Here is a 57,671-nt window from a genome sequence, read left to right as displayed (position 1 = left end):
GAGAGCTTACTTAACAATGCCGACTATATTAAAAGTTTTTTTATTCCTTCAATTATTGTAGGTGTTTCATTTGAGTATACCAAAGCGGATGGTGAGGAGGCTTTTTTTGAAAATGATATAGAAGAACAGTATATTATCACACCTTTTCTTGATGTAAAAATTACTCCGTCGAACCAGTTCAGGATCGGTGTGCCTATAAAGAAATATTCTTCGGTAAATGAAAATCAGATTGGCTTAGGACCGTTTCTGCAATATAACCTGACTTTAGCTAACAAGAGTTAGCTGGTTTTGCACTCAAAACATTATCAGGGAATAGTTAAAGGCATCGCTGATCGATGTTATAATTCGCCTGAAAGTAAGATTGATCCTGGGCAGCATTTGTTTCGCAGACTTTGGAATATGGTGCTCCCAATAGGTATTTGTCGTACCATGCATCAGCAGCAATGTGCCGTGATGCAACGGGATTTCCAGTTGCTGTAGTGACTTATCCACTTTATGCCGTAATCGGAAAGGCCTTGTCTGCCCAAAAGTTACCGAAGCGATATTAGGGTTTTGCCCGATCAGGTGTTCTCTATCAGAGTGCCATGCGACACTGTCATTACCGTTTCGGTATAGATTTAGTAGTACGGCATTAAATTCCAGCCCTGTCTCCCTTTCAACCCTGCGCCTTAACTCCAACAGGTCAGGTGTCCAGGTCAGGGCGCTTTCACCAGCCTCTTCAGCAGCTCCATACCAGGCGACCATACGGGGGGCAGTGACTACCTTATCATACATAGGCATTTGGTACTCCCGCCAGGGCGTTGTTCGAAGCAAACGCTCATAGTACTGATCTGCTTCGTCTTTAGGTATAAAGCCTTCATGTAGCATCAGCCCTAAATCCGGCAGATCAAAACTCTTGTGTGTCCTATGGCCTGAGGTAAACAGATCACTTTCATCAAATAGCAACATATTTCTTCATTAAGCATTTTACAATTATAACAGCAAATTTAAAGCTGGTATTTACCTGAAATTCCGTCCCTTATGGAACACTTCTTCAGGATCCTTCTCATCCGAGCGCGATAGGATAGACAGAGCCGATTCCGTATGGGGGACATCGGTCATATTCTTGAGCAGAGAAGAAAGATTGTAACAGGAATTGGCAATCACGTGGATGACCTCGCCTTCTATCTGCACTTTGCCCTGTACCATAAGCAAGCGGGCCTGTACGATATCCCTGCGGTATTTCTCGAATACAGTACCCCATACCACAAGGTTTGCAAATCCGGTTTCATCCTCAATCGTAACAAAAATCACGCCTTTCGCGGTCCCCGGCCTTTGCCTTACGGTAATCAGGCCGGCTACAGCCACCGAATCCCCGTTAGTCATCTTAGCCAAATGGGCCGTGGGGACTACGCGTAGACTGTGGAGTTGCGGACGCACAAAGCTCACCGGGTGGGCTTTTAAGGATAAGCCTAAAGAAGCATAATCCTCAACGACATGCTCAGCATCCGTCAATAGCGGCAGTTCAAGCTGCACCTCACCAACACTTTCGGAAGGCTGGCCTTCAAACATGCCGACAGGGCTATCCGACAGGGAGGATACCTCCCAAAGTGCCTGCCTTCGGTCCAACCCAATTGAGCGGAAGGCATCCGCATCGGCAAGTTTTTCCAAGGCTGGCATCGACACTCCCGCATCCAGCAGCGAATGCACATAGGGAAATGCCTTATGCCGCGCCGCCATCAATAACTGTACATCATCAACAGGCAATCCTTTTATCTGACGAAAACCAAGCCGCAGTGCAAAGTAGCTTCCTGATCTTTTCTCAAGTGTGTTATCCCAATGGGAATGGTTGATATCTACAGGTTTCACTTTCACGCCATGCTTCTGTGCATCAATGACGATTTGGGCAGGCTGGTAAAAGCCCATCGGCATGCTGTTGAGCAATGCCGCGGCAAATACATCCGGATAATAACACTTGATATATGATGATACATATACCAGCAGGGCAAAACTAGCCGCATGGCTTTCCGGAAACCCATACGAGCCGAAACCTTCCAGCTGCCGGAATACCCTTTTGGCAAAATCTTCCCGGTAGCCTTTAGCCACCATACCGGCCACAAGCTTTATTTCCCAATCACTTACTTTCCCTTTGGCCTTGAAGGTAGCCATGCTGCGTCTTAACCCATCCGCTTCAGCGGGAGTGAAGCCTGCCGCTACAATGGCAATCTCCATGGCCTGTTCCTGGAACAGCGGTACGCCAAGGGTACGCCCTAAGATTTCCCGAAGCTCTTCTGAAGGATATTCTACAGGGTCAATCCCGTTACGCCGCCTCAGGTACGGGTGCACCATATCACCCTGGATCGGTCCCGGCCTAACGATAGCCACTTCTATGACCAAATCGTAAAAGCATTTTGGCTTAAGCCTGGGAAGCATGGACATCTGTGCGCGGCTTTCGATCTGGAAGACACCCAACGTATCGGCATGGCTTATCATCTCGTAAACCGCAGGGTCATCCTGTGGGATGTTAGCCAGGGTATAGGCTTTTCCATAGTGCTGCCTGCACAGGTCGAATGCCTTGCGGATGCAGGTCAGCATACCCAATGCCAGTACATCGACCTTCAAAAAACCAAGCGCTTCGATATCATCCTTGTTCCACTCGATGTTGATCCGGTCCTCCATACGTGCGTTGAGTATCGGGCATAAATCTGAAAGCTTATCCCTGGTTATCACAAATCCGCCGGTATGCTGGCCGAGCTGCCTCGGAAACCCGACAAACTCCCGTGTGAGCTCCAAGGTCTTCAACAGGTGCGGATCGGCAAGGTTAAAGCCTTCAGAGGTGATGCGCCCCTGGTCAAGCTCATCGCGGAATTCCTGTATTGATGCCGCAAGCCTGTCAACGGCATCAGTCGATAATCCCATTGCCTTGGCTACATCACGGATAGCGCCCCGCCAGTGTACCTGGGTCACTGTAGCCACGATTGCAGCACGGTCACGCCCATACTTGTCGTAGATATACTGGATGACTTCCTCACGGCGCTCGTGCTCGAAGTCGACATCAATATCCGGCGGCTCATTCCGGGCATCCGACATAAAGCGGGCAAAAAGCACCTTGAATTTGGAGGGGTCAACCGAAGTGATGCCAAGGCAGTAGCATACTACAGAGTTGGCTGCCGACCCGCGGCCCTGGCATAAAATGTCACGGCTCCTGGCAAAGCGTACAAAGTCGTATACTGTCAGGAAGTAGGAAGCATAGTTTTTCCGCTCCATGAACTCCAGCTCGTAGCGGATGGTCTCGGCAATCTTTTCAGGGATATTCCCGCCAAACTTTTCATTGGCACCCTCCCAAGTAAGCATCACAAGCTCTTCCTGCGGTGTCCTTCCCCCGGAAGTTATTTCTTCGGGATAGATATAAGTGAGGCTATCAAGGGAGAATTGGCACGCATCAGCTATTTCCCGGGCAGCAACTAAAGCTTCAGGGTATTGGCGGAAGAGACGCTGCATCTCATCGGCGGGCTTAAGGTAACGCTCGGCGTTTTGGTACAGGCGGAATCCTGCATCGTGTATCGTGCACTTTTCCCGGATACAGGTCAGTACATCCTGCAATTGCCTTCGCTCGGGAATATGGTAATGCACATCGTTGGTGGCTGTAAGCTTAATCCCCAGCGTACCAGACAATTGGTTAAGGCGATACATGCGCTTATTGTCATTGGCCTGGTAAGAGCGGCTGATGCCCAGGTAAAGCGATGTTCCCAATTCAGTGCGGTATTCCCTAAGAGCTGCTTTATAACCATCGTCAAAATCAAACGCTTCATTTAATGACAGCGGTGGTATTGCGATAAATTTTATCCCTTTAGAAGAGGCATATACATCTGCCTTGTAAAGAAGGCACTGGCCTTTTTCCGTGCGCAAATTACCAGTGGAAAGCAAGCCGGAAAGCCTTGCATACGCCTCTTTGTCCGTCGGATAGGCAAGCAGCGGCGGCCCGTCGAGCAAGTCAAGCCTGCAGCCGATAATCAGCCGTATGCCGGCCTTCTTAGCCGCTACATGGGCACGCACTATGCCGGCCAGGGTATTATGGTCAGTAATGGCAATGTCGGTATATCCCAGTGCAGCAGCCTGCTCCACAAGCTCATGGGGATGCGAGCCCCCGCGCAGGAAGCTGAAATTGCTCGTGATATGTAATTCAGTGTAACTCATGCAAAAAATCCGTGTATAAACCATTTAGGCTGTTCCCCGTCATAAGGGCCTGACCGGAACAGCCAGTATCTTGCCCCATGTTCATCTTCAACAATGTAATAATCCCTATAGAGCCCATCCGAGAGCCACCATTCCTGCTCGATACGTTCCGGCCCGTCCGCTTTGCCTACTTTGTACAATTTCCCTTTGTGACGAAATAGCATCGGCGGGTAATCAGGCATTACGGCAGTCACTTCGATAGCCTCCGGGCGTAATAACAGATGAACGGGGCGGGGCAGGTCAGTGCGCCATTCAGCAGTGGGCTTTTCCCATAATGGTAAAGCCTGTTTTACGGACCTCTCCGGCCAATGGTGCTCAGCTGGCAAATAGCGGTTCACGGCATTTTGGCCCATTTTTGCGGTTACACGGTCAAGCAGTTCGGCTACCTTGAGGTCATTTTGTGAAGCTGCATTCCAAATGGCCGCCTGCTCATCGGTAACTTTTTCAGCTTTTTGGGCTTCCAGTACAAACACTTCAAAGCCAAGCGCGGGCTCCAGCGTAGCAATCTTATGCTCAAAAAGCCTGAATAGGTGATGGGTATTCCGGGATGGATGCCCAGTACCGATTTCTATCTGCTGTAATACACCGTCCACACGCAACGCCTTAAAGACAGCGCGGCGCAATCCCATCCCTTCGGTTTCCAGCCTCAGGCAAAGTGTTTCCAGTAGCCGCTGTAAGGCAATAACTATTCCTGTAGCCGAGGCAATAGGCTCCATGCTCGAAAGCCTTTCCTGATAGGGTTCGACCGGCCTTACCGGGTTTATCCATTCTATTTCCTGTCCGGATGCCTGAGCAATCCTCTTAGGCAGTTCGGGGCCAAAGCGCCTTCGCAATACCGAAGGGGGCATATCCATAAAAGTGCCGATCTGCCGCATGCCTAATTTTTTTAGCCTTGCTAAGGTTGTCGTCTCCAGCCGGAGTGCTGCAGGGGGTAAACCCCGGATAGCATTACATTGCCCTCCAGGGGGTATGATAGCAGTATTACCGAATCGTGCCACTGCCCATGCTGAAGCGATGGTATCTGCAATAGCTACCTGCACAGTGTAGCCGTAATCTCCAAGCTTAGTCCTTATATGCTCGAGGTATGCCTGTTCGCCACCCCAAAGGTGCGTACAGCCGGTACTATCTAAGATCAGCCCATCAGGCAGGTCAACGGAAACGCATGGCGTATACATGATGCTCCATTCTGCCAAGGCCTGCAAAAGCTTTTCACCCTTGCCCGGTTCCGTTTCCAGCATTTCCAGTTCCGGGAAGATCGCTTTGCAATCCGCCAGTACCATCCCGGGGTGTATCCCTTTTTTTGCAGCTGTTTCACTGACTGCGTCAATGACCATCTTTCCACGCTGGCGTGAGGCTAAAACGAAAGGCTGCCCAGTTAATCCGGGCTGCTTTCGGATTGCGAATTCCGTGAGCAGAAAAGGAAACGATATGGAAGCAAACCGCGGCATTATCCTGTATGGCGCTCGTTGTGTAGTGCAATTATCTCTTTTACTGCAAGCGGGGTAAAACTGTTACCCAGCCAGCCCATCTGCCACGTATATGGCCTGCCGTTGCGGACTTTCAGCAGTTGGATATCCCAACTGGTATGTCCAACACCGGGCAGGTCACTTTCCGTACAGCCAGGTAACGGGCTTATCTTCCAACGCGTGGTACAGGCTACGGCATTTTCCGAGCGCGGGCAATGGCGATGTATAAATCCGGTGACGCCGCTTCGCTCTACTGCCAGCTGCAGCCGCCTGGAATCTGTAAACCCTAATTCTTTTACTTCACCTATCACAGCGGTCAGCGCCTCGCATTTGAGTGCTTCCTCAATAATCCAGAGCGCTTCTTTTGGACTTGAGGCATTAATAAATACTATCTGGTCCGGCTTCAGACCGAAATGCTTTAAACCATAAGGGAATATCTTTTTATCACCTGTAATCCAAAGGCAAAGGCCGCCATCCCTGATCAAATTACCGATGATGGCAGTAATGAAGCCATTTGTAGAGGCTGCATCAGGCGCCTCATAGCTGACGAATTCATGGACAGTGCCCGTTGGGAATGAGTTTCCCGGAAAGGCAGCAGCAAAAGGGGCGAGGCCAATGTTTACCGGCTCAAGGGTAACTTTCCCTAAGCCCTGTAACGCATTGATTTCAGCCTGAAGTTGCTTTGCTATCTCTATTTTTTCAGCTGCGGTTTTCACTTTTAGATTTGAAATATCGTGATGACGATAATATGAAATAACAAAATTAGACCAGATTGTAACAAAAAAAGATATATTTGCTGTTCTAAATAGTAACAATTTCGCTTATGTCTCTCTTTTCCGACAACATTAGGTACTTAAGGCTTCAAAAAGCCATTTCTCAGGAAAAACTCGCAGATGAGCTTCTAATTACGCGTGCGAGGTATGTTAAGTATGAGTCCGGGACTTCGGAAGCCCCGTATGACATCCTGAAGCGCATAGCGCATTATTTCCATGTCAGCATTGACCTGCTACTGGGGGTTGACCTACGAAAAATTGACATGGATGGCGTGATCAGGCTTGAGGAGAACCGCATACTGCTGCCCATCACGGTAGATGCGAAGGGGGAAAATACCATTGAGATCATCCCGCATAAGGCAAGGGCCGGCTACCTCACCGGTTATAGCGACCCTGAGTTCATTGAAGGCCTGCAGCATATCGCCCTGCCGTTCTTAAGGAATGGAAAATTCCGTGCATTCCCCGTATCTGGAGACTCTATGCCTCCTCATAAGGAAGGGTCTTTTATTATCGGCCGCTATGTAGAAAGCCTGGGCGAGGTACGGGACGGAAAGACGTATATCCTGCTGACCAAAAACGAAGGCATCGTCTATAAGCGCCTTAATAAAAATGGCAGGAACAGCCTGACGCTCATTTCAGATAATGCCTTTTATGACCCTTATAAGGTCAAGGCTTCCGATGTTTTGGAAATTTGGGAGTATACCTGCAGTATTGCTACAAAGGAATATGAACCGGACGACCTGGAGCCGCAAAGCATCCGTGACCTGCTTGTAAATATTCAAAAAGACGTGAAGGCATTAAAGCAAATCAGGCCATGAGCTGTTAGCTGATATCATCAGCACTGAATATCTGCTGCATCTTCTCCTGCAATAATTTCTTATCAGGCAGCTTTGTCCTGTATTCTGCAACCATGGTAGGAGAGAGGCTTCGGCTGAGTGAGTATTCAACCACTTCATTGTCTTTGTCTTTACAGAGCAGGATACCAATACTGGGATTCTCATGCTCCTTCTTTACATCCCTGTCCAGGGCCTCAAGGTAAAAATTAAGCTGGCCTAAATGTTCGGGCCTGAACTTGTCAGCTTTGAGCTCAAAAGCTACAAGGCACTGCAGGCTCCTGTGGTAGAAAAGCAGATCAATAAAGAAATCGCTAACGCCGACCTGCAGTTTGTATTGCTCCCCAAAAAATAAGAAGTCCTTGCCTAATTCTAAGATAAATTCCTTCATTTGGCGGACTAATCCCTGTTGCAGGTCGCTCTCATCAAAATTCTCCTTCAGGTTCAGAAAATCAAATATATAACTGTCACGAAAGGCATTGATAATGTCAGGGTGAGATTCTCGCACCACCGGTGCGAGTTTTACATTCCCTAACATCGTCCTTTCAAAAAGCCCTGAAGATATCTGTCTTTCCAGCTCACGCTTACTATATCGCTCCTCTTTCGAAAGGCGTGCATAAAATTCGCGCTCTTCAGGAGTTTTACAGCGTGAGAATATGGCAAGGTTATGTGTCCAGCTAATTTCTCGCACCAAGGGTGCGAGATTTGGAAAATCCCTGTATGTCGTGAAAAACTGCCTCATCCTCCAAAGGTTCGAACCTGAAAATCCTTTCAGGCCGGGGTGGGTGAGCTGCAGCCAGGCAGCTAAATCCTCTACTACGGACTGCCCCCAATCGGCGCTTTCGATCCTGATATCGATATACTGCCCAATATTCCAATAAAGGTCAATCATCGACCTGTTGACAGCCTTAACAGCCTGATTGCGTGCAGCCGTTATCAGTTGGGCAACTTCTTCAAATTGTTTTTGTATCATGATCAATAATATTTACTATTCTTACTTGCGTACTACCAGATGCGCCAGCGCGGGATCCCCCAACAAGCGCTCCATTTCAGACTGAATGATTTCCTGGATATCCTGCTTCACCTGCTCATAATTCCGCTGCACGGCCTGTTGGTCTATTTTCCGCACTGGCTCTATTTCACGATAAGCCGCTTCCTCTTTTTTAATGGCTTCATGGTCATTCAGTATCTCGCCATGGAAGGTCTTCAGGTCAATCCTGCACAGCGGGTCGTCCGCGACCATGCCTACAAATTCACCCGAGCTTAGGGATGCAATCTTGGAAGGAGGGATGGCCGACTCCAGCTGTTTTGAGCGGCTAATGGAAGTATCATTGCTGTTGATAGAGAGACTTTCCCGATCCTGCATGATTTTGCCAAAACGCTCGGAAAGCTGCTTGGCAGTATCACCGGTTACCTGGCCAGCGATAATGTTTCCTGTAATGTTCATAATGACATCCGCCTGTTCCCTGCCATAGTCCTTCCGAAGCTGGCTGAAGTCCTGTATGCCCAAGCATGTAGCAACTTTATTGCTCCGGGCCGTAGCGATGAGGCTGTCCATGTTGTTGAGATAAATGGTCGGGAACTCATCAAAGACAAGGCTGCTTTTGAGTTTCCCTTTTTTGTTCACCTGCTTGACCAGCCGGGTCACATACAATGACAATACTGCACCATATATCTGTATCTTTTGCGGGTTGTTGCCCATGCAGACAATCTTAGGGTCATCGGGGTTGTTGATATCCAGTGTAAAGTCATTCCCCGAAAGCACATAGTAGAGTTGTGGTGACGAGAGCCTTGCCATTGCAATCTTCGCCGATGCAATCTGCCCCTCAAGCTGTTCCATCACATCGTTGAGGTAGGCATTCACAAAAGGGTTGATTAGCACCTCAATTTCCTTTTCGGTGCGCAACAGCGTGAACAGGTTGTCGTATTCCACCTGCATCAGTTCAAGCACATGGGGCAGAGTGCAGAACTCACCGTCTTTGTATTTCCTAAGGTACCATATCACCGCGGTAAGGAAATTGATGGGAGACTCAACAAAAAAATCACCCTGCTTCTTAATCCACTCACGGTTAAGGCCCATTAGGATAGTACGTGCTGATTCCGCTGCATCGGTTATGTCTGTCATCGCGGTAGGCTCAAGCGGATTGCAACGGTGTGAACGGCTGAGGTCATCGAAGTTGATTATATAGAATTTCGTCGGCACAGCATATTTATCCTTGTGCCTTAACCATGAATTATAGGCAATACGGGACAAGTCATCAAATTTAAAATCATAGACAAACATGGTAAACCCCTTGGCGATATGTTGAGTGATTACATGCCTGATTACGAAATAGGACTTGCCAGCCCCGGGTGTTCCCAGTACCATCAATGCCCTGAAAGGATTGATGATGTTTATCCAACTCGCCCTTTGCTTATCCTTTAGCCGGTACTTGGCAGGAAGGTTGATAGAATATTCATTTTCAAGCAATCGCTCTTCTTGGGGAAACGTCTCATTAAGGGCGTTGAAAATATCCTTATCATCCAGTTTTTTACGTATAATACGGGAAAGTTTTGTACCGCCTGAGAGCATCAGCAAATAGCCGGATGTACAGCTTGCCATATACAGTGATGTCGTGGCTAACATCGTAAAGCCAGCATACATAATTGCAGCAGAGCCGACGTATAAAGCAAGACCGGCGCCTATACTGCGAACAGCATGCCCGGTTGTAAGGGTTTCGTCTTTTCGTCCCCTTGCACCCAGCAATGAGATAATTAAAAAACCTAAAGCAATAAGCTTTGGCTTGTAAAAAGCTGTGTATAATCCCGTCGCGATAATGTTTGATACTATCTTGTCGGTAAAACCTGTAGTTAGTCCCAAATACCTAAAAAAAGCGTAACATTCATAGTAGAAATGCAGAAAGAGCATAAGCAGGCTTATCAGCCTTGTCATATCCAGTATCTTCCGCAACGCCTGTTCATTTTCACCTGTATTCATAACATTGTTCCTGTATTATGAAGTTCCTCTCTTTCTTCTTTTCTTCTTTCTTTTGTAGTGCTTGGATACATAGTCAGCGGTATGCTCAACGCTTGTCAGCGAACCGAGCAACCCTGCAATTTCCTTTAATATTCCAGCTTCCAGAGGATTGCTTTCCGAAAGGCTGGCAGCTATATGTTCCAGTTGCTTCCCGGTAGCAGTCCTGTTTTTATCCACCGCCTGTGGTGTTACCGTAAACCGCTCCTGCATCACCTTTGCGCTGTAGGGTTTACCGAGTGCGCTGCCGTTAAACACTGCACCTGGCTTGTGGTCTACATAAGTTAAGCCGTAAAGGAAACCTTCGCTATTCTGACGGTGTACTATTGCAATACCTTCTTTCGCTAGTTGTCCTTCTAAACCTTTTAAGTCCGGCTTTGGCTTTGCAGCGGCCTGAAAGTCAATAAGGTTTCTGATCCTTGCCATATTCGTGCTCCCGTTAATCCTGTTGCGCGCGAATTTGGCTTCAAGCCTGGCCAGTGTCGGGCTGCTGTAAAATAAGCTTGCCTTAACCGGTATGCCCACCGGCTTGCCCTGCCCATCGAGAATACGGTAGTATAGCCCTTTGTGCTTCTCCATCCGCGAGCCTTTTGCGCCGCATTCCGCCCTGATATTGTAAAGTCCCAGTACGGCATTCAACTCATGAAGGCTGGTATATTTATACCGGTCCAATACAGCCTCCAGAACATTCTGTATGGCTGAACGGGTATCTGATTTGCCGTATGTTACCGCCTTAGTGCCTGCTTTTTCCACGTTGAGGCGGGGCCTGTTTTTATCCTGCGCCTTAACCAGTTCGAAAACTTCCTCAATCCTTTTTCGCGCCGGCTCTGATTTGCGGATTCCCAAATGATGCAGGTCAATCCTGCTGCCATTTGGCTGGATATTCGTGCTGACCAGGTGCAGGTGCGGATGCCCCGCGTCAAAGTGCCGGTAGACCAGATACGGCTGGTTACCAAAACCGATATCTTTCATGTACTCCGCCGCAATCGCGGTAAGCTTTTCTGATTGAAGGTTTTTCTCAGAAGGATCGAAATTCAGCGAGATGTGGATGCTGTTGCGACGGGCATTAGTGTTAAGTTCCATACGCCTGAGAAAGTAATTCAGCTTCGCATTAAAGGACAGCTTCGACGCTTCCCCCGGAAAGTTTTCACCTGTCAGGCACACTGCTTTTTTCTCGCTTACCTTATTCTCATTATAGTTCAGTATCCGGTGTATGGAACTGCTTACCTTTATTACCGCAACCATCGCTCGGCAATCACATTCAACAGTGTTTTGGCTTCCAGTATTTTTTCCTCGAGCCTGGCAGAGGTAACGGAATATTGTACCGCCCATGAGGAGGTTTCATGTTCCTGAAGCGTATGCAGCCTTTTGACCGATTGATTGACATTATTCCCTATGGCATTCAGTTCCCGGTTGAATACTACCATCTCCTGCAACAGATCGTCCTGTGAAACATTTCGATAGGTAGTGACTATTGGCCGATCCAACAAAGCGGCACGGGCATACTGGCTGAAATTACGGCATGTGGTCTTTTGGTACCTGCTTTGTATGGCTCGATATTCCGATGGGGAGAGTCTTAAATGTATCCATTTTGTCCTGTTATTTTGATCTGTTCCCATTCCATTATCCTTTGTCATCTCACAGTAATACCCGAAATTATGCAACATCAGATAAAGAAACAATCATGGGTAAATTATGCACATGACCTGAGTAGTTTTGAACAATTAAGAGCATAAAAAAATCATTTACTATCTGTAGAGTTTTTTATAAATAACAGGAAAGCCTTACATATTATAGCCGCGAATGTTAAAAAGTTCGCTATTTTTAGAGCTTAATAGTTTAGAAATTATGAGTAAGCATATAGCAATAAGAATCGCATGGCATGATAATAAATGGAATGGCAGTATTTGCAGCCATCCTGGAAAAAATACGTATTGTATCCACCTGCCCAGGATAAATGATAATAAGAACGAAACGTTTGAAGAGGAGCATTCCGGAATAAGCTGGGATAGTCTCCAAAACGACAGGCTTCCTCCCTGTCAGAGTGAAGGTGGCGCATTTATGAACAAGAATGCGTATCGCCGGCTGTTCAATCATCCTTATAACCAGCCGAACAGGAAGAACATACCTCATCTGGCATTAAAACCAACAGAGATAACAATTCCTCCGTTTACAACATTTGCAGTTCCTTTCTGGTGGATGCTCCGATCCAACCAAAAAGACATATTATCAAACTACCCTGGCATACAAAAAGATGCTAATCCTCCCTTTGACTCAGCTTGGGTATATAGCAATACGACCCAGGAGGGACTGCTCAACACTTTTTTCGATCCCATAAAAGAAGAAACGTCGCTTGCTATTTTCTATCTTAAGGGAGCCAACCCCATAGATGAGGATTCCAAAAGGCTCATTGCCGGAATAGGGACAGTTAAAAAGAAATCATGTATTTTAAAATACGATTCCAAAAAGGAGTATACCTATCCGTTATGGGATAGATTGATAACCCACGGAATCAGGCCTGATGACGCACAAAGTGAGGGAGTTCTTTTGCCCTACCATGAGTACCTTCAGCTACCAGAGGATTTTAAACTCAATACTATAGATGGTGTAAAGACCAAGACCGATTTAATAAATGAAATAAAACTAACCTTACAGGAGACAGCAGGTAGCCAAGAGGCCATATCAAAATTCACTTATGGAAGTTCATGGATCGACGACAGTATAATGCTGTCTCTACTGGGAAAACTACGCTCTATTGTTAGCCGAATTAAGGATCATGGCATAGTGTCGGGATACTGGGACAATAACCTGCTATGGATCGATAAGCAGATTGGTAAAGTTAAGGAGAGTATGGGCCCATTCCCGTCTTTTGGCAATGCCCTGATAGCTTTAGGGTTCCAATATGGGCATTCTCTTGAGGATGACCTGCGCAAAGGCAATCATTTAGGGACAAAAGATAATCCCTGGGATGTCTGGGAGGATATTATTTTTGGACACTTGACAACAGGTAATACTTCGTATCGCGGCGACTTGCCTCAGTTTCGCGATGTGTGGCTTGCCGAATCAAATGAACGGAAAGAATTATTATATCTATTATCACGGTTTGAACTTAGTGACAGGCAGATTAAAAACTGGTTTGATCCCCTGCAACGAAAAAAATGCGGGCACATGTTTTCTGATGCTGAAATTTTACTGAATCCATATATTATAGCGGAAGAGGATTTAGGAGATAATGATCATTATCCCATCGCAGTTGAAACCCTTGATAATGGTTTATTTGAAGACAGGGCGATACAAGGGGACTATTCACCCGTAAGCCCGCAACTTGTGGAATCTTCCATCGATCAGAGAAGAATAAGGGCTATCGTCACGAGCCTTCTTAAAGATGCGGCTATTAATGGTGATACTATCCAATCCCTTACGGAGATTACAGCCATGGTGAATACGCTTAACATGCAAAGGGTTATTACCCTTCCGCAAAATTACCTGCATGCTAATCTTGAGTTTTTCAAAGAGCGCCTGCCTTATATAGTTTCTGATACTCTTGATGCTTTCCAACTCAAGCATTATTTTGAAGCAGAGGCCTATTTACGAAAAACGTTACTGGCCCGGGCTAAAAAAGTGTTGCCTGATTTGAATGAAGATTGGGAGAGTCTGGTAAAGAAAACGATCCATGCTAACGATATTCTGTTTGACCAAAATAATGACCGGCATATAGCAGCGCTTAAGGACCAGGTGGCGGCGCTGCAAAAAATTACAGGGAGGAAATTATCCATCCTTCATGGTCCTGCCGGTACAGGGAAAACAACAGTCATGGGCGCTTTGTTTGGCAGCCAAAGCTTAAAAAGTGAAGGTGTACTTTTACTCGCCCCGACAGGCAAGGCAAGGGTTAAATTAGAAAAAATGGCAGGAAAGGGAAGCCAGGCATTAACCATTGCGCAATTTTTATCTAAGCAGAAGCGCTTTGACTGGGTTCGGCTTAAGCCTAAGTTTACGGGTCAGGATAAATATAAGGCCGAGCAAAACATTGTGATTGATGAATGTTCCATGCTCACTGTGGACGATCTATATGCTGTTTTACAAGCGTTAGACCCCGCACATGTAAAACGTATAATTTTAGTAGGTGATCCGTTCCAACTGCCTCCTATAGGAGCAGGCCGTCCCTTTGCAGATATATGTTCTTATTTGGAATCCCTTAAGGCAGTTGATATGGATTATGAGGCAAGCAATGCATTGGCGAGATTGCAAGAGGTTGTCAGGACGGTTTCCGGCAATGATTCAGACACACTTACCCTTGCCTCATGGTATTCCGGCATTAAGCCCACCAAAAATGCTGATGATATTTTCTCACGTTTGGGTGATAATACCAGACTCAACGACCTACAGCTCCACTGCTGGAAAGATGAGCAGGACTTATATAGACTGCTAAATACTTCAGTTGTGCAGGTCCTGAATCTCAGTGACGATAGTGATTACCATTCCTTAAATACTTTTATAGGCATCTCTCCAGACGGAATCGATACCAAAAAAGTGGAGGCTTTTCAGTTACTGACTCCCGTAAAGGCACCCTTTTGGGGAGCGTTCAACCTTAACCGTAAATTCCAGCAGCAATTCAAATCCGGTAAAAGATTGACCGTCAATATCGGGGATTACAAAATAGGTCTATTCGATAAGGTCATACAGACTGCAAACGAAAAGATAGATGGTTATCCTTCAGGTATGGAACAACAGATTTCAAACGGTCAATTGGGTGTGGTAAAAGGTCTGAATAAAGGTTATGCCAATGTTGTTTTTTCCGGGATTGACAACAACGATACCTATGGTTATAAAGGCCAAGGCAATAATGACACCGATAAAGCAAATCTTGAATTAGCTTACGCCATAACAATCCATAAGAGCCAGGGAAGTGATTTTGATTATGTCTTTCTTATCCTGCCAAAGACGGGAAAATTAATATCAAGGGAGTTGATATATACTGCATTAACAAGGGCCAAGAAGAAGTTAATATTGCTGGTCGAAGGTGATTCTCCGCATTGGATACTAAACTTGTCAAAACCACAATATTCCGTAACCTCAAAACGCAACAGTAACCTATTTCAGGCATCGGTACGAGACGAGAGAAATAGTGTGCCATATGCATCAGGACTTATTCACAAGACGAAGAAAGAAGGCCTGATTGTACGCAGCAAATCAGAGGTGATTATTGCAAATATGCTCATTGAAAAGGGCCTTGATTTCGAGTATGAAAGGGAATATGAAAGTGCTGACGGTCAAAAAAGGATACCTGATTTTACATTTATGGACGCGGCGGGAGATATTATAATACTCGAGCACTTGGGAATGATGTCCATACCCACCTATAAACAAGATTGGGAAAAAAAGAGGCTTTTCTATCAGCAAAATGGTTTAGTTATAAATCAAACATTGTTTACGACGACGGAAAGCCCTACGGAAGGAATCGACTCCATAGAAATAGAAAAGATAATTGATAGTATAGCTGAATTGCTTTAAATATCCTGCAAATTATGCAGGGAGCAACCGCCCCCCGAGTCCCGAGGAAAGGGCGGCAAGATCCGGTTGTGATACAACCGTTCATCTTGCCGATTGCACCAAAGGAGGGCAATCTTTGGAAGCAACCCGAATTTTCAGCAGTTTTCAATGTTGATATAAGCTTGTGAAAGTGGATGGCGCAGTGTTACGGAGGTATCCGTTTTCACCGATACCAGGGCAAATCCTGGAGCAGCGCGAAGGTTTTGCGCTTCGATCTTTCTGTTTCGTACAAAGGTGTTCCACTATGTAAAAAATTCATTTGATGATGGGATTTTCAGGGTAAATTATGATTAAGCTTATTTAGGAAAGACGTAGTATTTTTACCTAAACGAATGTCTAATTTTAATCTGAAAAGTATGCTGACAACAAATGAAGTGGCCCAGGTGTTCGATACGATCTTGAGCAGCCCGGGGATGAATGAAGCCGTTAAGATTGACCTGCGTATTTCGCGAAAAACGGTGCTTTTACTGCACCAGGTTATAGAGCATGGGGTTTCAAAAAAAGGCGAGGGGGAGTTGTTCCTATTTGCAAGTGCGTCTGAGGAAACCCTAACGGAATTGAAAGGATTGGGGACCGATTGCCTACAGCGGGCAGGCCTTGTAGAGCTGAGTGAAAAATTATTGCAGCTCAGCAATCCTAATAAGAAATGACAATGATAAAAGGAAGTTCGAAGTAACTTCCTTTTTTATTTATGGAATGGATTGTTTCTTGAAATTTTCAGGCACTTTTTTGCACCAGCGAAAGGCGCAAGCAAGATTAATTTAGCCAATGGATATACTATATGGAAGCAAATGAAACCATCACCAAAAGTAAAGGGGTTAATAGTGGATACGGTCTGTTGGCTTTACATCCTGCTTTTTGTATATGCTGCGGTAAGTAAACTTCTGGATTACGAACATTTCATAATTGAAATAGCAAAATCACCACTTTTAAGTGCATTTGCAGAAATAGTCCCAATCGCTGTAATCGGTACTGAAATAGTTGCCTCAGCCTGCTTGCTTCACTACAGCTTCAGGTTTTACGGATTGCTGATAGCTTTTGCCCTTATGTGCAGCTTCACTGTATATATAATCATAATACTGAACTGGAGTTCTTTTATTCCCTGCTCCTGTGGCGGCATACTTTCAAAACTGGGTTGGTGGGAGCATTTGGTTTTTAATCTTGCATTCCTGTTACTGGCAATCGGTGCAGTCTTCTTATATCCTAAAGTGCAGTTGCCAGCATATCTCAATAACCCGAGGAAAGTTTTTTCTGTTATGGCAATAATAGGGATAGCAGCTACAATGACAGTAATTTCGCTATATTATTTTTCGGAACAAGAGACCCATCGTAATAATGCGTTCATAAGACGATATCCCCATGACCCGACAAGTTTATGGAAGGGATTTGAGATAGAATATAATTCCTATTATATAGCCGGAGAACGTGATGGTAAAATTTATTTGGGGAATACCACGGCACCGTCCCATGTCCTGGAGGTCAACACAAATACTGATCAGCTTTCCGTTGCAAAAATAGAGTTACCGAATGCGTCAAGGCTTCGCCTGACCGCTCCAAAAGTAAGGATTGACGGATCAAATTTTTATCTGGTAGATGCAGGCAAACCAGCCATATTCAAAGGCAGCCTTGATGACTGGCAGGCATACCTGTATTGGGAGGGTACACATCCCTTTCAGCAACTTGAGCCTTGCCGGGATACAAAATTTGCTTTCAGTGTGATTGCTGATTCCCTCAATCAGCACACAGTCGGTGTATTGGATGCAGAAACAGGCTCTGTAAAAATAGCCAAAGGGCTATTAAGGGGGCAGTCAGGAGAAATTTTTGATACTGACGGAATGCTGCATTACAATCCCGCATCAGACAGGATATTGTATTTATATTATTATCGCAATGAATTTTCGAGCTGCGATCTTACGCTAAAAAATGCCGTGAAGGGTAAAACGATAGATACCATATCACAGGCAGTAATCCCAATTGCAAGGGAAAATAGCGGCAGGGTAAGGACAATTGCCTCTCCGCCATTAATCATAAACAATTATAGCTGCAGTTCGGCCGGTTACCTCTTTGTCAAATCCGAAAGATTGGGGCGTTATGAAAAAGGAAATATGCTTGATGATGCCTCTATAATTGACGTGTATGACCTTAAGCACCAGACCTACGAATTTAGCTTTTACCTATATAATTACAAGGACGAAAAGATACGCTCATTCAGGGTATATCAAAATATTCTTGTAGGCCTTACAGAACACCATATAGTCTTTTATAAACTTGACAAGGAAAGATTCCAATTGCTGGATTAGAATGAAATACGGCCGCATCAGGGGATGATCGAAAACCTGTAACAGAGTAGATCCAACTTTTAAATTTTTATTTTATGAAAACAATTTTTGCAAAAAGGGTCATGCCGGCTTTTGCGGTAATGGCAGCAGTTATGGGCGCTTTTGCCTTTGAAAGAGCAGAAGCCACTGCAATGGTTCCTGAGACCGGATGGATAAACCTTCCGGGCGAGCCATGTGAGGTGCCGGTACAATGCGATTTCAGGCCGTCAGGCCCGTTGTGTACCGCGACGTACGAAGGTACTTCACATGTAGCGAAAGGCAAAAGTAATCCTGCAGTGAACATCTGCGATAAGACATTACGAATGCCTTTAAATTAAAGTTGAAAGGTGCCGAAAGGCACCTTTCCTATTTATTAACTCAATTAGCCCATTTAGGTTTAGGACTTCCTTTTAGCTTGTAATCAAGCCACTCTAACATCCGTTGGCTAAGGTCTACCTGATTTGTGCGCTCCATGAGTGAGTGTTCCTCTCCGGGATACACTAACAAAGAACATGGCTTGCCAAGTTTCCATAATGCATTATAAAACATGATGGTTTGGCTATAGTCAACAACAGGGTCAGTATCGGAAGTCCAAAGCAAGAGTGGTGCTTTGACATTCCTGATATGCTCAAGGGGAGAATTTTCCAGGAGGCCTTCGGAATCAAAAGCTTCGGAAAACCTGAACTGGTAGCTATAAAACAAATCCATATTAGGGTATCCTGACCCATTAAAAGACAGATAAAAGCTTCGCAGGTCAGTTATGGCTGCCCCGATAATTGCGGTGCTGAATATATCGGTTTTTCCCATTATGTATGATGCCTGGTAGCCGCCAAAAGAATGACCGTTCAATGCTATGTTAGCCGAATCGATATTATATTTTTGTGTTGCAGCTTCAACGCTGGCCGTCACGCATTCCAAAGACGACCGGCCTACCTCATTTAAAGTATAGTAGATATCAGGGCAGAGCACAAAATATCCCTTAGCTGTGAGATGCGTAATGTTTATGCCATTGTCGGAACCCCTATCAGGCGGTATGTATAAATTCAGCGTGTGGCTTAACCGCTCATAAATATTCACCACCATCGGGTATTTTCTGTCCGGATCGTAATCAGCAGGAAAAAACAGCGCGCCTTTTAATTCCTTTCCGTTAGCTTTATAATGAATGAGTTCCGATTTGCCCCATAAGAAATTTTCCTGTTGTGGGTTAGATGTTGCGAGAACAGCTGTCTTACCATTTCTGTACAACACCTTAAGAACCGGCGGCTGATCAAAATCAGATTCAAAAAAAAGCCAACCGGAGGCATCATCAAATCCCTTGATGCTAAAAAGATGCCTGTCCGTATTAATGAGCTTTCGCAGGCCATTTGGATTATCCCAAATTTCTAATCCCTCATCAAGGTTTTGTGTATTAATGGTTTTTATCAGAAGGGGAGTATCCACAATCTTTGCAGCAAACCCGAATATCCTTCCGGAACTGCTGGATATAAGCCCATCATCATATATACGGTTCTGGATGCCCGCCTCCCTGCCGGTTGTCATCCTGAAGGTTTTACCCGTGACCGGATTAACCGTCCATATATCGTAACAGTCATAAATGTAAAATTCGCTATCATCTTCTGACCACCCGCCGCAACCGTATGGCGGTAAGGAGCCGGGCAGGTCGTATTCGGTTTTATAAACGGGGTAAGGAATACCATTGCTAATACATTTGTGCTTATCCTTTTTAATGTCATAAACATACCATTGACGATCCCTAAAATAAGCAATATAGCCACCGGCAGGGGAGACCAATGTTTGTTCGGGGTGGTACACCTGCTTATCCAGGAATGTTTTTATTTCCCCAGTCCTGATACAAAGCAATTTAATATCTATGTACTCATCAATATACTTATGTTGGGGAAGATAGTTGTCTTCCTTAAAAACAAGCGCATGGCTTTTATCGCCGGTAAGTACTGCATTAGGATAATCTTCCGTTTCAACAGCGGTATTTTTTCCTTTTGAAAGATCCCAGGCGAACCAAAAGGTGTTCGAAGTGCTGTTGGAGGCACCCGTCTTCCGCAGTTTTTCCGAAGGGCTATTAAGCACCGACGGTTTATTTTGCAGCACCGGAATTGCATTATCCCCCGCTTCCCTTTGCATATAATGAAATACAGTGTTGCCATCATCGCTTATGGCTAATTGTGAAGGCCTTATGAGCATCTGCCCATTCTCAGGCCCGACGTCCTTTAAGTTCCTGGTCTTCCAGTTTTTTCCATGTCGTGTAACAGCTATAATTTCGTATTGATTTTTACTATCATTTCCTATAGCGTAAAATGCTATTGCCCTTCCCGGAGTATTCCACTTCAGCTGGCTATATCTGGCTCCTTCAGCAACTATGGTGGTGACCGAAAAATTATCCAGATTCTGTATCACGACGCTCTGATGGTCTTTTTCTTTTTTGACAAGAGCTGCAAAATCTCTTTTTGGGCTTAGGGCGGCAGCCGTTACATTTTTAATGTCTTTTACGGACAGTGTATTCGTATTAACGATAATAAGCGAGCTCTTTGCCTGATCATGCAGCACTGCAGTGCCACTGCTATTTGAAAATCCTAAGAAATTTACCTTTTCAATAGTCATCTCCCTGCCTGTGCCTAATTCCAATAATAGTACATTAGTACTACTAATAATTGACACATATCGGTCATTGCCCGAGAAGACTGCCCTATACGCTTCCGGATATGCCTTAAGGGATGCTGTTTTGGTATTACAGATAAATAGCGTATCCCCGGCAACTTTGCCCTTCCTGTAGGCCACCCACTGTCCATCATGAGATACTCCTGCTAAAGACAAAGTTTCCCATTGCCGATAATCTTCTTCCACAATCACACGCTTTTGCGCATGGGCTTCCATAAAAAGCATAAAAAAGCATAAAAAAATAAATATAAGTCTCATGTATCATTTTCTTTTGGTAAAGCCCCGGACCATACTAACTCAAATAGCCCGGGGCCAGCTATTAATAACCTGTGTTTTGAGGCAAAAGATTTGGATTAAGCCGTAGCTCCCTTTCCGGCAAGGGGAGACTTATATCAAATTCATTCCAGCCCGGTTTCTGCATCGACAATACTGCATTGGCGGCGCCCAGGCGCTTAAGGTCAAAAAACCTGTGTCCCAGCTCACTGAAAAGCTCTACCCGTCGCTCCTGCAAGATGGCATCCAGCAGACTTGTCGTGCCGTCTGCATCAGTAGGGTCGAGTCCCGCACGTTCGCGTATGGCATTGAGATCTTCTTTCGCCCCTATAAGGTCACCGGTCCGTATACGTGCTTCAGCGCGTACCAGATACATTTCTTCCAGCCTGAGCTGTACCGAATATTCCAGGGAAGCCTCTGTCGGCTCGCTCTGCTTATACTTAAAGGGATAATACCATTGTTCCCCACCTTCTGTTACAGACCCTACCCAATGCACCAGCCTCAGATCGCCGGGCTCAAAAGAATCAATGAGAGACTGGCTCAGCGCGCGCGTGCTCGGAGGCCCGCTACTGAATATATAATTCTGGCCTTCCAGCGTATTAAGATTGGCAGCCGCCGGCATCAGTTGCCAGATCGTGCCTGGGCTATCAATCAGAAATACCTCGTTGAGGTCGGCACTAAGACTGAAGAGCGCGGTATTGTTAATGACCTGGGAGGCTTTTTCCGATGCAAGCTCATATTCACCAGCGTTTAAGCACACCCTTGCCAGAAGCGCTGCAGCTGTGTACTTATTAGGGCGAACGCGCCCGTTACCGGTATAACTTTCGCCCAGCAATCCTTCTGCTGCTGCCAAATCATCAATTAGCCGGCTATAGATTACGGCAACCGGTAGTTTGGCAAGAGACATATTTACGGTATAATCGGTAGTGGTCACATAGGGGATATCACCAAAGAGCTGCACCAGATAACTGTAGATATAAGACCTTAGGAAGAGCGCTTCGCCCTGCAAGCGGTCCTTATCATCCTGCTGTAGTGTTTGCGATGCCTGAGTACCTTCCAGTATCGCATTCGAAGCATAGACCAGGTTGTATGAATCGGCCCAAATGGAGGCGACAGTCGCATCGTTTGCCTGAAGGTTATTTGTAAAGAACTTCTCTTCCGGCAGGCCGTAATTACTATAGCTGATAAGCTCATCGCTGTAAGCGCCCATCAGTATGCCCATTCCCGAACCACTGCCAGTGACTAAGGCCTTACTTTGCAGCGAGGAGTAGATATGCGCAAGGGCAGCATCGGCTGTTGCCACATCCTCATAAACGACATTCGCAGGTAATTCTGCAGCGGGCCCCGGAATGTCCACGAAATTTTCACATGCGGTACAAGCAACGATAACAGCCGCTCCGTAAAGAGTGTAGCGTATTTGTGTTACAAGCCCCAATAGATTATATCTTTTCATTATTGTTTAAATTAAGGTTGGAAATCGATTTGAACGCCAAAACTCAGCGTCCTCAGGGGAGGAAGGCTTCCGCGGGTCTGGTTCTCAGGATCCGCACCTTTAAACTTTGTCAGTGTCAGCAGGTTTTGTCCCTGAAAATATAACCTGCAAGAGGTGGAGGGTAACCATTCTTTTGGCAGGGTATAGGAGATCGATAGATTTTTAAGGCGCAGGAAAGAGGCATCGGATATGACACCATCACTTCCAATGAAGTTGTAAAATGCGTCAAGCGCCTCATTATTGTACCCTGCCGTGTAAAGCTGGATATCCGAAGGTGACCCAGATTGCCAAGCGGAAACTACCGCTGCCGGCTGGTTATCAGGAAGCCCCGGAATCGCACCAGTATTAAAATGATTATACCCCTGCTGTTTTACGAACTGCAAAAGAAAATCAAGGCTCCAGTTCTTATAAGACAGGCTGTTTTGTAAACCTCCATAATAGTCCGGTGTCAGGCTTACGATTTTCTGGCTGTCTTCGGGCCAGGTGATCTGCCCATCTCCATTATAGTCCTGGAACGTGTATAGACCCGTTTGCTGGTCGACCCCTGTGTTATGGTACACTTTTACAATATCCAGCGGCTGGCCAATTATATACTGCTCTGCGTAGGTCGAGCTTTCCAGCCCATCATATCGCAAAAGCTTGTTGCGGGCGAAAGTAACATTTGCCGATGCCGTCCAGTTCCATTTCCCGGTATCAAGAATTATAGTTCTAAAATCAAATTCCCATCCTGTATTCTGGACCGTGGCATCAAGGTTAGCCTGGATGGAAGGAAATCCTGTCATCGTCGGTAATGGAATACCGACCAACTGACTGGAAGAGCGGTTCCTGTAATGGGCAGCGGTCAAATACAGGCGGTCTTTCAGGAAGCCGAGTTCTACTGCAAATTCAAGTTTCTTATTTGTCTCCCAGCTGAAATCGGGATTAAACAGGCGTACCGGCTGAAGCCCAACAACCCCCTGATAAGGTACTCCTGTAGCCTGATAAGTGCTGAGATACTGATAGTCGCCTATCTGATCACTTCCGGTAGTACCGTAACTTCCCCGAAGCTTTCCAAAACTCAGCGCCGTTTGCATATCTGCAAATATTTTCTCTTTGCTAAAGATCCAGGCTCCCCCTACAGCGCCAAAATTTGCAAATCTTTTCCCTGGGCCGAACCTGCTGGAACCGTCCCTGCGACCTGTCAGGTTAAGGATGTATTTCCCATCAATATTGTAGTTTAGCCTCCCGAATATCGCATTATAGCGGTAGAGCACTTCGCTGTCGGCCAATATATAAACAGTTGTTGCGGCGGACAGGTTATCGATCAAATTATTGTTCGCGAATCCTGTCCCGCTTAATTGCAGCGCATGTGCGGTACGTTCCTGAAAAGTCAGACCGCCAAGGACCTGCAAGTCACCGGGCCCTAAGCGCCTGGTGAATTCCAGCTGTGGCTCGAAGTTCCAAGAGCGCTGGCTGACCAGGCTCCTGAAGGCATTGGAAACCGCAGTTGTATATCCCCATGCAGGGTCATATATAAGTATTTGGCGAAAGGCGTTTCTCTTCCAACCGATTGTCCGCATATCCCATCAGCGCCTTAGCTTCCAGGCCATCGATAAGCCTATAGCTTAGACTTGCACCCGCCGTCAGGCTGTTATTGCTTGCGAGGTAATCCTGATTTAATGCCGCCAGAGGATTTTCCCAAGTGGAGTTTTCCCAGTTCAAACCGCCTTCAGCGTTATACAATTCCGGTGCGTTGGGAGAAAGGATACTGGCTTTATAGGTAAGGTCGGTGCCCGGCAGGTCGCTTTTGGAGGCTACATAATTGGCAGACAGGTTAAGGCCGAAACGCTGATCTGCTGAACGATGATTAACGTTTAGGTGCAATGCGGATTTCCGAAAACTGAAGTCTCCGGGAAAAACGGTTCCCTCTTTGTAAGTAGTCCCGCGCACCAGGTAACGTGTCGACTCACTGCCCCCTGAAATACCTGCCTCGATGTTTTGTGTGACCGCTGTCCCGCCAATAAGCTCTTCCTGCCAATCAGTATTGCGATTTTGATCCCATGTGCCATTGACATCGTAAGCCCATTCAGGGATTTCCGTGAAACCGTCGTTGATGAACGCCTGCCTGCGCATATCCAGATACTGCGTTGTATTCATGAGCTTCATAAACCGGGAGACGCTTGAAACACCCGTATAGGCATTGACTGAAAAAGTCGTTTTTTCAGCACGCCCTTTTTTAGTAGTTATCAGTACCACTCCATTGGCTCCGCGAGAGCCATAAATGGCTGTGGCATCTGCATCCTTGAGTATCTCTATGCTTTCGATATCGTTGGGGCTTAGCCCGTTCAGCGGGCTTGAGCCGCCAAATGGCAGGATGCCCTGATAAGCCGATTCTGAGCTTACATTGTCCGCAGTGAACGGCATTCCGTCCACAATGTACAGTGGGTCATTACCGCCTGTACGGAGGCTGTTCCTTCCCCGGATCTTTATGCTAAATCCTCCGCCCGGCACGCCGGTATTCTGCACAACATCCACACCCGGCATGCGGCCCTGGAGCGTTGCAAGGGGATTTGCGACGGGCTGCTTTTCAATGTCCTTTGCGGTAATACGCGAAATGCTTCCGGTTCGCTCCTTGTCCTTTACGCTGTAATATCCTGCATTGATCACTACCTCTGCCAGTTGTGCGGCATCTTCCTGCATCACGACATCGATGGACTGTGAGGTAATAACCTGCTCTACGTTTTTCATACCCATAAAGGAGAATACGAGTGTATCGCCGATTGAAGCAGTAATGCTGAAGTTCCCTTTTTCGTCCGATACGGTAGCGGAGGTGCCATCTTTTAGATAAATGTTCACTCCGGGCAGCGGACCTCCACTGTCGGTTACAGTCCCGGTGATAGTTGACTGCCAAAAGGATATAATTACACTACGGTCAATATAGTTGGCATGCATGTGGCTGCACCACAGCAAAAGCCCTAAAATAAAGGCAAAGCAGCCCTTATCCAATGAAATTATTTTCATAATTTTGAATTGTTAAATGAAACGAAAGTTTTGTTTTCTCGAGCCTTCTGCCCGCACCGCCAAGTAGCAGCAGAAGGTTTTTTATTTGTGTTTGGCTAGTTTGGTCAGTTTCTCATGGGCACACGTATTTACTGGTTAATAATGGTTTAGCTATTATTTTACCAATACGGCCGAAGTCTGCTCCGGGTATTGCGGCATGGTGCGCAGGGTCCAAAGAATATGAACCTGAAAGGATAGAAAAATGATTTTTCTTATACGCGTCCATCATGAAGTATTACTACCACGCGACACAAAAACATTGCTAAGAAATAAGTAGAGTAGAAGAGGCCATCCTTAAAAAGGAGGCGTGGGTTTAAACTCAACTTATCGAACGGAGGTACTGGTATACCCTGCAACAATAAGTGAGCCCACGCCATATATGGCGTGAGCATTTACACTTATCATCCCGTTGCTAAAAATTACCAGTTTTCCGTCCGGGGTTCAAAGCGAATGCTTCATATTATTTGAAGTATCGCAAATATATTATCTATAGCAAATATAGCAAAATATTTAATAATTCGGATTTCAGTCCGAATAAATTTAATTTTTAACAGGTTCCTTTGTTAATATGAAGGATAAAAATCGTTTAATTGTTGAATATATTGCCCGGGAATGGGTGGATAAAGCTGAATCGCAAAATTATTTTGCAACTGAGCACAATATAGATGAAAAGACGGTAAGAAGGATTAAAAATGATAAAGATTATCAAATAAGTCTGATAACACTAATGAAGATTTGTGAAGCAAGAGAAATCAAACTTTTTGAGTTTTTTAAATCATTAGGAATTTAATCTAAGCCACAAAGCTGAGATCTACTTGAGTAGCAAAATTGTTTTTGATGTTTAAATCAATTAGCTCCTGCAAATAACTTATTTCCTCTATTGCCCATTGGAAAAAGATTCTTCTTGTAATGACTTCTAATTCGGTGCTTAGCATAAAATAGTTAATAGGCAATCGCTCTATTTGGGATTCCAACTTCTTTTTTAATTCTTCAGTATTGGTAAGTCTAGTTAGCTGAAGTTCTTTGTCTATCAATGCTTTATTTCCTATACTAATTATCCTCTTATACCTGGCCTTAATATTAAATACTCTATCCCAAGACTCAATTTTATCTCTGATAATTGTGTCTGCTGCATTTTTGGGTTCTATTTCGACCGACCAATTTCCCTTATAGCTATTATTTATATTTGGTAATTCTAAGCAATTTAACGAAAAGACCATCTCTTCAAATGGATGTGGCTGCGAGTTATAGGGATAGAATGCTGTACATCTAGTCTTGAAATCATCAGAGTAAAGTAATTGTTTAGTATCTTTTACTAGATTACAGTCGGTACCTGAAGGAAAAAGATTTTTAGAATTTATTGCAGCAAATACAAACAAGTCGTTCCCCTTTGGCAAAAGGTGATCGTGATCAGGTTTCCGAATGCTCATTTCATCCCGCATTTTTTCAAGACCACAATACGGGCAAACCATGTATTCCACATAATTTATTGAATTTTCCTGGACAAATAACCTGTAGAATTCACCTAAATCCGATTTAATTTTTTTGCAAAATGAACTGTCCTTTTTTCCAAGTTGACTACTATATAGATGATTGAAAAGTTCAGATAAGAAATCGGCAATTGAGAGTTGTTTTGTATTACCTTTTTTATCATTTATAGTTTTCCAAACGATGTTATTAAAATCTTTAGCTGTATCAATACTCAGTGTAGTATCATCGAATAGTCTTTTTATATCTAAACTTCGGTTGAAAGCATCTATAATTCTATTTTTAGTGGCATCGTCAAAAGTTAGAAATTCTTTAAGCAGCTTTTCCAATACTGTCATCCTATGTACCGGCGGATCACTATACCATTGCGGAAATAATATCTTACTACTAAAGGATGTAGGATTAGATGACTGGACTTTATCAAAAAAAAATTTAATCAGATCTTGTAATTTTTCAATATCGTGATTTTTAAATTGTAAGTAAAATAACATAGCTAGACCTCTTCTTTAAATTTCTGGTCACACTTTGAAAACTCATCGAGAAGATATAATCTGTCAACTGATTCGCCGAGCATACGAATTCTACTTAAAAAATTCTCTCTCTTTTCGATCCATTGCTGATGGCTATCAATTTCAGCAATTTCGCTGTGGAGTTTTTCAATATCTAAAAATGCCAGTTTTGCGATTCGACTATCAAAGTGCTTGTAATCATCATCGTTGGGATCAAATAAGCTTTCCGTAACGTTTTCATAAGTCGCTCCATATGTTTCTTTTTCAACCCTTGAAAAGGTTACTTTACCCTCGGTTCTTTTAAATTTAAAGACATTATAGCCGTGACAGTCAGACAATATGAACGGCGAATGAGTAGTCACGACGAACTCTACATTTTTATTCGCTAATACTTTGTCCATCTGATAAAAGAAGTCACTCCGCCATAAAGGATTAAAATGAGTATCAGGTTCATCTAAAAGATATAGAATATCTCTATCTGCCTTCTTAGTATCAAAAAGTAGGATTCCGCCCAAGATATGAATAAATTGATGCTCGCCATCACTTATTTTTTCATACTCTGTTCTCACCTCAGGGTGCTTGAGAACTAGTTCGATGTTCTCAATACTAAAGATTTTATCAAGAGAGGCAATCTGTGGAAATTTGATAAGTTGTCCTTTCTCCCTCTTTTTTCTTAGTAAGTCTTTATATTTTTTTTGAATACATAGTGTATTTAACAAATTTAGTTTGGTTAATGCCTCAAATAAATTTTGGACATTGCCAAACTTATCTTTAAATAAATTTATCGTTATTTTGTTCACGAGAAAGTCAAATACATATTCATTGCCTTTTACGTCATCAATACTGATGTTTGCGAGCGTTGCGCAATCTTTCAACTGTTCAATGTAAGTGTTAAGTTCTTGGGTTATTTGTACTTTTTTGTTTCCATAAAGCTTATGTAATCTAATTACTATACGAAAAGTATTCATTCCGGACACCCTAAGATTGTTAGTGAAAATTTCCTGCTTATTTGTTTCAGCAAGAATGAAATTTGACACGACAATTGCGGCATTTGAATCGTAATTAAGTAATAAAAGATTCGGTGATAGAATTTTTTGTGCAGGATTTACACTAGAAATGGCTTCATTAGCTACTTGTTCCGCATAATAGTCTTGCAAATCTACATAAGGTAGAGTAAGTAAATCATTTAATCCGGAAGTATAAGCAACGGTTAAGGGAATATAATCTCTGGCGTTAAGGGCATTGACTTTGACAAAATCATCTTTTTGTAATGAATTTTTTTTAATGCTCTTTCTATAAAACTTAATTTCATCTCTCTCACGAGTACGAATTATCCTTATGGTCTCACGCTTCTGTTTTACAGTAATTTCATATTCTATATGAAACAGAATACTGGTTTTTGATTTGTTATCTGAATATGGAAAGTATTTGGGGCTGTTATTTAAGTATAACTTGTGTGTATAGAGAAAGTATACCTCAATCTCATAGAATATATCAGATAGTAGTTCTAAGAAGTTCGATTTTCCACTTCCATTCAAGCCAACCAAACAGATAGGATCAATCTTATCTAGCAATAAAGGATGCTTTAAAAATTGATACTCGAATGGCTCTAGGCTTCGATATTTATTTAAAAGTTTAAGATACTGAATTTTCATAATTAATTATTGTATGAACCAGTTTGCCATTAACGCTTTTTGCAATAAAAAAAGGATCAGGATCATTCTTAAATAGTTTTTCCTGTGCTAGTTCTAAGAAAGCTTTTGAAAAATCATCAAAATCCATGTCCGGTATACTTGAATTTAGACTTTCAAATAAGTTTATCTTGTCATCATTTGAAATGTCTTTACCTTGTAATGTAATATAAGCTTCTTTCTTAATTTCCGAAATAATATTTTCTTTAATATTTTTCATAAAGTGCTCTTTTTTAAATTTTGCCTGGACTTTTCGAATATTGTTTCTATCCTCTTCAATCCTAGTCTTTGTCGTTTCAATTGCTTTAAGCAACTTTTCAAAATCATGTTTTACCGAATTAGGCTCATCGTAGCTCCCAATGTAAGCTTCACTCAAAATTGCAAGTTCCAGATTTTCCATTTCTAATTGTGCCTGATTAAAATCAATTTGTAGCTTATCAACAATCTTTAAAATTTTTTCAATCTTTTGCGAAATAAATTTCTGCTCTTCATAACTAGGTAAACAAATGTTTAGATTGCCAACAATAATGCTATTTAAGGCCGATTGACTGCTACTTGATCTAGCATTAATGGATTCATTTCTGATTTCTAAATATTTCATTTGCAAATAGTAAAAGACAAAGAGAGGGTCTATACCATCGTTTAAGGTTATTGCACAAACATTTTGATTTGTGCATGCCTCTATTTTTAGAAGCCCAACTTGTCCCCTCGTTTTGCCTTCTCCTACCATAGCCATCAGTATAGTACCTTTACTTAACAATTTGAGATTGGTACTTTCAACGGCTAATTTTGTTATTTTTTCTTTGCTAGCATTTATAAAGGAATTATTTACTTCTCCACTGCTAACCCATGGTATGTGTCCACCCCAATAGGCTTTAACACTACGTTTCGGCGTAGCACCTACGCTAATTTGAGAGATATTTTTGAAGTTATTCCATTTCCAACTATCCGGCACGCTAAATTCGGACAGATACTGTTCATAGCTCTCACTGCTGAAATTTGAAGCATCAGTCAGGGATTTTCTATATTCCGAGGATAACTCGCCGGAATAAGCTTGTCTAAGAACCGATTGCTTAAAATTTTGTAGATGTTTTATAATGTCGATATCTATATCCGTGTTTTTGGAATCATAACTAACATTGGATTTCAGGCTATTAATAAATTGCTTCTTCTGAAAATTAAATATGTGTTTACTGTTATTAAGTTTAAGCTCAATTTCTTTAACGATATCTACCTGCTCCGTAATCGGAACATATGGTATCTTTAAATCAAGAAGTACGTCTGGATCGACATGTGGGATACTGTTGCCTTTCGTATTTTTATTTATAAATTGAAACTTACTTTTGATAAAATAATATACATATTTTGTGTTGAACTCAATAGGCGTCAGTCGCATTAAAGTTGAGCCTATAGCACCATGTTGACCCAAAAAGCACAACCCTGATCTAGAACCATCCCATACCATAAGAACATCAGAGTTATTAGCAATATTGCCGAGTTCTGCATATGTGTATTCACGAATTTCAAAATTTTCCAGGGCATGGATATCAAGATAAGGAACGGCTTTATCGAAGTTTTTTTTCCGTAGTATGGATGGTTTTGTTCCTTTTTGGACAAATAAAATATCTCTTAAGTCTATTTTAAACAGAAAATTACGCATCACCTTTCACATTTAATAGTTCTTTTAAAGCTTGTAATGATGTGAGTTGCTCTTGATAATTTCCTATGAGCTTTTCTAAATAAAATGATGGATCCTCCAGTTTTTCAGGTTCAAAAATGTTAGTAAACGATAAGTCATAACCTCTTTCCACGACTTGCTGAAAAGTATATTTTTTAAATCTATTTGATTCTTCTCTGAAGCCTGTTCCGTCATATTTTTGGCCATATGATTTCACAAAGTCCGCGAAGTGTAAATCGTATTGTAGTGGGCGGGAGGTTTTCGTTACGTCTTGGACGTCAGTTCTTGCATCGTATACCCATAATTCTTTTGTTGGCATACCTTTTTGAAGAAAGACTACACAAGCTTTTACTCCAGCGGCATATGGATTAAAGGTGCCTTTGGGTAGTTTTAAAATAGTATGCAAATTGCAATGACCATCTTGTAAAATATTTTTCCATACTTCTTTAGCTTTACTATCAGTTAGGCTACTGTCCGGTAAAACAATTGCTGCACGTCCATTAACTGCCAACACTTCATTTATATGTTGAATAAAATTTATTTGAATGTTACTAGTGTCCACCATGAACTTTCTTATTTTTGGAGATCCCGAAACACCACGAGTGCCAAATGGTGGATTAGTTATTATGCAATCAAACTTGTATTTATGTTCGACGGGGCTGTATATCGAATCTCCCAAAGTTAGATTTGGAATAATACCATGTAGAAACAAATTCATTAAAGCCAAACGATATGGTCTCACCACAAGCTCTTGGCCATAGTATGATTTGTTTTTGATTTTAGCTAGTTCACTATGATTAGTATTTTTCTTCGCCCAATCTACTGCCATGGTTAAGAAGCCTGCTGTGCCGCAGGCAACATCAGAAATTTTAAAATCTTTTTTCTCCAAGGGATTAGGCCTCACAACTTCAACGATTGCTTGGATGAGTGGTCTTGGAGTAAAAAATTGTCCGGCACCCTTTTTCCCCTCATTAGCTATCTTGTCCAGTAGTCCTTCAAATGCTTCTCCTTGTACATCTTTTTCCAATTCTGTCCACCCAATTGCCTCGATACCGTCTACAATTTTCTTTAAACTTACCGGATTCTTGATTTTAGCAATTGGTTCTTGGAAAATTTGTCCCAAAATTCCCTTCTCTTTTTTTAAATTCAGTAGGAGCTGTTCATAATACTTCTTCAATTCTTCTCCCTCTCTCGTTATGAGATTACTCCATTGGCAATTTTGAGGGACAGATATACCACTTTCATCAGCCATTTTTAAAAAAAGGAGATAGGTTAATTGTTCTATATAGTCAGCATTGTCTACGCCATCTTGCCTTAAGATATGACAAAAAGACCACAATTTGGCAGTTATATCCATTGAAAAAATATATGTAAAAAGAAATATACGCGAATATAATGTAAAATAATAATGTATCAATAGCAATGACTTACTGATGGGCTATATTGGATGTTGATTTGGCTGTATTGTTTAATTACGAATGATTTCTTTTTGTAACTCTCCTACAAAATATCCTGGTGATATCCCCGTCCTCTTCTTAAACGCCGTCACAAAATGCTGCGCCGTGCTAAACCCTGATTCCTCAGCCAAAGCACCATTTGTATATCTCTTCAGAAGTGGCTCTGCCTTTAATCGATTTACCAGGTAATCGATCCTAAGGTCGTTGATATAATTGACAAAGCTCTTTTGCTTTTGATGACGTATCACTTTTGAAAGGTATTTGTAATTGGTATCAAAGTTTTCGGCAAGCTTTGTGGCAGTGAGATCCTTTTTAAGAAAGCCTTTCTTTCTCTCGAAATCCTGTAGCTTTGTAATTATATTTTGCACGATGGCAGGATTTATATCCAGCTCCGCATTATCACTGATTATCGGCTCAGGTTCTTGCAACAGGTCTTTTTTTAATAGGACTTCAAATCTCTGTTTATAGAGCTTACGCAGCCTGAGGTATCGCCTCACAATGATTATTGCAGCTATAAGTACAACCATCAACAGCACTTTGATCATCCATCCGTAATAACAGCTCCTTGATAAGCTGGCTTGCAGCCTTTCTTTTTCCGCGAGCAAATGTGCGGTGTCATATTCCTTGTGAACCTTTGAAACCAAGTAACGAAACCTTAGATTTAAGATGCTATCTGCACTTAAAAGCCTGTCAATATACTTTAACTCCAATGCAGGGACCTTTTTTATGTTATAGTACCTGATAAGGTATTCATAACTTTCCCGCAGGTCTGGCCTGATATATTGCCTGGCAACAAACGCACTGTCTACTTTAAGGAAGTAGCCTATAGCTCTTTTTGTCTCTCCTTTTCCGTAGTAGGCCTTGCCAAGGTAAAAATTTGCTACGGCCTCGTTGGCGAAGTCGTCTGCCTTGCGCAGTTCCGGCAGTGAATAGTCCAGATGTGTAATGGCATCATTAAACCTGTTTCTTTTGTAATCATTAATTCCGTCGGCCATTTCAATGTATGGGAGCAGAAGCTTAACCCCAAGGCGCTTGCTTTCAGCAACGGCGGATTCGCTGGTGTTTTCTGCCAGAGCCAAATTTCCGGTATATGTATAGCACAGGCTTAAGCTGTGCAGGGAAATAAGATAGGGGATGGGATCGTTGTCCCGGTAGTACTCAACACATTGCCTGAATAAAGATATCGCTTCATTATAATAGCCCAAATAGTATTTTATCTGCGCGATACTGTATTTTACTTTGTGTATCAGATATTGATCTTTCGTTTGGAGGAGGTAACGGTTGGCCACAAGATAATTATCCAAAGCTGAGCGATGGCATTTATGCTGGTAGTACACTACACCTTTGGAGAGATACGCTGAACCGATCAAATCCTTATCTGCAGATTTCTTCGCTGCAATAATCATACTGTCGGCGTACAACAGGCGCCTGCTTTCATCACACTCGTGCATTATTTCCTGATATGCAGCTACTACATGGGGCCAGTCCTTTTCCTTTTTTGCCTTTGCAAGGTATTCATTCAGGTAGACCCATACCTTGGGTGTTCCCTGGTACATTTCGATATGCTCGACCAAACTGTCATACGATATTTTTTGCTCCCGGGGCTTTTGGCCCCAGAGACAGTAAGGTAGAAGAAGAAATAGGATGGCTCCCGCAAAATTTACTCTCATAAATGCTTTTGTATGGCTATCACCGATGGCAATTCAGGTATCGGTCACGATTACTATTTGGGAGACTGGCGTATTTCAAAAATAAGTTAAACAGCGTTAATAAAACCTTAACGATACCTTAAAAGTTAGCATCGCTAATTCCGGAATTACACAGCTGCAATACCGGAACGGCACAGGTAATGGTTTGTACCGCAAACAGTTGAAAGATAGCTTTGCCCTGAATTCAAAACGCAGGGAATCGTGAAAAAATTTCCTTGTTCTGCTCCCCGGGTGAATGGAACTGAAGAAACAATTCAGTAACATAAAACATTATCCAACTATGAAGGCAATTACTTCACTTATCGTTTTATTATGCATCATGGCTGCCTGCAGTCCCGATAGCACTAAAGAGGAACTCTCAACATCCACACAGACGTTTTCAAGAAAAAACGGCAGTGCGGAACCCAATAATCCGGAAAACGCCAATGACCATATCGGCACTGTCTACCAAAGCCTATTGGACGCTTATTATAACGCGCCGCTTTATAAGCCGAGCCTATCGCAGATTATTGCACAAGGCGAGACTTTGGCTTTACAGAACCCAAGCTTTCTGTCGCTGCTTAACGACGAAGTTTATATGACACCCAGCCCATCTGAGATTACCCCGTACCTTGAAACCCAGGAAACAGAGATTGCTAACCTGCTTTCAAGCAATTACGGAACCGCTACCCAAAATCTCTTTACCGGTATTGTGGGCGAGCTAAACGCGCTGAAAATATCCGATGCAACTTACTCGCAGGTACATACAAGCCTTATCTATTATGAGGATCAGGCAATGACTAATCCTGATATAGGGGAAGAGGAGCTCTCCGGCTTTCTGACGACTACAGCCATCCTTCGCAATGCGCTCTACCACGATGGTAAACGAAAACGCAGGGATAGGGATTGGGAATGGATGATCGGCAATATCGCTGCCACCGCCAACTCAGCACTGGAATCCAAACCACAAGCTATAATCATGTCCTTCGCGACCGACGTGTACCAACAATAACCTGCAATCCTGGAAGCATCTTCCAGGATTTCTTCATTATACCAAAGCAATGAGACAGGATACGATGACCCTTATACCGCTGCCGGACCTGAACGTAAAGCTGTTGCAATTGCCGATTTCGTCTGTCATTGTAACCTTCCTTTCCAGCGTGCAACAGTATGAATACATGCTAATCATCATGCTTGAGGGTGTCATTGAATTGCTTTGCGCAGGACACAAAACCAGGCTCCAATCCTCACAGGTAATCTTTACCAAGAAAAATAGCTTTATTAAGAGTTACGGAAATCGGGATGCCAGGTTCTGGATGGTAAGCTTTAACCGCCACTTTATCATAAACAGCCTCTACACAATACATCCACCGGTAATCTCAAAGATGGCAGACAACGGCTGTCATCGTTTCCAAATTGATGGTGATACGCAAAAAATCATTAAGAAACTCCTGTTCCTGCTTGAAAAAAACAGCGGACCATCAATCTCGCCCAACTCGGCTACGATATGCCAGCTAACCTTTAACCTGATGTGCAGCTGCCTGGCTGAAAGTGAAATTATCAAGCCGGCAGCATATCATGGCAACGCGCGCAAGGAGACAATCACAGTAAAATTTCTTAACCTTGTATCAGCAAAAGTGTTGACGCACCACGATGTGCGCTATTATGCCGACAGCCTCTGCATGACACAGGGTAACCTGACAAAAATCATAAAAGAGGTTACCGGTATAACGCCAAAGACCCTGATAGAGCAGGCATTGATAAACACAGCTAAGGAAATGCTAGACAAGAGCCTTATAACTATCTACACCCTGGCCGAAGAACTCGGGTTCAAATCGTCCTCTGCGTTTATAAATTTTTTCCGTCGCCATAGCGGTACTACCCCCGCCGATTATCGTAACCGTAATATACCCGGGAAATGAGAGCTTTCCGCACATATTCACTGGAATGGCTGGATTCGCTAATTTCCGTAACGCTTAATCCTGAACGACCTTATCTGGAAAGGCTACAGACTGCGGACATTGAATTGCTTGCCGAGAAACTACCCTTAGAATGCCTTCAGGTACAATCGGAACTGACCGGCAAGATCTTTTCAATCAATAAAGAAGAGCAGGTACGCCACATCGTGCATAAATATCACCTTGGACTTACCGCATTATCGTCAATGAGCCAAGGTTATGAAAGTATCGCCTCGTTTGGAACGCCGCCTTTGAAATCGTTACTCCAAAAGATTGCCGGATGCCTTACGGAACTGCTTGATTTTATTGAGAATCGTTATGGCGCCTTTCTAAATAATGAACCGAAACAAAAAGTGAATGATAAACAGGAAGGGGCAATGGCTAACAATCCAAAGTATAAAATACATTGCATGTTATCCGGCGACCAAATTGCACTGATCCTTCGCGGCGCCGACGAAGCGCAAGTGTTCAAGGCGCGTTCGATGAATGCTGTTTTTAAAGCAATCATACCCTATCTTTCGACGGAACATAAGGAAAATCTTTCTGCGGATTCGATCAGGAGCAAGGCCTACAATCCGGAAGAAACTGACCGCGAAGCAGCTGTTGCAGCGTTACAGGCGATCATCAGGAAAATCCAAAGCTATTGAGGCACAACTTGGGGCACAACTTTAAGTTGTGCTTTTACGGTTGAAAGTAAGCCGGTAATTTCGTCAATGTAAAATGAGTTTAGCGGTTTTTTCCGCAATGAAGCAGATTAATGTTGAACGAAAAATTGAAGCTTATGTTTACTGAAATTACCTGGGCCATGTACCTTAGGGTTACGGCCGCCGCACTTTTCATTTACTACACGCTATTGCTCCTCAAATTTTATTTCCCGCAAATCAGGGCTTCGCTTTCAAACGGAAGCCTGGCTTTCAGCCATACTCACCTTGCCATGGAGGCAAATGCAGCCACTGCTATTATGGAGGGAAAAGGCAACCTTACACCTACAGGTGAATTTAATGAACCCGGCTACAATGATTATGAAATCATTGAAGAGATGGTAGAGCGGGTAAAGGGCGCGCTAAAAGAAGCATCTGAGGGCAACTTGCCTCCGGATGTGCTCCTTGCCAATTTAAAGGCGATAGTCAATGACTATCCCGTCCTTTCAAAATCATCATTCCGGCCGTCAATCAATGAATTCATCGCAACAGAATGCCAACAGCATGGATTCACTGCTGTTACTGAGGATATAGCAGAGCAGCTTTGGCGTACGGTATAACCACAGCGAAGGCCGCACCCTGTCCATCCCGCAGCAGTGAGAAGATGGTGACAGAAAGAGAGGGGATTGAGACGGCGGAAGGCCTTCGCTTCTTTTTAACTTAAATCAATCATTATGAAAACTACGATACGCATAGCTATGCGAAAATCCGCATTGGCCCTACTGCTGGCATTACCATTGGCCGCCACCGCCCAGGACGGGCTTGCAGGAATCAACGAGGCAAACCAACAGGTGAGAAGCTATTTTGATGCAGGGACCGACCTGATGTATGCGGTGGGGGCAATACTTGGGTTGATAGGCGCAGTAAAAGTGTACCAGAAATGGAATGCCGGCGATCCGGATACCGGAAAAGTTGCTGCCGCATGGTTTGGAAGCTGCGTGTTCCTTGTTGTGGTAGCGACAGTTATACAATCCTTTTTCGGCATATAACAATGGGCACGATTTACAAAATCAATAAGGGCATCAACCAGAGTATTGAGTTCAAAGGACTTAAGGCCCAGTACATATGGTACCTGGGCGGCGGAATCATTCTGCTTATGATACTCTTTGCCGCCCTTTTCATAATCGGTTTGCCATCGCTGGTGTGCGTGGGCCTCATTGGGGTACTCGGCACCGTACTGGTAATCAAAATTTATGCATTGAGCCGCAAATACGGCGAGCACGGCATGATGAAAGCCCTCGCCAAGAAACAATTGCCGAGAGCCCTGAAGTGCAACAGCCGCAAGGTATTTATGCGAAACACTAATAGGTGATGCTATGGAAAAGACACTTGAGAAGATGCTGCCCATACTTGATGTGCAGCAGGGGATTATCGTATCGAAGCAAGGCGACGCTACTATTGTATTCCGCCTGGAATTGCCGGAGGTTTTTACCCTATCGGATTCGGAATACGAAGCATTCCACCAGGCATGGCTAAAGGCCATCAGGGTGCTGCCAAAACATACCATATTGTATAAGCAGGACTGGTTTATCAAGTCAGGTTTCCAGCCTGGTTACAGCCACGATACTACCAGCTTCCTTGACCGCAGCAGTGACCGTTTCTTCAATGAGCGCCCATTCCTGGACCATAGCTGTTACCTGTTCCTGACCAAGAAGCCATCGGGTAGGAAAGGTTCGACTTCATTATTTTCAAGCTTAGCGCGGCAATCCCTCCTTTACAAGGAGTCATTGGGCAGGCAGGAACTGCAGGATTTCAGGGATGCCGCAGGCCAGTTTCAAAGAATCCTTGAAGACAGTGGCTTTGTAAAGGCGATCTTACTCGGTGATACTGATATCTATAGCGAAGAGAAAAAAGCAGGCCTGTTGGAACGCTATTGCACACTCAGTGAGAAAGGGGGGGAATATTTGTTTGGTGACCTTGTTTTTGAGGACGGGCTATTAATAAATGGCAAGTATGCCCAACTTTATACCCTGGCTGATGCCGCGAACCTCCCCTCACTCTGCGGGCCACGCATCACTTATGACCGCTATTCGACAGATCGTACCAGTTTCAGCGTTGGCTTTGCCTCGCCGCTCGGGCAGCTGCTTTCCTGCAACCATATCTATAGCCAGTACATTTTTGTTGAAGATGCTGCCAGGACACTCCAGCGTATGGAAAGCAAGCGGCTCAGGCTCCAGTCATTATCGGCATACAGCCGGGAGAACCTAATCGCAAGGGATGCGACAAACGATTTTCTCAATGAGGCCATCAGCAGGCAGCGCCTTCCGGTTAAGGGACATTTCAATGTGCTGGTATGGTCAGGCAGGAAGGACGACCTGAACGACCTCAAGAACATGGTTTCCTCGGCGCTGGCGCAAATGGATGCTTCGGCCAAGCAGGAAACTGTCGGGGCTGCGCAGATTTACTGGGCAGGCATTCCCGGGAATGCCGCTGATTTTCCGATGAATGATACTTTCGACTCTTTTGCGGAACAGGCCTCCTGCTTTCTAAACCTCGAGACGGGTTACCGAAGCTCCATAAGTCCCATCGGCATCCGGCTGGGTGACCGGCTAACGGGAAAGCCCGTCCATGTGGATATCAGCGATGAGCCTATGAAAATGGGCATCTGCACCAACCGGAATAAGTTCATCCTCGGCCCTTCGGGAAGCGGAAAGTCATTCTTTACAAACCATATGGTGCGAAGCTATTATGAACAGGGCACCCACGTGGTACTGGTGGATGTCGGGCACAGCTACAAGGGCCTTTGCGATATGGTGAGCGGATACTATTTCACTTACGAAGAACACAACCCTATACGCTTCAACCCTTTCTACATCGGGGAAGGGGACCGGCTGGATACCGAGAAAAAAGAAAGCATCAAAACCTTGCTCCTGGCTTTGTGGAAAAAAGATAATGAAACGTTCCGCCGTAGCGAGTACGTAGCACTCTCCAATGCCCTGCAGCTGTACTTTGAAAGTCTGGCTGACAATGAAACCTTATTCCCGGGCTTTGATAGCTTTTACGAATTCCTAAGGGACGACTTTACGCAAGTGCTCGAGGCCGACAAGGTGAAGGACAGGGACTTTGACGTAAGCAATTTCCTCTACGTGCTCAGGCCTTACTACAAGGGAGGGGAATTTGATTACCTGCTCAATGCAACTGAAAACCTGGAGCTTTTGCAGGAGCGCTTCATTGTTTTTGAGCTTGATAACATCAAGGACCATCCCATATTGTTTCCCGTAGTAACGATAATCATTATGGAAGTCTTCATAAGCAAAATGCGGAAACTCAAGGGTATCCGCAAAATGATACTGATTGAGGAAGCCTGGAAGGCCATTGCCAAGGAAGGGATGGCGGAATATATCAAATACCTTTTTAAGACGGTACGCAAGTTCTTCGGTGAAGCTATAGTGGTAACGCAGGAGGTCGAAGACATCATCTCCTCCCCGGTGGTCAAGCAGGCCATCATCAATAACAGCGACTGTAAGATTTTACTGGACCAGCGGAAGTACCAAAATAAATTTGACCAGATACAGGAACTTTTGGGGTTGACCGAAAAGGAAAAAGCCCTCGTGCTGTCGGTCAACAAATCGAACGACCCCGAGAAGAACTATAAAGAAGTGTTTATATCACTCGGCGGGGTACTGTCAAAGGTATACCGCACAGAGGTTTCACTGGAAGAATATTTGGCGTACACCACAGAAGAGAGCGAGAAGGTCAAAGTCCAGGAATATGCTGCGCGTTACGGAGGCGATGTCCGAAAAGGCATAGCGACCCTGGCCCAGGATATAAGGGAACAAAACAAATAAAATCCAAAATTATGAAAGCAATTGCCCTAAAGGTACTGTTCTGTTTTATGCTGCTGAGCAGTGCCGAGGCGAGGCCGGAAGCGGCCCCACCACCGATATTCGGACTAATCCGTGCCGCGGTTGTCAAGGCCATCAAAGCTATGGACCTGAAAATACAAAAGCTGCAGAACAAGACTATCTGGCTGCAAAATGCACAGAAGGAAATCGAGAACACGCTGTCAAAGGTCAAGCTCGATGAGATTTCCGAGTGGGCAAACAAACAGAAAGAGCTGTACCAGCAGTATTATGACGAGCTCAAACAGGTTAAAAATGTTGTCAGCCAATACCAGCGTATCCGTGAGGTAACCCAAAAGCAGGCCCGGCTGCTATCGGAATACCAGCGATCCTGGCAGCTTTTTCAGCAGGACGACCATTTTACAGCGGATGAACTTTCCTATATGGAGGAGGTCTACGGCGGTATCCTGGAGCAAAGCCTTGAAAATATGGAGCAGATCTTCGATGTCATTGCATCTTTTTCCACCAGTATGACAGATGCCGAGCGCCTTGACCTGGTCAACGCAGCTGCCGACCGGATCGACCAGAATTATGACGACCTGCGGGTGTTCAACCGGGAGAATGTATTGTTGACGCTCCAACGCGCGAAGAGCAAAAAAGAAGTGGACCAGATGAAACGCCTCTATGGAATCGGGAATTAAATCATGTGTTATGAAAACTATTATCACAACAATAGCCCTCTTGCTGATGCTTGGCAGCTCAGCACAATCCGGCCAGGACAGGGTCATGCTCCAACAGATTGCCGCACTCAAGACCTACGGCAACTGCATCAAGAAGGGCTACCGTGTTGCCAGAGACGGCCTGGATTTTATCGGCAGTATAAAAGACGGTGAGCTGAACCTGCATGCGCTCTTTTTTAAAGGGCTGGAGAATGTGAGCCCGTTTGTACGGAATTATCCAAAGGCCGCAGCAATACTGGAACTCAACGGCAAGATAGAGAAAGTGGAGGCCAGGCTTACGCAGCAGCTTACGGCTGATGACCTTTTCTATGGCGACGAGAAAGACTATATACGCCGTGTAATGATGCGTGTGCTGACAGCGTGCGCCGATGATATTGAGGCGTTACAGGACATCGTGTCGGAAAGCGGTATCGTGGCAGATGACGCTGAACGGATAAAACGGATCGATGCGCTTCATAACAGCATGGAAGACCGATTTTCCTTTACACTTGCTTTCTACAATGAATGCAAGGCATTGGCTGCCTCGAGGGGGCAAGAGTTATCCAATGTGAGGCAGGTACGAAAATTACATAATCTAAATGAAGCGCCATGAAGAATATAAAATATGTGTTGCTGTCGCTATTTCTTTTTTTGCTTACCCCTAAAGCCACCGCTCAGGTACAGGAATTGAAGCAGCTGGCACTGAACATTGAAAAACTGGCCCAGTTCAGGGCTATCCTCAACGACATGAAAGAAGGCTACCAGATGCTGACCAAGGGCTATAATACGGTTAAGGACCTGACCAAAGGGAATTTCGACCTGCACAAAACTTTTCTGGACGCTTTGCTGCAGGTAAGCCCTGCAGTGCGGAATTATAAAAGGGTCGGGGATATTATCGATTACCAGGTGCAGATCGTACAGGACTGCGGGCGACATCGCAACAAGCTCCAGTCAAGCGGGCTCTTCGCCGCTGGAGAACTCCATTATTTTTCCGGTGTGTACGAAACGATTTTCGAAGAAAGCCTTCAGAATCTTGAAGAGCTGACCGGTGTCCTGACGGCAGGCAAGATGCGGATGTCGGATGAAGAGCGCCTGGCGGCTATCGACAGGATCTATATGTCAATGCAGGAAAAGATGCTGTTCGTCAGGGATTTCAATTCCGGAACTACCCTGCTGGCGGTGCAGAGGGCAAAAGAAGCCCGCGATGTGGAGGCGATACGATTCCTCACGGGAACTAACCATTAAAAAAAACTGCAATGAAAATCACTTGTAAGGCTGCATTTTACGTAGCCATAGGGATTCTTTTGCCCGCGTCCGGCTATAGCCAGTCGCTCGCAGAAGAGATGAGCGGACTGCATGGTATCCTCGAGCAGCTTTATGATGAGATGATGCCCCTGTGCAGCGACCTCATTGGCATCTCGCAGGGTATCGCCGGTTTTGCGGCGCTGTTCTACATAGCCTCACGGGTATGGAGGCACCTGGCCAATGCAGAGCCGATTGACTTCTATCCGTTGTTCCGCCCCTTTGTCATAGGGTTCTGCATCATTTCGTTTCCGCTTGTGCTTGCCATGATCAATGGTATCATGAAGCCCACCGTAACAGCGACCGGTACGATGGTTGAGAATTCCAATGCGGCTATCGAAGAACTGCTCCGCCAAAAGGAGGAAGCCATCAAAACGACCGATGCCTGGCAAATGTATGTCGGTGAAGACGGGAGTGGCGACCGCGAGCGCTGGTACAAGTATACCCATGAAGGAGAGGATGCTTCCGGCGAAGGCCTGATAGAAAGCATTGGTAACGATATCAAGTTTGCCATGGCGAAAGCTTCCTACAACTTCAGAAACTCCGTAAAGGAGTGGATGAGCGAGGTCCTGCGTGTGCTTTTTGAGGCAGCATCGCTTTGCATCGACACTTTGCGCACTTTCCAGTTGGTGGTGCTTTCCATCTTAGGCCCGTTGGTTTTCGGGCTGGCCGTCTTTGACGGCTTCCAGCATACCCTTACGGTCTGGCTGGCAAGGTATATCAATATTTTCCTTTGGCTTCCGGTGGCAAATATCTTCGGAAGCATAATAGGGAAGATACAGGAACATATGCTGCAGGTCGATATCGCCCAGGTAAATGAATACGGGGATACGTTTTTCAGCAGGACCGATATGGCCTACCTGGTATTTATGATCATAGGGATCGTGGGTTACTTCACTGTGCCGTCGGTTGCCAACTATATCGTCCACGCCGGTGGCGGGGGTGCGCTGGGGCAAAAGGTAACCCATATATTCAGCAGCACTACAACATCCGCCACAACATCCGCGGCCTCAGGTGCGGGTATGGTGGCAGATGCCTACGGCGATATGTACAGGCAAATGACACAAGGGGCTTCCCGCCAGGGGGCATCGCAGTATTTTGACGATAAAGACAAGTACATGAAGGATAAATTAAAAGGCAATTGAAACAATGTTTAAGAAACTCAACAACATCGATACGGCCTTCAGGCACGTCAGGGCCTTTACCCTGGTAGTGGTGGTAGCCAGCACGCTGGTTTGCGTGTATGCCCTGTACCAAAGCTTTAAGACGGTAAACCGTATGCAGGACAAAATATATGTCCTGGCCAACGGCAAGGCGATCGAAGCCTACGCTTCCGACCGCAGGGACAATATACAGGTTGAGGCGCGCGACCATGTCAGGAACTTTCACCAGTACTTCTTTACGCTGGATCCCGACGATAAGGTCATTCGCCAAAATATTACCAAGGCTTTGTACCTGGCAGATAATACCGCCAAGCGGGTTTATGATGACCTCAAGGAAAGCGGGTATTACTCAGGGATAATATCGGGCAATATAAGCCAGGAAGTGGTGATTGACAGCGTGCAGGTCAATATCTCCGGCTACCCGTATTATTTCCGATGCTATGCCAGGCAACAGATCGTCCGGCCGACCAGCGTCATGACAAGGATACTGGTTACCGAGGGAAACCTCCGGAATGTATCAAGAAGCGACAATAACCCGCATGGATTCTTAATTGAGCGATGGAGGACCATCGACAACAAAGATATCAGCACAGAAAACCGGAATTAGCCATGAAAGATATGAGAGGAATACAAAAGGCGACCCTAAGGCAATATATGCGTATGCGGTACCTGAGAATGAAACTGGCGTGGGCAGAATGGATGGAAAAACAATCGTTGAAGCTTAACAGGAGGGGGCAGTACGTCGCGCTCGGAATTTTTGTTTCCGTCTCCGTGTCCTGCTGCCTGCTTCTTATATCTGGCAGGCTTAATGTCCTGAACAACGGTGTCGATTTGCAGCCTTCCCCCATAATAAAAGTCAGGACCGCTAATGAGGAACTGATTCCGCCGGAAGTATATGATTCCGTGCTGGAAGTCCGCGTGCAGAAGTTCCGGGACTATATGGACAGCCTTGCAAGGTCTCCATCAGGCCTGCTTATAAGGGACAGCATTCTGAATGCAAGACCGGGCTTATTAGACAGCCTCAGGATTGCCGAGACTATAAATAGTAATCGAAAAACAAGAACATATGAAAAGTAATGACCAATCAGGAAACGGCAGGAAGAAAAAGGTTCTTTGGCTGCTTCCGCTGTTAATCCTCCCTTTTGTTACCCTGTTCTTTTGGGCGATGGGCGGAGGTGCCGCGACAACGACAGGGATCCCGGCGAAGAAGGGCTTTAACCTCAAGCTGCCGTCGGCACAGGTAAGCGAAGATAGCGAGCTGGACAAGCTTAGTTACTACGACCAGGCAGCGCTTGATTCCAGTAAAGTGGAAGAGCAGCGTAAGAAAGACCCAAATTACAGGTACGATTCACTACCTCCGGCCAACGACTCCGTCCGCACACGACGATACGGAGGCCTGACCCTCAGCAGTTTTCAGACGCCGCAGGAAAAAAAAGTATATGAAAGGTTAGAGGCGCTGCAGCGTGCTGTAGCTACACCACCGCCCGCCCGAACAGCCGTAGCGGTGCCAGCCCCTGAAGAAGAAGATGTTGTTCCCTCTAATCATGCAGCGGAACTTGAGCAAATGATGCAGTCCTTTCGGGAGCAACCCCAAAGCGATCCAGAGCTCCAGCAAATAGGAGGGATGCTCGAAAGCATACTCGATATACAATATCCTGAGCGAATGGAGCAAAAACTCAGGGCGGCATCAAGTGCAGAAAGAGGTACGGTATTTCCGGTAGCAACCCGACAGGACACAGATGTCGTGTCGAGCATCAGTGGTAAAAGCCTGTCCGGGATAGCATCGTTTAGCACAGTGGTCCGACATAACGGCTTCTTTTCGCTGGAACAAATGAATGAGCAGGTGGACGAAAATGCCATACAGGCCATAGTCGCTGAAACACAGGTAGTAGTCAACGGCTCGACCGTGAAAATGCAATTGCGCCAGGATATTTATATCAGCGGCAGAAAAGTACCGAAGAACACTTTTGTATTTGGTACAGCTTCATTGAAAGGGGAGCGCCTCGCTATCGAAATAGCGAATATCCGTCATGGCAATTCCCTTTATCCCGTGGAGCTTACAGTATATGACCTGGACGGTTTGGGCGGTATCTATATTCCCGGTGCCATTAATCGCGACGTAGCGAAATCCTCTGCAGACAGATCGGTACAAACATTAGGCGTGAACACCCTTAGCGATTCCTGGGGCGCACAGGCGGCCGGAGCCGGTATCGAAGCAGCAAAAGGCCTATTCAGCAGAAAGGTAAAACTAATAAAAGTCACGCTAAAAGCCGGCTACAGTATACTGTTGAAAGATGAAAAACAAAAAGAATAACCCATAAACCTATCTATCATGAATATCCAAGTCATTATCAGAATCCTATTATTGACCCTGCCATGGCCAATCCTGGCGCAATCAGGAACAGCCTTACCCATAACACGCCTGATCGATATATCGGAACAGCAGACCACGAGCCTTCTATTTCCGTACCCCATTGTAAGTGTGGACAGGGGCAGCCAGGATATACTGGCACAAAAACCTAAGGGTATTGAGAACGTTTTGCAGATAAAAGCTGCACAGGAACAATTTATGCAGTCCAACCTTACTGTTGTCACCACAGACGGCAAGCTGTATAATTTCCAAATATGCTATAATGCTGAGCCCGGTTCGCTTGCTTATGATTTCAGCAGCAACGAAAAGCCGGGATCGGCCACTCTTGAAGAACATGAGAAAGCTGACCGAATCAATGCTTTGGCGTCAGCAGCGTACCATGATCGCAGCCGCATTATCATTAAGGAAAGCGATTACGATATCACCTTTTCCATTACGGGGATGTTCGTTGTGGATGATTACTTCTTCTACCGCATAACAATTGCCAATGAAAGCAATATAAGTTATGATATCGATCAGCTCCGTTTTTTTGTCAAAGACCAAAAAAGGAGCAAGCGAACCGCATCACAGGAAGTGGATATAACCCCATTAGCCTACTGGCAGCTACCGGAAAAAATACCGGCCCGCGGCGTGAAAACCTTTATTGCCGTGCTTCCAAAATTTACGATACCCGACAAGAAAAACCTCTACCTGCAGCTGACAGAAAAATCCGGGGGGAGGCACCTTCAAATCAAGGTAAGGAATTCCAAGGCAGATGAAGTACAACCGCTGCCTACATTCAGCAATAACTAAAACATACGATCATGAACGAGAAAAATTTTGACTACCTGAAAGACCAGGTAAAGTATACGGGCTTCGGTGAAGCCCTTGAGGGTGAGTTAAGGCAGAATATCGAGCAGCAACAGGCCACTTTCAGCCTGAAGCACGACGCCTTCTACGGCGACGATAAAGTCTCCGCTGAACTTAATTTCAGGAAATCCGACCAGACGGATCTTTATTTCTTTAACTCTTATAAAGTCAATCTACAAAAAGAAGGCAAACCTGAATCCCTGGAACAGACCTTCTATATCAATAAGGGAAGCAATATCACCCTGAAGGAAGCCTACAACCTCATGGAGGGCAGGGCAGTCAACAAGGATCTTACCAACAGAGAAGGCGAGACCTACAACGCCTGGGTACAGCTTGACTTTAAGGATGCCGATGCGAATGGGAACTTCCGCCAAAAGCACTACCACGAAAATTACGGTTATGATATCGATGCGGTTATTTCGAAGCATCCCATCAAGGAGCTGGACAATCCCTCCCACAAGGAAGACCTGCTCAACTCCCTAAAGAAGGGAAACAGGCAGTCGGCCACCTTTCTCAAGGACGGGCAGGAGGTAAAGCAGTACATTGAAGCAAGCCCACAGTTTAAGACGCTCACCATCTACGATGCCAACCATAAGCGCCTCGATACCAGGCAGGCCAAAGAACAAGAGCAGTCCCAGGCACAGGGAAAAGACCAGAAGCATGAGGCTAAGAAGACGCAGTCTGCAGCGGAAGATGATGGTCCGGGTGAACAGCAGGAAAAGAAGCAGCGCCGTAAAAAGCAATCCTTGTAACCGTGGAGCCATCAGGCTTACTAACCGGCTTCTTCGAACGTATCCGCAATGACCATCGTATCAGTACAACGCATATCGGCATATTCGCCGCTGTGCTGCACTATAGCGTGAAAAGCGGCGGGTGCAATCCGGTCAGGGCATACAGCCGCGATATAATGGAGATCGCAAAAATATCAGCGCTGAAGACTTATTGCAGATGTATAAAGGACCTTGATAGTTATGGGTATATACGATATAACCCTTCTAAGAAAAAGAATGTTCCCAGCAGGATATTATTTATAGAATCGAGTAGTGTCAAATAGGAGCCCCGGAAGGGGCTTTTTTTGCTAAATATAACGACGATGGAACGGGAAATGGATTTTAGCAATACAAAACTTACACCGGAAAAGGCGTATCGCCTAATGCGGTCCGAAGGTATGGATATCACCCTTGAACAGGCGCGGGAAATATTGTTTTTCTTGAGGAAATTGGCTAATATAGCCGTGTCAAACCATTTAAGGACAGGATTATGAGCAAGATAGCCGATTTATATGTAAGGGTAAGCACAGATGAGCAGGCTGAAAAAGGCTACTCGCAGCGAAACCAGGAAGAAATGCTCCGCAAATACTGCAGCATCAATGCGATACAGATACGCAATGTCATCTACGAGGACCATTCTGCCAAAACTTTCAACAGGCCGCAATGGAAGAAACTATTGCTTAACCTGAAAAAGAACAAAAATAAGGTTGATTTAGTACTCTTCCTTAAATGGGACAGGTTCAGCCGAAATGCGGGCGATGCCTATCAGATGATCAACCTGCTGAGAAAGCTCGGTGTGGAACCGCAGGCCATCGAGCAGCCACTGGATCTCAGTGTCCCTGAAAACAAGATGATGCTGGCATTTTACCTTGCTGCCCCCGAGGTTGAGAACGACAGGAGGGCGCTCAATACTTTCCACGGAATACGAAGGGCAAGAAAAGAGGGCAGGTATATGGGAATGGCTCCGTTTGGCTTCGCTAATAAGGTTACCGAAACAGGTAAAAAATATATAGCGCCGGTTCCAAAGGATGCCGCTATGGTCGTATGGATTTTTGAGCAGGTCGCCAAAGAGGCATTCAGCACCGAGTCGATTTATCATTTGGCTAAGGACAGAGGCCTGAAAATGACTAAAAGCAATTTTTGGGTAATGCTAAGGAATCCGCTTTACGCAGGAAAGATCATCGTACCTAAATATAAGGACGAAGATGAGATTTGGGTGGAAGGGCAGCATGAGCCCATTTTAAGCGAAGGCTTATTTTACCGTGTCCAGGACGTCCTGGATGGAAAAAAGAGAACCTACAGGCCAAAAGCCCTTACCACGGAAAACTTCCCGCTCAGGGGCTTCTTCATGTGCCCGCAATGCGGGAGCAAGCTGACAGGAAGCAAGTGCAAAGGCCGGCACAAGCATTATTATTACTATCACTGCGATAAGGTTTGCAAGTACCGCATAAATTCCGATTTGGCCAACCACTTATTTACAGAGCAGCTCAACCGGTTCAAGCCACTTCCCGCGGTTAAGAAACTTTATGCTGCTGTGCTGCTGGAAGCTTATCGTGAACATACCGGCTTCGTCTCATCAGAAAAAAGAAAGGCACTTGACCAGATTGCGGAATACGAGAAAAAGCTTTCTTCTGCAAGGAACCTTTTAGTTACCGAAAAGATAGATGTGGATGACTACAACCTCATGAAAAACGAGTACAGTACAATTATCCAAAAATTAGAGCGGCAGCTAAGTGAAGTCGGTGACGACCGGGGAAGTATCGAACAGCTTATGAATAAAGGGATTGACAATCTTTTAAAGCTTGGTGAGGCGCTTGAGAAAAGCTCGTTAACCGAAGCCCGTGACCTGATTGGTTTAATTTATCCCGAAAATTTTACGTTTCGCGGAAACGATTTCCAAACCGCTCGAGTCAACGAAATAGTCAATTGTATCTATTTGGTAAACAAAGAGTTAGATGTCAAAAAAAACGGGACAAAAGACGATTTTTATCTTTTGTCCCGAGTAGTGACCTCGACAGGATTCAAACCTGTAACCTTCTGAGCCGTAATCAGATGCGCTATTCAGTTGCGCCACGAGGCCATTTGCTTAACAAAATCGGTTGTTTCTAGCGAACTTCCGTATTGTTGTTTGCGGGTGCAAATATAGAATAATATTGATTAACTTGCAAATGCATAACTAATAAAAACCTAAAAAAATGAATATAGAAAAGTATATACGTGAAATACAGGATTTTCCGAAACCGGGAATTGCTTTTAAAGACATTACGCCTTTACTTGCAAATCCTGAAGCCGTAAAAACCTGCCTTGATTTACTGGCAGAGAACCTGCATAATGAAAAGATTGATAAAGTGGTAGGGGTAGAGAGCAGGGGCTTCTTTTTTGCTACGTTACTTGCTTACAAGCTTAACGCAGGCTTTGTACCGGTGCGCAAGCCCAGGAAGCTGCCCTATGAAACTCTTTCGGCGTCTTACGAACTTGAATATGGCTCTGATACTTTAGAAATACATACCGATGCCATAACTAAAGGCGAGCGGGTTATTATTCATGATGATGTACTTGCAACAGGCGGAACAGCCAAAGCGGTGTGCGAACTTATAGAAAGGCTAGGAGGCACTATTGTGCAGTGTAACTTTTTGATGGAACTTTCTTTTCTTAACGGGCGCGAGAAAATTAAGCAATATGATATTGCTGCACCACTTTTTTATTAATCTACGGCGCGGGTAGTAACATAATATTTCCAGGCAATTATTGCTTTTTGCAGCTTGGTGGCTTTTGCTAAATCCAATTGTTCTTTAGTATAATTGGGTAACAGCCATTTGTTTATTTTTGCGAGTATCTTAAACATAGCTCAGATATTAATACTATAAAGTTACAAAAAAAGCGGCTCTCATAAAGCCGCCTTAACTCATAATTAAGTATTTAAGATGAAGTAACCTTTTAAATTTTTCTTTGTTTTTCTGCTTCCTTTCTTCTTTCTTCTGCAGCTTTACGTTTTTCTTCAGCCTGCTTTTTATGCTCTTCCTGAATCTTTTCATTAAGCATTCTTCTATTGGTTTCCAGTTCATTCCTTTTTTCCTCTAAAGCTGCACGGGCTTCTTCCATGGCCTGCCTTGCCTCTTCAAATTCTTCAGTACTAAAACGTAACGTCTCGTAGTTGCCGCTTCCAAGTTTGCGGACAGCTTCCTGAGCCTCCTCCAATTGTTCTCTAATTGCTTTTACCTCTTCGGGAGTAAGTTCACCTAACGCTTTCAGCCTGTCGGCAAGCACAAATTCAGAAACTGCAAAATCAACGTTTGCCAGCTCGCGCATTCGGGCAACTTCTGCCATTATAACATCATAATCAAGTCCTTCATTTCCAATATATACCTTCGTACCCGCAGGTAATGTTTCAGTAAATGTGTGGGTAGTAAAGCGGCCTCTCTGCTCTTTTTTTGTAGTAACCTCCATAGCACCGTTTTTACCTTCTTTACCATATTTCTTTTTGGCTTCTTTTGCGGTAAGCACTTTTACTTCGCTAAGTTCCTCATCAAGCGAAATTTTTATAGGCTCACCTTTCTCCTGTTTTACACCGTTTATAATTACAAGTGCATCTTTATCGCCAAACTTCCAACTGCTTAATGTCCAGTGTCCGTCACCGGCTGCAGGTTGCTGCACAGCCGTTTCTCCAAAGCCCTGCCTGTTCCTGATTGCATTTCTGTCTTTCAGTACATCCTGCCTGTTAAGGAATAAGGTATCTTCATCAGTATTATTAACATCAATACTGCCTGCACTGATTTTAAGCCCCTGCGCTACGCCAAAGCCTGTTTTAACGTTACCGTTATTGTCTGTAGTCAGTTCAACCGTGAAGGCTTTTATGGGCTTAGAGCCTTTAACCTGGTACACGCTCTCGTCAGTACCATCGTTAATGGTAACTTTTATGGCAGTTATTTCTCCTTTATCATTACGGTTAATTGCGGAAAAATTAACATCAACATTATATTCCGACTTAAAGAAACTTTTCTCTGCTTCAAGCGCCTCGTCTTTACTGTCTTTATTCACTTCAAGGGCAACTTTAGTGCTTTCAATATAAACAGATTTCTCAGTCGCTTCCGTCTGTTGTGCCCTTACTTCGAGCTGAAACAAAACCATAAAGGCAATAAGTACCGGTAGTACAGCGGCATACTTCCAGGAGTTCCGTGTTTTAGATTGTTTTTTGTTAAGCATAACGATTCGTTTTTTGATTAATGATTGATAAAAGTGATTGATGATTGCAGTACATTCGGGCTGTACTGTTATTTTTAATAATGTTTTTTGATAAGCTTTGGTATCGGCTATTTGTTTTATGGCTTCTGCATCGGCAATAAATTCAAGGTTTTGTGCCACCGCTTTTTTATAGAACCATATAAAAGGGTTAAACCACAACAGTATGCAAAACAGGTTACTGATTATCATATCAGCAGAATGTTTTTGCCTGCTATGTACTTTTTCATGGCTTAGTACATTTTCGAGTTCGTTATCTGTCAGTAACTTCGAATTATAAACAATGTAGCTGAAAAATGAGAACGGCGACTGTACAGTTTCAGAATCAATATATTTAAAGCCATTTTGCTTAATGATTTTTTCACCTTTTAGCATCTTCCTTACTAAATACAGCTGGTATAAAAACCTGAACAAAAAGAACACTGCCACTGCAACATAAATATAACCTGCTATATTATACCAGTTAATGGGTTCCGGTTCGCTTTGCAGCGCAGCCATTTGTTGCATTTGCAGGTATTGTTGCAGTTCCTCAGGCGTTAGTTGTACCTGTACTTTTTCTGTAGCTTCTATCCATACGGTATGCGTTAGTACCAGTAGCGGCATTACAGCTGATGTTACCAGCCCGGCCAGCAGAAAGCTGCGGTTAGAGGTAAAAAAAGTTTCTTTTCTCAGCAGGGTGTAGTAAGCTGTATAAAAAACAGCCACCAGCCCCGATGCCTTTAGCAGGTATATGATAAGGTTTTCCATATCATTTCTTTTTTTCGATCATTTCGAGTATTTCGCGTAATTCTTCTGCACTTATCTTCTCTTCCTTCGCAAAAAAGGATACCATACTTTTATAAGAGTTATTAAAGTAGTTTTGTATTGCGTTGTTCATGAACCCCTGCCTGTATTCTTCTTTTGTTATTACAGGATGATACTGGTGTGTGTTGCCATAAGCCGTATGGCCCACATAACCTTTTTCTTCCAGGTTTCTTATAATGGTAGAAAGTGTGTTGTAATGAGGCTTGTCGTCTTTAATTTCTGCAAGCACATCTTTTACAAAAGCTTTTTCCAGCTTCCATAAAATATGCATGATTTCTTCTTCCTTGTTTGTCAGTTTTTGCATGGTTCAGTATTTATATAAACAAAGCTAAAACTATTTTTTTAGTTTTCAAACTATATTTATAGTTAAATAACTGAATCGTTAGTTAAATATTGTATTGCAGAGGTAAATTATTTATATTCACTGCGTAAATTATATTGTAACAGCACAATACATAACATGGCAAGCATGCCTGCACTGCCCATAACAACCCAGTTGGTGTTATAGCCCCATTCGTCTATTATACCCATACCAGCTTTTGCGCTTACTATATGTGCCATGCTGAAGGTCATGGTGTAGAATGCCATATATCTGCCTTCGTGGCCTCGTGGCGCCCTGCCCATAGCAAAAGAGTTGGAGAAAGGAAAGCAAAACATTTCGCCGAAAGTGAGGAAAAGCAGCCCGACTATAAGCACACCCAGCCATACATTTAAAAGAAGTACATAAAAACTTAATCCCATTAAGAAAGAGCCCCACAGCACAATTTTAAGCTTTGCCACTTTTTTGCGCTCAAAGTAGCCTACAAAAGGCATTTCTAGCGCGAATACCAAAAGTCCGTTTAAAGACATAAGTAAGCCGGTATGAAACTCTGTTAGCCCGTAAACCTCTTTATGGTATAGCGGCAGCGTGGTAAACAGTTGAAAAAATGTTACAGCGGTTAAAAAGCTGCTGAGCAGGAAAAGCATATAAGGACCGTCATGCAAAACGCTGTGATATTTATTGGTTACAACCGCATGGGCCGTATCTGTGGGTTGTTTCTTTTTTTCTTTAACCAAAAGCCAGAACAAGGTGATGGATATAATACAGCTTGCACCATCTGCCCAAAAGAGTCCTTTATAGCCAATGCCAAGTATTATAAGCCCACCCAGTGCAGGGCCGGCAGCAAACCCCAGGTTAACGGCAAGGCGCACCAATGTAAGCGCGCGGGTGCGGTTTTCGGGTTTGGCATAAGCGCCAAGCGATACAAACATGGCAGGGCGGAACATATCAGCAATAACCATAATGCCAAACATGGCGGCACACATACCCACAAAGCTCGTAACGTGCTGTATAACAAAAAAAGCAATGCCTGTAGTAAACAGGCTGAAGACCATTATTTTGTAAAATCCGATTTTGTCTGAAAGCTTGCCGCCAAGCCACGAGCCAATTAAAGAGCCTAAGCCAAAAAACACCATAACCGTACCTACTTCATCATAATCAAAATGCAGGTCTTCCTTCAGGTATTTAGAGAGGAAAGGCAGTACCATTGTGCCCGCCCGGTTAATAAAGGTAATGGCTGCAAGTATCCATATTTCGCGGCTAAAGCCCCTGAAGTTGTTAAGGTAACGGTTTATGGCGAGACGGAACATTCTAAAAAGGTTATAGCTGCAAAGGTACATATTTTGAACACTACCTAACCGGGACTATTAGCGGGCAAATTGTTATTTTTGTATTATTAATACAAAAGCATGAAAGTTATACTTACCCTGGTAGCCTTTTTCTGGATACTATCAGTACAGGCACAATGTTATGAAGAAGCTGCTGTTGCTTACCAAAAGCAGCTTAATGCAGAATATGCCAATCCTGCAGAATCGCCTCTTACTGAAAAAGACCTGAAAAAATTTAAATCGCTTGATTTTTATCCAGTAGATATGCAGTATTGTGTGCAGGCAAAACTGGTGCGTACCCCCGATGAAAAGCCATTTGAGATGCCTACCACTACAGACCGAAAGCCTATATATGTTAAGTATGGCGAACTGCATTTTACGCTAATGGGTAAAGATTGCAAACTGGATGTGTTCCGCAATGTAGAACTGACTAAAAAAGAAAAGTATAAAGATCATCTTTTCCTGCCGTTTACAGATCTTACTTCGGGCAATGGCAGCTATGGCGGTGGCAGGTATATTGACCTTAAAGTACCGGAAGGCGATATAATTTACATCGATTTTAATACAGCCTATAACCCTTACTGTGCTTATAATTATCAATATTCCTGCCCAATACCACCACAGCAAAATGACCTTATGGTAGAAGTAAAGGCCGGGGTGAAGGAATATAAAAAATAAAAGCACCGCTTAAAAAGTATAACTGCCTTTTAACGGTGCCTCTATTAACAAAACACTAATTTACAAGTTCTGGCTGGTAATGTTGTGCCGTAACGGTTTCTATAAGGATGAAAGACGTTCCGCCAAACAATTCACCAATTTGTTTCAGGTTAGTTAACGAAATAACTCCTGTAACATATGCCGAATGGTTATTGGTATATGATTCTTCAATAGTTACAAAATGGTCTTTAAGTATACTATTATCTTCGTGCCTGTGCCTTAGCAATACCTTAAGGTATACATCATGAGTTAAGCCACTGCCTTCGCCGCGCTCTATCTTCTTGTATTCATATTTATAATCATAGCTAAGCGCAGATATATCTGATAGTACTGCCGATGCGGTAGGGTGCGCGCCTGCGCCGCGTCCTACAAAAAAGTGCGTATCGGCAAATGCGGTTTTGGTAATTACCCCGTTAAATACATCATCTACATGATACAGCCTGTTTTCAGCGCCTACAAATTTTGGTAGTACAAAGGCAGTTATCTTACCATTTGGGTTTTTATAGGCCTGCGCTACCAGTTTTATTTTAAGCCCTTTTTCTCGCGCATATTTAAGCTCAAGCGCTCCAATGTTATCTATACCAATATTTATAATTTCATCGGGTTTTGCTATATGCCCAAAAGCATGGGCAAGTAGTATCAGCAGTTTATACTTGGCATCAAACCCGCCTACATCCAGCAACGGGTTGCTTTCTGCAAAACCTTTATCCTGCGCCTGTTTTAGTGCTGTTTCATAACTCAGGTTTTCCTGTATGGTTTTGGTAAGTATATAGTTGGTAGAGCCATTCACTATCCCTTCTATAGATTCTAAAAGGTCGTTATCATAATACTCTTCAAGGTTACGTATTATTGGCATACTTGCACACGCTGCCGCTTCATACAGTAACGGCACATTATATTGCTTTTGCAATTGCAGCAGTTCTTCAAAATGTTCGGCTACCATTTTTTTATTGGCCGATACTACCGCTTTCCCTTTTTTAAGCGCCGCCGCCACTATTTCGAATGCTGCATCGGCATCATCTATTAGTTCCACAACAACGTTTATGCTCTCATCATTTAATATATCATGTTTATCATACGTAAAATGATGTGAATCAATTTCACGAGGCTTGTTTTTATCTTTAACGCATATCCTGCTGATATTGGCTTTTAGCCCCGGTGTTTTTTGCAGTACTTCATAAAGGCCATACCCCACACAACCAAAACCAAAAAGCCCTATGTTTAAATTTTTTCTCGACATTTCCGGTTTAATTAGCTGTTACTACTGTGTTTTCAACTGCGTTCTTTTGCTGTAAAGCTGTTGCAAACGCCTGTTTTAAATCTTCAATAAGGTCATCTGCATCCTCAAGCCCTACCGATAAGCGTATAAGGCTGTCTGTAACCCCCGAGCTATACCTTTTTTCTGCGGGGATAGATTTATGTGTCATTTCGCAGGGCAGGCAACACAGGCTTTTAACACCGCCCAGGCTTTCTGCCAACTTAAAGAGTTTTGTCCCCGAAACAATGGCAGATGCCAGTTCTTTGTCATCTATAGCCAGGTCAAAAGCTATAACCCCGCCAAAATATTTTTGCTGTTTTTTAGCAATTTCATGGTTGTGGTGCGAAGGTAGACCCGGGTAATACACATTTTTTACCAGTTTTTCTTCCAGTAGGTATTCGGCTATTTTTTGGGCATTTTCAGAGTGTTGCCTTATGCGCAGCGAAAGGGTTTCTATACCGCGTATAACCAGCCAGCTATCAAAAGGGGCCAGTATGGCGCCACTTGCATTTTGAATAAATTTTATCTTATCGCCAAGCTGTTGTGTTGCCGTTACCACAAGCCCGGCAATAAGGTCGCTATGGCCGGAAATATACTTTGTGGCGCTGTGTACCACAATATCGGCTCCCAGGTTTATGGGTTTTTGCGCCGCCGGAGATGCAAAAGTATTATCTACACACAGCAATATATTATATGCTTTTGCTATTTGCGCAATGGCAGCAATGTCAGATACTTTAAGGGTAGGGTTAGTAGGCGATTCTATCCAGATAAGCTTTGTTGCGGCACTTATGGCATTTGCAATATTGGCACTGTTGGTAGAATCTACATACTTAATGGTAATGCCAAATTTTTGGTACACGTGTGTAAACAGCCTGAATGCCCCGCCATAAATATCATCTACAGCTATAATTTCATCGCCCGTTTCAAGCAGCTTTACAACAGCATCTATAGCGGCAAGCCCGCTTGCAAACGCATAGCCGTTACTGCCGTTTTCAAGTTGGGCAATACAATCTTCCAGCGCTTTTCGGGTGGGGTTGTTGCTGCGCGAATAGTCAAAGCCCTTATGTATGCCGGGCGCTTCCTGCACAAAAGTTGAGGTTTGGTAAATGGGCACCGATATGCTTCCCGTTAATGCATCTACAGGTATGCTGTGCAGTGTTTGTGTTTGCTCTTTCATGTCCTTTTTGATTTAGAAAATTTAATTAAACATTGTTTAGTTTTATAAAAAACTATCC

49 protein-coding genes and 1 tRNA gene (1 of these 50 only partly in view) are annotated in these 57,671 nt (G+C 44.1%); 26 read left to right on the top strand and 24 right to left on the bottom strand.

All coding sequences use genetic code 11. The features are described 5' to 3' along the window. On the top strand, nucleotides 1-282 hold the 3' portion of the coding sequence (locus tag Q0K96_RS01625) for a hypothetical protein (RefSeq protein ID WP_297332264.1). 765 nt of this gene lie to the left of the window's left edge; 282 of the gene's 1,047 nt are visible here — the last part of the coding sequence; the start codon falls outside the window, past its left edge; the stop codon is at nucleotides 280-282. 12 nt (nucleotides 283-294) lie between these two features. Here the strand turns inward: Q0K96_RS01625 and Q0K96_RS01620 are convergent, their stop codons facing one another. The 4 genes from Q0K96_RS01620 to Q0K96_RS01605 form a co-directional block, all read right to left on the bottom strand. Then, entirely contained in the window at nucleotides 295-867 is a 573-nt protein-coding gene (locus Q0K96_RS01620; protein ID WP_363317223.1) for an alpha-ketoglutarate-dependent dioxygenase AlkB, read from the bottom strand. 132 nt (nucleotides 868-999) lie between these two features. Next, nucleotides 1,000-4,176 carry an error-prone DNA polymerase gene (locus tag Q0K96_RS01615; RefSeq protein WP_297332262.1) on the bottom strand — a complete coding sequence of 1,059 codons (3,177 nt, stop codon included), beginning with the start codon at nucleotides 4,174-4,176 and terminating at the stop codon, nucleotides 1,000-1,002. Continuing rightward, nucleotides 4,173-5,663: a DNA polymerase Y family protein gene (locus tag Q0K96_RS01610; RefSeq protein WP_297332261.1), complete on the bottom strand. Its 1,491-nt coding sequence runs from the start codon at nucleotides 5,661-5,663 to the stop codon at nucleotides 4,173-4,175. The genes Q0K96_RS01615 and Q0K96_RS01610 overlap by 4 nt, the downstream gene beginning before the upstream one ends. Further along, a complete protein-coding gene (locus Q0K96_RS01605) occupies nucleotides 5,663-6,397 on the bottom strand; it encodes a hypothetical protein (protein ID WP_297332260.1) in 735 nt (244 codons plus the stop codon). Before Q0K96_RS01605 ends, Q0K96_RS01610 begins: the two co-directional genes overlap by 1 nt. Nucleotides 6,398-6,504: 107 nt before the next feature. Between Q0K96_RS01605 and Q0K96_RS01600 the strand changes: the two genes are divergently transcribed. Beyond that, complete coding sequence (locus Q0K96_RS01600; RefSeq protein WP_297332259.1) at nucleotides 6,505-7,272, top strand: LexA family transcriptional regulator; 768 nt, start codon at nucleotides 6,505-6,507, stop codon at nucleotides 7,270-7,272. Nucleotides 7,273-7,276: 4 nt separating this feature from the next. On the opposite strand, the gene Q0K96_RS01595 is transcribed toward Q0K96_RS01600, so the two are convergent. From Q0K96_RS01595 to Q0K96_RS01580, 4 genes are read right to left on the bottom strand one after another with little or no spacing between them, the layout of a single operon-like run. Continuing rightward, a complete protein-coding gene (locus Q0K96_RS01595) occupies nucleotides 7,277-8,260 on the bottom strand; it encodes a PDDEXK nuclease domain-containing protein (protein ID WP_297332258.1) in 984 nt (327 codons plus the stop codon). Nucleotides 8,261-8,281: 21 nt separating this feature from the next. After that, nucleotides 8,282-10,264, bottom strand: a complete 1,983-nt coding sequence (gene mobC, locus Q0K96_RS01590; protein ID WP_297332257.1) for a conjugal transfer protein MobC — start codon at nucleotides 10,262-10,264, stop codon at nucleotides 8,282-8,284. A gap of 15 nt (nucleotides 10,265-10,279) precedes the next feature. Continuing rightward, nucleotides 10,280-11,545, bottom strand: a complete 1,266-nt coding sequence (locus Q0K96_RS01585; RefSeq protein ID WP_297332256.1) for a relaxase/mobilization nuclease domain-containing protein — start codon at nucleotides 11,543-11,545, stop codon at nucleotides 10,280-10,282. Then, complete coding sequence (locus tag Q0K96_RS01580; protein WP_297332255.1) at nucleotides 11,533-11,919, bottom strand: plasmid mobilization relaxosome protein MobC; 387 nt, start codon at nucleotides 11,917-11,919, stop codon at nucleotides 11,533-11,535. The genes Q0K96_RS01585 and Q0K96_RS01580 overlap by 13 nt, the downstream gene beginning before the upstream one ends. Nucleotides 11,920-12,103: 184 nt before the next feature. Here Q0K96_RS01580 and Q0K96_RS01575 point away from each other — a divergent pair, with 184 nt between their 5' ends. From Q0K96_RS01575 to Q0K96_RS01560, 4 genes are all read left to right on the top strand, one after another. Next, nucleotides 12,104-15,811, top strand: coding sequence for an ATP-dependent RecD-like DNA helicase (locus Q0K96_RS01575; RefSeq protein ID WP_297332254.1), 3,708 nt, complete (start codon nucleotides 12,104-12,106; stop codon nucleotides 15,809-15,811). Between the two features lie 422 nt (nucleotides 15,812-16,233). Next, complete coding sequence (locus tag Q0K96_RS01570) at nucleotides 16,234-16,500, top strand: hypothetical protein (protein ID WP_363317222.1); 267 nt, start codon at nucleotides 16,234-16,236, stop codon at nucleotides 16,498-16,500. A gap of 141 nt (nucleotides 16,501-16,641) precedes the next feature. Beyond that, nucleotides 16,642-18,150: a MauE/DoxX family redox-associated membrane protein gene (locus Q0K96_RS01565; RefSeq protein WP_297332252.1), complete on the top strand. Its 1,509-nt coding sequence runs from the start codon at nucleotides 16,642-16,644 to the stop codon at nucleotides 18,148-18,150. 74 nt (nucleotides 18,151-18,224) lie between these two features. After that, nucleotides 18,225-18,506 (top strand): DUF6520 family protein, encoded by a 282-nt coding sequence (locus tag Q0K96_RS01560; protein WP_297332251.1) that lies wholly within the window; start codon nucleotides 18,225-18,227, stop codon nucleotides 18,504-18,506. A 40-nt stretch (nucleotides 18,507-18,546) separates the two neighbouring features. Here the strand turns inward: Q0K96_RS01560 and Q0K96_RS01555 are convergent, their stop codons facing one another. The 4 genes from Q0K96_RS01555 to Q0K96_RS01540 form a co-directional block, all read right to left on the bottom strand. Then, entirely contained in the window at nucleotides 18,547-21,099 is a 2,553-nt protein-coding gene (locus Q0K96_RS01555; protein WP_297332250.1) for a prolyl oligopeptidase family serine peptidase, read from the bottom strand. Between the two features lie 61 nt (nucleotides 21,100-21,160). After that, entirely contained in the window at nucleotides 21,161-22,567 is a 1,407-nt protein-coding gene (locus Q0K96_RS01550) for a RagB/SusD family nutrient uptake outer membrane protein (RefSeq protein WP_297332249.1), read from the bottom strand. 11 nt (nucleotides 22,568-22,578) lie between these two features. Beyond that, nucleotides 22,579-24,165 (bottom strand): TonB-dependent receptor, encoded by a 1,587-nt coding sequence (locus Q0K96_RS01545; RefSeq protein WP_297332248.1) that lies wholly within the window; start codon nucleotides 24,163-24,165, stop codon nucleotides 22,579-22,581. Then, nucleotides 24,113-25,606 (bottom strand): TonB-dependent receptor plug domain-containing protein, encoded by a 1,494-nt coding sequence (locus Q0K96_RS01540; RefSeq protein WP_297332247.1) that lies wholly within the window; start codon nucleotides 25,604-25,606, stop codon nucleotides 24,113-24,115. Before Q0K96_RS01540 ends, Q0K96_RS01545 begins: the two co-directional genes overlap by 53 nt. Nucleotides 25,607-26,213: 607 nt before the next feature. Between Q0K96_RS01540 and Q0K96_RS01535 the strand changes: the two genes are divergently transcribed. Next, nucleotides 26,214-26,435, top strand: coding sequence for a helix-turn-helix domain-containing protein (locus Q0K96_RS01535; RefSeq protein WP_297332246.1), 222 nt, complete (start codon nucleotides 26,214-26,216; stop codon nucleotides 26,433-26,435). Between the two features lies 1 nt (nucleotide 26,436). Here the strand turns inward: Q0K96_RS01535 and Q0K96_RS01530 are convergent, their stop codons facing one another. From Q0K96_RS01530 to Q0K96_RS01510, 5 genes are all read right to left on the bottom strand, one after another. After that, entirely contained in the window at nucleotides 26,437-27,624 is a 1,188-nt protein-coding gene (locus Q0K96_RS01530; protein ID WP_297332245.1) for a hypothetical protein, read from the bottom strand. Between the two features lie 2 nt (nucleotides 27,625-27,626). Further along, complete coding sequence (locus Q0K96_RS01525; RefSeq protein WP_297332244.1) at nucleotides 27,627-29,297, bottom strand: restriction system-associated AAA family ATPase; 1,671 nt, start codon at nucleotides 29,295-29,297, stop codon at nucleotides 27,627-27,629. Further along, nucleotides 29,278-30,993 carry a restriction endonuclease subunit S gene (locus Q0K96_RS01520; RefSeq protein ID WP_297332243.1) on the bottom strand — a complete coding sequence of 572 codons (1,716 nt, stop codon included), beginning with the start codon at nucleotides 30,991-30,993 and terminating at the stop codon, nucleotides 29,278-29,280. The genes Q0K96_RS01525 and Q0K96_RS01520 overlap by 20 nt, the downstream gene beginning before the upstream one ends. Continuing rightward, complete coding sequence (locus Q0K96_RS01515) at nucleotides 30,986-32,368, bottom strand: N-6 DNA methylase (protein WP_297332242.1); 1,383 nt, start codon at nucleotides 32,366-32,368, stop codon at nucleotides 30,986-30,988. Before Q0K96_RS01515 ends, Q0K96_RS01520 begins: the two co-directional genes overlap by 8 nt. A 111-nt stretch (nucleotides 32,369-32,479) precedes the next feature. After that, entirely contained in the window at nucleotides 32,480-34,138 is a 1,659-nt protein-coding gene (locus Q0K96_RS01510; protein WP_297332241.1) for a helix-turn-helix domain-containing protein, read from the bottom strand. 319 nt (nucleotides 34,139-34,457) lie between these two features. Between Q0K96_RS01510 and Q0K96_RS01505 the strand changes: the two genes are divergently transcribed. From Q0K96_RS01505 to Q0K96_RS01425, 17 genes are all read left to right on the top strand, one after another. Then, complete coding sequence (locus Q0K96_RS01505; RefSeq protein ID WP_297332240.1) at nucleotides 34,458-35,168, top strand: hypothetical protein; 711 nt, start codon at nucleotides 34,458-34,460, stop codon at nucleotides 35,166-35,168. Between the two features lie 49 nt (nucleotides 35,169-35,217). Next, entirely contained in the window at nucleotides 35,218-36,078 is an 861-nt protein-coding gene (locus Q0K96_RS01500) for a helix-turn-helix domain-containing protein (protein WP_297332239.1), read from the top strand. Beyond that, nucleotides 36,075-36,761: a hypothetical protein gene (locus Q0K96_RS01495; RefSeq protein WP_297332238.1), complete on the top strand. Its 687-nt coding sequence runs from the start codon at nucleotides 36,075-36,077 to the stop codon at nucleotides 36,759-36,761. The genes Q0K96_RS01500 and Q0K96_RS01495 overlap by 4 nt, the downstream gene beginning before the upstream one ends. Nucleotides 36,762-36,895: 134 nt before the next feature. Then, nucleotides 36,896-37,375 carry a hypothetical protein gene (locus Q0K96_RS01490; protein WP_297332237.1) on the top strand — a complete coding sequence of 160 codons (480 nt, stop codon included), beginning with the start codon at nucleotides 36,896-36,898 and terminating at the stop codon, nucleotides 37,373-37,375. Between the two features lie 114 nt (nucleotides 37,376-37,489). Continuing rightward, on the top strand, nucleotides 37,490-37,804 hold the full coding sequence (locus tag Q0K96_RS01485) for a DUF4134 domain-containing protein (RefSeq protein ID WP_297332236.1): 315 nt from the start codon (nucleotides 37,490-37,492) through the stop codon (nucleotides 37,802-37,804). A gap of 2 nt (nucleotides 37,805-37,806) precedes the next feature. After that, nucleotides 37,807-38,127, top strand: coding sequence for a DUF4133 domain-containing protein (locus tag Q0K96_RS01480; protein WP_297332235.1), 321 nt, complete (start codon nucleotides 37,807-37,809; stop codon nucleotides 38,125-38,127). Between the two features lie 4 nt (nucleotides 38,128-38,131). After that, entirely contained in the window at nucleotides 38,132-40,603 is a 2,472-nt protein-coding gene (locus tag Q0K96_RS01475; protein ID WP_297332234.1) for a TraG family conjugative transposon ATPase, read from the top strand. An 11-nt stretch (nucleotides 40,604-40,614) separates the two neighbouring features. Further along, on the top strand, nucleotides 40,615-41,298 hold the full coding sequence (locus Q0K96_RS01470; protein ID WP_297332233.1) for a conjugal transfer protein TraI: 684 nt from the start codon (nucleotides 40,615-40,617) through the stop codon (nucleotides 41,296-41,298). 10 nt (nucleotides 41,299-41,308) lie between these two features. After that, nucleotides 41,309-41,929, top strand: coding sequence for a hypothetical protein (locus Q0K96_RS01465; RefSeq protein ID WP_297332232.1), 621 nt, complete (start codon nucleotides 41,309-41,311; stop codon nucleotides 41,927-41,929). Further along, nucleotides 41,926-42,561: a TerB family tellurite resistance protein gene (locus tag Q0K96_RS01460; protein WP_297332231.1), complete on the top strand. Its 636-nt coding sequence runs from the start codon at nucleotides 41,926-41,928 to the stop codon at nucleotides 42,559-42,561. The genes Q0K96_RS01465 and Q0K96_RS01460 overlap by 4 nt, the downstream gene beginning before the upstream one ends. An 11-nt stretch (nucleotides 42,562-42,572) precedes the next feature. Further along, a complete protein-coding gene (gene traJ / locus Q0K96_RS01455; protein ID WP_297332230.1) occupies nucleotides 42,573-43,763 on the top strand; it encodes a conjugative transposon protein TraJ in 1,191 nt (396 codons plus the stop codon). Between the two features lie 4 nt (nucleotides 43,764-43,767). After that, on the top strand, nucleotides 43,768-44,388 hold the full coding sequence (gene traK, locus Q0K96_RS01450) for a conjugative transposon protein TraK (protein ID WP_297332229.1): 621 nt from the start codon (nucleotides 43,768-43,770) through the stop codon (nucleotides 44,386-44,388). A gap of 2 nt (nucleotides 44,389-44,390) precedes the next feature. Continuing rightward, nucleotides 44,391-44,858, top strand: a complete 468-nt coding sequence (locus tag Q0K96_RS01445) for a hypothetical protein (RefSeq protein WP_297332228.1) — start codon at nucleotides 44,391-44,393, stop codon at nucleotides 44,856-44,858. Next, complete coding sequence (gene traM / locus Q0K96_RS01440) at nucleotides 44,848-46,095, top strand: conjugative transposon protein TraM (RefSeq protein WP_297332227.1); 1,248 nt, start codon at nucleotides 44,848-44,850, stop codon at nucleotides 46,093-46,095. The genes Q0K96_RS01445 and traM overlap by 11 nt, the downstream gene beginning before the upstream one ends. Nucleotides 46,096-46,146: 51 nt before the next feature. Then, on the top strand, nucleotides 46,147-46,944 hold the full coding sequence (gene traN, locus Q0K96_RS01435; RefSeq protein WP_297332226.1) for a conjugative transposon protein TraN: 798 nt from the start codon (nucleotides 46,147-46,149) through the stop codon (nucleotides 46,942-46,944). 11 nt (nucleotides 46,945-46,955) lie between these two features. After that, the gene (locus Q0K96_RS01430; protein ID WP_297332225.1) at nucleotides 46,956-47,753 is read left to right on the top strand and encodes a hypothetical protein; all 798 of its coding nucleotides are present in this window, start codon (nucleotides 46,956-46,958) and stop codon (nucleotides 47,751-47,753) included. A 508-nt stretch (nucleotides 47,754-48,261) separates the two neighbouring features. Next, nucleotides 48,262-49,812 carry a recombinase family protein gene (locus Q0K96_RS01425; RefSeq protein ID WP_297332224.1) on the top strand — a complete coding sequence of 517 codons (1,551 nt, stop codon included), beginning with the start codon at nucleotides 48,262-48,264 and terminating at the stop codon, nucleotides 49,810-49,812. Here Q0K96_RS01425 and Q0K96_RS01420 read toward each other — a convergent pair. Continuing rightward, nucleotides 49,778-49,851 (bottom strand) — tRNA-Arg (locus Q0K96_RS01420). The two genes, Q0K96_RS01425 and Q0K96_RS01420, sit on opposite strands and share 35 nt — an antisense overlap. Before the next feature lie 115 nt (nucleotides 49,852-49,966). Between Q0K96_RS01420 and Q0K96_RS01415 the strand changes: the two genes are divergently transcribed. Then, the gene (locus tag Q0K96_RS01415) at nucleotides 49,967-50,479 is read left to right on the top strand and encodes an adenine phosphoribosyltransferase (RefSeq protein WP_297332223.1); all 513 of its coding nucleotides are present in this window, start codon (nucleotides 49,967-49,969) and stop codon (nucleotides 50,477-50,479) included. Here the strand turns inward: Q0K96_RS01415 and Q0K96_RS01410 are convergent. The 4 genes from Q0K96_RS01410 to Q0K96_RS01395 all read right to left on the bottom strand — a co-directional run bounded on the left by Q0K96_RS01410 (nucleotide 50,476) and on the right by Q0K96_RS01395 (nucleotide 54,443). Then, nucleotides 50,476-50,616 (bottom strand): SsrA-binding protein, encoded by a 141-nt coding sequence (locus Q0K96_RS01410; RefSeq protein WP_297332222.1) that lies wholly within the window; start codon nucleotides 50,614-50,616, stop codon nucleotides 50,476-50,478. The two genes, Q0K96_RS01415 and Q0K96_RS01410, sit on opposite strands and share 4 nt — an antisense overlap. Before the next feature lie 92 nt (nucleotides 50,617-50,708). Further along, complete coding sequence (locus Q0K96_RS01405) at nucleotides 50,709-52,757, bottom strand: M56 family metallopeptidase (RefSeq protein WP_297332221.1); 2,049 nt, start codon at nucleotides 52,755-52,757, stop codon at nucleotides 50,709-50,711. 1 nt (nucleotide 52,758) lies between these two features. Beyond that, the gene (locus tag Q0K96_RS01400) at nucleotides 52,759-53,118 is read right to left on the bottom strand and encodes a BlaI/MecI/CopY family transcriptional regulator (protein ID WP_223051990.1); all 360 of its coding nucleotides are present in this window, start codon (nucleotides 53,116-53,118) and stop codon (nucleotides 52,759-52,761) included. Between the two features lie 107 nt (nucleotides 53,119-53,225). Further along, complete coding sequence (locus tag Q0K96_RS01395; RefSeq protein WP_297332220.1) at nucleotides 53,226-54,443, bottom strand: MFS transporter; 1,218 nt, start codon at nucleotides 54,441-54,443, stop codon at nucleotides 53,226-53,228. A 99-nt stretch (nucleotides 54,444-54,542) separates the two neighbouring features. Between Q0K96_RS01395 and Q0K96_RS01390 the strand changes: the two genes are divergently transcribed. Continuing rightward, entirely contained in the window at nucleotides 54,543-55,139 is a 597-nt protein-coding gene (locus Q0K96_RS01390; protein WP_297332219.1) for a DUF1684 domain-containing protein, read from the top strand. A gap of 55 nt (nucleotides 55,140-55,194) precedes the next feature. On the opposite strand, the gene Q0K96_RS01385 is transcribed toward Q0K96_RS01390, so the two are convergent. Then, complete coding sequence (locus Q0K96_RS01385) at nucleotides 55,195-56,418, bottom strand: homoserine dehydrogenase (RefSeq protein WP_297332218.1); 1,224 nt, start codon at nucleotides 56,416-56,418, stop codon at nucleotides 55,195-55,197. Between the two features lie 7 nt (nucleotides 56,419-56,425). Then, nucleotides 56,426-57,613: a PLP-dependent aspartate aminotransferase family protein gene (locus tag Q0K96_RS01380; protein WP_297332217.1), complete on the bottom strand. Its 1,188-nt coding sequence runs from the start codon at nucleotides 57,611-57,613 to the stop codon at nucleotides 56,426-56,428. Between the last annotated feature and the right edge of the window lie 58 nt (nucleotides 57,614-57,671).

It is taken from the genome of Flavobacterium sp., from assembly GCF_024305175.1.
Classification (GTDB): domain Bacteria; phylum Bacteroidota; class Bacteroidia; order Flavobacteriales; family Flavobacteriaceae; genus Flavobacterium.
The sequence above is the reverse complement of the archived record's forward strand: the minus strand, read 5'-3'. Positions and strand labels throughout refer to the sequence as shown.

What these genes read in the sequence shown, in the direction of transcription:
- Q0K96_RS01620 (WP_363317223.1), bottom strand. Translation starts at nt 867, where the DNA reads ATGCTACATGAAGGCTTTATACCTAAAGACGAAGCAGATCAGTACTAT.
- Q0K96_RS01615 (WP_297332262.1), bottom strand. Translation starts at nt 4,176, where the DNA reads ATGAGTTACACTGAATTACATATCACGAGCAATTTCAGCTTCCTGCGC.
- Q0K96_RS01610 (WP_297332261.1), bottom strand. Translation starts at nt 5,663, where the DNA reads ATGCCGCGGTTTGCTTCCATATCGTTTCCTTTTCTGCTCACGGAATTC.
- Q0K96_RS01600 (WP_297332259.1), top strand. Translation starts at nt 6,505, where the DNA reads ATGTCTCTCTTTTCCGACAACATTAGGTACTTAAGGCTTCAAAAAGCC.
- Q0K96_RS01595 (WP_297332258.1), bottom strand. Translation starts at nt 8,260, where the DNA reads ATGATACAAAAACAATTTGAAGAAGTTGCCCAACTGATAACGGCTGCA.
- mobC (WP_297332257.1), bottom strand. Translation starts at nt 10,264, where the DNA reads ATGAATACAGGTGAAAATGAACAGGCGTTGCGGAAGATACTGGATATG.
- Q0K96_RS01585 (WP_297332256.1), bottom strand. Translation starts at nt 11,545, where the DNA reads ATGGTTGCGGTAATAAAGGTAAGCAGTTCCATACACCGGATACTGAAC.
- Q0K96_RS01580 (WP_297332255.1), bottom strand. Translation starts at nt 11,919, where the DNA reads ATGGGAACAGATCAAAATAACAGGACAAAATGGATACATTTAAGACTC.
- Q0K96_RS01575 (WP_297332254.1), top strand. Translation starts at nt 12,104, where the DNA reads ATGTTAAAAAGTTCGCTATTTTTAGAGCTTAATAGTTTAGAAATTATG.
- Q0K96_RS01565 (WP_297332252.1), top strand. Translation starts at nt 16,642, where the DNA reads ATGAAACCATCACCAAAAGTAAAGGGGTTAATAGTGGATACGGTCTGT.
- Q0K96_RS01560 (WP_297332251.1), top strand. Translation starts at nt 18,225, where the DNA reads ATGAAAACAATTTTTGCAAAAAGGGTCATGCCGGCTTTTGCGGTAATG.
- Q0K96_RS01555 (WP_297332250.1), bottom strand. Translation starts at nt 21,099, where the DNA reads ATGAGACTTATATTTATTTTTTTATGCTTTTTTATGCTTTTTATGGAA.
- Q0K96_RS01550 (WP_297332249.1), bottom strand. Translation starts at nt 22,567, where the DNA reads ATGAAAAGATATAATCTATTGGGGCTTGTAACACAAATACGCTACACT.
- Q0K96_RS01545 (WP_297332248.1), bottom strand. Translation starts at nt 24,165, where the DNA reads ATGCGGACAATCGGTTGGAAGAGAAACGCCTTTCGCCAAATACTTATA.
- Q0K96_RS01540 (WP_297332247.1), bottom strand. Translation starts at nt 25,606, where the DNA reads ATGAAAATAATTTCATTGGATAAGGGCTGCTTTGCCTTTATTTTAGGG.
- Q0K96_RS01535 (WP_297332246.1), top strand. Translation starts at nt 26,214, where the DNA reads ATGAAGGATAAAAATCGTTTAATTGTTGAATATATTGCCCGGGAATGG.
- Q0K96_RS01530 (WP_297332245.1), bottom strand. Translation starts at nt 27,624, where the DNA reads ATGTTATTTTACTTACAATTTAAAAATCACGATATTGAAAAATTACAA.
- Q0K96_RS01525 (WP_297332244.1), bottom strand. Translation starts at nt 29,297, where the DNA reads ATGAAAATTCAGTATCTTAAACTTTTAAATAAATATCGAAGCCTAGAG.
- Q0K96_RS01520 (WP_297332243.1), bottom strand. Translation starts at nt 30,993, where the DNA reads ATGCGTAATTTTCTGTTTAAAATAGACTTAAGAGATATTTTATTTGTC.
- Q0K96_RS01515 (WP_297332242.1), bottom strand. Translation starts at nt 32,368, where the DNA reads ATGGATATAACTGCCAAATTGTGGTCTTTTTGTCATATCTTAAGGCAA.
- Q0K96_RS01510 (WP_297332241.1), bottom strand. Translation starts at nt 34,138, where the DNA reads ATGAGAGTAAATTTTGCGGGAGCCATCCTATTTCTTCTTCTACCTTAC.
- Q0K96_RS01505 (WP_297332240.1), top strand. Translation starts at nt 34,458, where the DNA reads ATGAAGGCAATTACTTCACTTATCGTTTTATTATGCATCATGGCTGCC.
- Q0K96_RS01500 (WP_297332239.1), top strand. Translation starts at nt 35,218, where the DNA reads ATGAGACAGGATACGATGACCCTTATACCGCTGCCGGACCTGAACGTA.
- Q0K96_RS01495 (WP_297332238.1), top strand. Translation starts at nt 36,075, where the DNA reads ATGAGAGCTTTCCGCACATATTCACTGGAATGGCTGGATTCGCTAATT.
- Q0K96_RS01490 (WP_297332237.1), top strand. Translation starts at nt 36,896, where the DNA reads ATGTTTACTGAAATTACCTGGGCCATGTACCTTAGGGTTACGGCCGCC.
- Q0K96_RS01485 (WP_297332236.1), top strand. Translation starts at nt 37,490, where the DNA reads ATGAAAACTACGATACGCATAGCTATGCGAAAATCCGCATTGGCCCTA.
- Q0K96_RS01480 (WP_297332235.1), top strand. Translation starts at nt 37,807, where the DNA reads ATGGGCACGATTTACAAAATCAATAAGGGCATCAACCAGAGTATTGAG.
- Q0K96_RS01475 (WP_297332234.1), top strand. Translation starts at nt 38,132, where the DNA reads ATGGAAAAGACACTTGAGAAGATGCTGCCCATACTTGATGTGCAGCAG.
- Q0K96_RS01470 (WP_297332233.1), top strand. Translation starts at nt 40,615, where the DNA reads ATGAAAGCAATTGCCCTAAAGGTACTGTTCTGTTTTATGCTGCTGAGC.
- Q0K96_RS01465 (WP_297332232.1), top strand. Translation starts at nt 41,309, where the DNA reads ATGAAAACTATTATCACAACAATAGCCCTCTTGCTGATGCTTGGCAGC.
- Q0K96_RS01460 (WP_297332231.1), top strand. Translation starts at nt 41,926, where the DNA reads ATGAAGAATATAAAATATGTGTTGCTGTCGCTATTTCTTTTTTTGCTT.
- traJ (WP_297332230.1), top strand. Translation starts at nt 42,573, where the DNA reads ATGAAAATCACTTGTAAGGCTGCATTTTACGTAGCCATAGGGATTCTT.
- traK (WP_297332229.1), top strand. Translation starts at nt 43,768, where the DNA reads ATGTTTAAGAAACTCAACAACATCGATACGGCCTTCAGGCACGTCAGG.
- Q0K96_RS01445 (WP_297332228.1), top strand. Translation starts at nt 44,391, where the DNA reads ATGAAAGATATGAGAGGAATACAAAAGGCGACCCTAAGGCAATATATG.
- traM (WP_297332227.1), top strand. Translation starts at nt 44,848, where the DNA reads ATGAAAAGTAATGACCAATCAGGAAACGGCAGGAAGAAAAAGGTTCTT.
- Q0K96_RS01430 (WP_297332225.1), top strand. Translation starts at nt 46,956, where the DNA reads ATGAACGAGAAAAATTTTGACTACCTGAAAGACCAGGTAAAGTATACG.
- Q0K96_RS01425 (WP_297332224.1), top strand. Translation starts at nt 48,262, where the DNA reads ATGAGCAAGATAGCCGATTTATATGTAAGGGTAAGCACAGATGAGCAG.
- Q0K96_RS01415 (WP_297332223.1), top strand. Translation starts at nt 49,967, where the DNA reads ATGAATATAGAAAAGTATATACGTGAAATACAGGATTTTCCGAAACCG.
- Q0K96_RS01410 (WP_297332222.1), bottom strand. Translation starts at nt 50,616, where the DNA reads ATGTTTAAGATACTCGCAAAAATAAACAAATGGCTGTTACCCAATTAT.
- Q0K96_RS01405 (WP_297332221.1), bottom strand. Translation starts at nt 52,757, where the DNA reads ATGGAAAACCTTATCATATACCTGCTAAAGGCATCGGGGCTGGTGGCT.
- Q0K96_RS01400 (WP_223051990.1), bottom strand. Translation starts at nt 53,118, where the DNA reads ATGCAAAAACTGACAAACAAGGAAGAAGAAATCATGCATATTTTATGG.
- Q0K96_RS01395 (WP_297332220.1), bottom strand. Translation starts at nt 54,443, where the DNA reads ATGTTCCGTCTCGCCATAAACCGTTACCTTAACAACTTCAGGGGCTTT.
- Q0K96_RS01390 (WP_297332219.1), top strand. Translation starts at nt 54,543, where the DNA reads ATGAAAGTTATACTTACCCTGGTAGCCTTTTTCTGGATACTATCAGTA.
- Q0K96_RS01385 (WP_297332218.1), bottom strand. Translation starts at nt 56,418, where the DNA reads ATGTCGAGAAAAAATTTAAACATAGGGCTTTTTGGTTTTGGTTGTGTG.
- Q0K96_RS01380 (WP_297332217.1), bottom strand. Translation starts at nt 57,613, where the DNA reads ATGAAAGAGCAAACACAAACACTGCACAGCATACCTGTAGATGCATTA.